This is a genomic window from Phnomibacter sp. (assembly GCF_036803085.1).
Lineage (GTDB): Bacteria > Bacteroidota > Bacteroidia > Chitinophagales > Chitinophagaceae > Phnomibacter.
Genome location: NZ_DAIRUZ010000005.1, coordinates 229,838 through 287,508, shown reverse-complemented (window position 1 = coordinate 287,508; position 57,671 = coordinate 229,838). Strand labels below are relative to the sequence as shown.

Sequence of the window (57,671 nt, the reverse complement as noted above, 5' to 3'; positions counted from 1 at the left end):
GGGTCGCCATAAGCCCGGGTAAACCCTTGCACAAAACTTTGCTCATACATCGATAGCGCTTTTATCAGATGGCGGCTTTGTTGCATGCCTGTGGTACCACTGCTGGTAAAAATCATTTCGGCTACGCCATCAAATGATTGTACAGCATGTGTTTTAAAAAAAGAAATGGGCAAAAAAGGAATGTCTGTAAGGCTTGAAGGAACATTGCTGTACCTGTGGATGGTTTGCACATATTGCCGGTATACCGCATTGTGTTGCAGCTGATGCTGATATGCCAGCATGGCTGTTGCAACAAAATCGTTTGGTGTTACGTTAAAAATATGTTTGGGCAATGAACTGCCTGCAGCTACATTCAACTTATTATTACATTTGGTTTATGTCGCATCAAAGATTATCACTTTTAACGGTAGGCGCATTATTTGCTGTACTAACGCTTTTGTATGCTTGTGGAAAAGGCAAGTTTACCAGTAAGCCGCAGTTGACATTTCTGAAGGCTGACAGCTACGATGTAGCCCGTGGCCAACTCATTACTTTCCGACTTGAATTTACCGATAAAGAAGGCGATTTAACCGATAGCATTTTTATAAGAAGTAGTGCCAAAGGTTGTAATGCCAGCAATCGAACCCTTGGCTATCCTGTGCCCGCTTTTCCTGCTACTGCAAATACAAAAGGCGAATTTGAAATCAATTTTGTGAATGGTCAGTTTGTTTCTGGTTTTGTAGCCATGCCCAGCCCGGCTTGCGGCCGTCCCGACACTACCACCTATTATTTCTGGATTAAAGACAAAGCCAAAAACGTGAGTGACACCATCAGCACCGACAAACCACTAATCATCCGCAATTAATTTGCTGCGCAAAAGCATCTTCGTTCTTTATTACAGCAATGTGCTCATTGCCATTGCTGCGGCTGCTTTATTGTGGCAGGTTCAACTGCAAATGCATCCTGCACACATTATTGCCAAGCAGCTGGTTTGGGCGGCAATAGCCTGTTATACTTTTTACAACCTCCACGACCTCTACACTAAGGTCATTAGCCATCAATTGCAGCCCACACCCCGGCAGCAATTTTGGTTGCAATATTGGCCGGCATTGCTGATTTTAAATGCTGCAGCAATAGCTGTGAGTCATGTTTACTTACCATTACAATTGAGTACTACGCAATTGAAAGTGGTTGGTATCACTGTACTCTTGTCGCTGGCGTACAGCTTTCCCGTGCTGCCGTTTACACGCATGAAACGCTGGAAAAACAACGGCATCTGGAAGATATGCATGCTGGCTTTTGTATGGTCTTTTTTCTGTACCCTTTTCGATTTGAAAAGTTGGGATGAACGGACTCCTGAATTGATGCTGCTATTAATGTTTCGGGTTTGCTTTCTCATTATGATTACCATTCCTTTCGACAACCGCGATGCCGCTATCGATCAAGAGTATATGAATCGTTCGTTGCTACAAGTGTGGAGTCTAGAAGCGCTGAAAAACATCATACTGCTCCTGGGCAGTATTGGCGCCATGCTGTTGCTGGTGTATCAATTCCAGTTTCAATTATCCATTCTATTCATAGCGGTGCATTTATTGTACTGGTGTCTCATTGTGTGGTGGAGTATCAGGGCGCTTCATCAACCCAAAGCACCACTGCGCTTTCTGTGGCTTGATGTGCAGTTGATACTGCAGCCAACTTTCCTTGGCATTGGCTTGTTGGATACTTACATTCGTTCTACGTAAACAATCATTTAGAAATATGGCAAAAAGTAAGAAAAAAGAAGGCAGTAAAAAGGGAGGCATTCCCGCTGCATCGTATCAGTTTCTGAAAAATTATTTGAATACACCCAGCCCTGTGGGTTTTGAAAAAAGCGGGCAGCAGGTTTGGCTCGATTATGTAAAGCAATACAGCGATGAGCAGTTTACAGATCCTTATGGTTCGGCCGCTGCCATCATCAATCCGGGGCAGGATTTTAAAGTGGTGATTGAAGCTCACGTGGATGAAATCAGCTGGTTTGTAAACTACATCACGGACGCTGGATTGATGTACCTGAAACGTAACGGCGGTGTAGACCATCAGATTGCACCTTCGATGCGGGTGCTCATTCATGGTAAAAAAGGACCAGTGAAAGCGGTGTTTGGCTGGCCGGCTATTCATACACGAATTGGTACTGCCGATACTAAAGAACCTAGCCCACGCACCGATAACCTATGGCTCGATTGTGGTGCCCGCAGCAAAAAAGAAGTAGAAGAACTCGGCATTCATATAGGTGCCGTTGTTACCTATCAGGATGGCTTTGATGAACTGGCCAACGACTACCTCATTGCCCGTGCATTCGACAACCGAGTAGGTGGTTTTATGATTGCCGAAGTGGCCCGTCTCATCAAAGAAAACAACATCAAACTCCCCTACTCTTTATACGTGGTAAATGCCGTGCAGGAAGAGATTGGATTGCGTGGTGCAGAAATGATTGCCCGCCGCATCAAACCCAACGTGGCCATTGTAACCGATGTAACGCATGATACCACTACGCCGCTCATCAACAAAAACATTGAAGGCGATGTGGCTTGCGGCAAAGGTCCATCACTGGCGTATGCGCCTGCCATTCACAACAAACTGTTGGGCCTGGTAGAAGATGTAGCCGACAAAAAGAAAATTGATGTGCAATGGCGGGCCCTTAGCCGCAGCACTGGCACCGATACCGACAGCTTTGCTTACAGCAATGATGGTTGTCCTTCGGTCCTCATTTCTATCCCGCTGCGCTACATGCACACCACGGTAGAAATGCTGCACAAAAAAGATATCGAAAGCACCATTCAACTGATGTTTGAAACGCTGAAAGTGTTGACCCCAAAAACCAACCTCAGTTATTTCGATTAATCATTGATAGCATTATAAAAAGGCCGCTGATGTAATAATCAGCGGCCTTTTGTTTGTAGCGGAATTTTGCATTAACCACCAACACCTACCCGCTGTTGCTCTTCGCTACTGCCACCTGTTTTGCGGCGGTTGTCGTTAAAGTTTTTGCCAAAGCGATATGAGAAAGAAAGGGTCACCACTCTTGAATCCCGGCTTTGTTTAAAATGCTCCCGCACATTTTGATAGCGGATATCTCCATTGATGATTTGGCTAAAGAAAATATCCCGCACATTCAACTTTACACTGCCTTTGCTTTTCAACACCTGTTTGGCAATGCCTGCCGACACCTGACCAAAGCCTGCAATTACAAACTGCGCATCTGCAGAACGGGAATTGTAATTGCCCGATAGTTCAGCACTCCATCCCTTGCCAAGCTTAAAGTTATTGTTGGCATTGGCAGAAAAACTCACATTATCGCTGGCAAAATCGGCATTGTTGCCCACTCCTTTTACCACTCTTTTATTCAGTGTTCCGCTCACATTGGCCGACCACCACTTGGTGGGATTCAACTGAGCATTGATGCTGAGGCTAGTGTTGCGCATTCTGGCCAGGTTGCCTTGCGTCAGTATGGTTACTTCACCTTCCGTTCTGAAAATTTGAGAAAAGTACTTATTGGTTTCACTGTGGTTGATGGTGGTCGTCAACCAGTTTTTGTACGTATGTGTCAGCTCGAAAGTAGTAGTGAGCTGTGGCTGAATAAAGGGGTTGCCCACCTGATACGTATACTTATTGATGAAGAATAAAAAAGGATTCATTTGCTGGTACGCCGGACGATCAATACGACGGCCAACATTCAGGTTCACCGTATGATTTGAATCAAGCGGATAGCTGAGGTACACCGTTGGAAACAACTTATTGTAGTTGTTGGTGAACGATGAATCTGCCTTTTGTGGATTACCCCGCTGATAGCCTTTGTAATTGGTATTTTCAAAACGCAAACCTGCCTGCACACTCAGCTTGCCAAAGCTTTTATTGCTGTTGATATACACAGCATTGATGTTTTCCTTGTATTCAAAATGATTGGTTTTATCATAGTCCGGCTTCCAGTTGCTGTTGGCCCACAAGAAATAATCTGCAGTGTTGTCGGTGCGTACATAGCTCGATTTCCAACCGGTTTCTAACTTCACCCCTTTGCTGGTAGTATAGCTGTAATCAGCCTTGGCAGCATAGATATCAATAACGGATGGCAGGTTGCCTTTCAGCAATTCATTGAACGTTACCTGACCCAATGGCTGTACAATTTGCGTGGTAAACAACTGATTATTCGCCATGTCGTAACGGTTGTAATCTACATCGGCAGAGAGCTCACTATTCTTTGAAAAACTGTGCCGCAGGTTGATGTTGAAGGCGGCATTTTGCCAACGATTGCCATTGTCGCTAAAGGTATAAGTAGACGAGTCAGTCACCGCATCGGCACCTTTCAAATGGCCGATACTTTTGCCATCAAAACTTCTGGGCGAAATGAAACCACTCGCTGAAAAACCAAGTGTTGTTTTCTTACTCAGGTACAAATCCATGCCAGCCTTCAGGTTATTGTGATTACCCGTGATGAGCAAATACGTGGGCTGCTCAAAATAGCCCTGCACATCTTTTCCTGTGGCATCGTAGTAGGTACGATTGATAAGCAGGTTATTGAAATCTTTGAAATGCCGCTGGCTGTAATTCAGATACACATTCAATTTTTCGTTGCGGTAATTGAGGTTGAGGCTGTTGTTGAGCTTCTCATATTTTCCTTGCCCGTAGCTCAAATTCAGGTTGCCATTCCAGCCACGCTGCCTGCTCTTTTTGGTTTTGATGTTGATGATGCCTGCATTACCCGCCGCATCATACTTGGCCGGAGGGTTGGTCATCAGTTCAATCTGATCGAGTTGATTGGCCGTCATGGAGCTGAGCAGGTTTACCAAATCGGCACCCGTTAAATAACTGGGTTTGCCATCAATCAATACCATTACGCCCTGCTTGCCCCGCATGCTGATATTACCATCTCTGTCTACCGAAATGCCAGGCGATTTTTCCAACACTTCCAATGCAGTGGCACCGGTGTTCGAAATCATAGCATCCACATTCACAACAGTTTTATCGGCCTGTACTTCTACCATTTGCTTGCGGGCCGTTACCGTTACATTGTTGAGTTCATTGCTGAGTGGTTGTAGTTTTAGCATTCCAGCATCGTAGGTCGGCGCCGCATCATTCAGCGAAAACTTATTCGAGATGTATGCTTCAAAACCAACTGCATGTATTTGTAACAGGTAGTTGCCCCAACTCAATTGTTCCATTTCAAATTGGCCGCCGCTACCTGCCACAGCCATCTTCACCACTGCAGAGTCCGTGGCTTTTAATAACGAAATAGTAGCCCCTTCTTTAGCCGTACCTTTTACTTTTCCTGTGGGTTGTGCCATGGCCAAAGCAGGCAGCAAAAACAATAACAGCAGTGTAATGATTGGTGTGTTTTTCATGTGCGTTCGTTTGATATGAAGGCTGTAAAACTGCTTCACATCATGCGGCTCAAAAACCAAATTGTGCCTGAATGGCGCATTTTCCTGACCAATTCATGAACGGCAAATATGATGTACGAAAGGCTTCTTAGATGAAGTAGAAAGAGAAATTGCAAAGCATCTTTAGAAGCGTACATAACCGCAACTGTCTTCGGTGCAGAGCAATGCTGCGAGTTGCGGATTCGAAAGCAGGTTTGTTAACTGCACTTTTTTACCATTGAGTTTACCAGTGGCATGCACAAAGCGAATGCCGTGGCTGTAATCAACATACCAGTTTACATGCCCGGTGTACAAAGGCTGAATCGGTTGTCCATTGGGTTGATGCCATCCATAAATGGCCACCCGATTAGCACGTTTGTCAGTTAGCAATTTTGAAGTGGTGACCACATCTTTTTTTATACCAGCAATTAATCCTTTGCGTTGTTGGCGCTGGCCTTCTATCATAAGGTGATGCTGATACATGGTAACACTACTGTCCCGAAAAACAAACATGGGCAATGGTGCCAGTTTCACTGTTGATTGCAGGTAAGTATCATCCACCATTTTGCGGGTGGGCAGTATGGCATGCACTGTATCGAGCAGGCGTTGAGCAGCCATTGGCGTAATAGGTACCCGCACCCAATCTTCATTGTTGCCTACCACAAAATAATCGGGAGATACCCAATAAGTCAATCGAAACGCATGCCCGTTGCTGTCTTTCATGGTTACCCGAATGGGTGCAAAGCGAAGAAAGAAATCGGGCACATGGCCTTGCATAAACCACTCCATGGCCAGCGAATCCCGCTGCTGCCAATTATAACTTTTGGCCAATGCAAAAAACTGTGTGCCGCTACATGCTGAAGAATGATTGATTGCAGGAAAATGCTTTGCAATGCGCTGTTGCATGCAAGACTGCAGCACTAATACAAGCAAGCATATAAAGACAAGCAGCCGCATCGTTTACCGCTTGATGTAGCGTTTAATTTCGCGGTCCACATCTTTTTGCTTGAGGGTTTCCCGCTTGTCGTGTAGCTTCTTACCCTTGCCCAAACCAATTTCAATTTTGGCGTAGCCGCTTTCTGCAAAAAATATTTTAAGGGGCACAATCGTGTAGCCCTTCTCTTTCATTTTGGCTTCCAGCTTTTTCAATTCTTTTTTGGTAAGCAGCAATTTGCGTTCCTGCGTGGGTAGGTGGTTGTAAATGGTGCCCAACTTGTACTCGCTGATGTGCAGGCTTTTAATATACAGCTCGCCTTTATGAAACAAACAATAGGCATCATTGAAGCTGGCTTTGCCTGCCCGTAAGCTTTTTACTTCGGTACCGGTAAGCACCAGCCCCGCCGTATAGGTTTGCTCAATGAAGTATTCGTGATATGCCTGTTTGTTACTGATTGCCATGCTACACCATCCCGTTAAAAAAAGCGCCGCAATTGGCGCTTCTGTTATTTAGTGCTGAAACAAATCCAGCATTTGCGCCAGCTTTGCTTTCAGTTCTTTTCTGTCTACAATAAAATCGAGGAAACCATGTTCGAGCAAAAACTCTGACCGCTGAAATCCTTTCGGTAAATCTTTCTTGATGGTTTCTTTAATTACCCTCGGGCCTGCAAAACCAATGAGGGCATTGGGCTCTGCAATGATGATATCGCCCAGCATAGAAAACGAAGCCGTGGTGCCACCGAATGTGGGGTCGGTACACAGAGAAATGTATGGAATCTTTGCATCAGAAAGCAGCGACAAGCGACCCAATGTTTTAGGCAGTTGCATAAGACTGAAGGCACTTTCCATCATACGGGCACCACCGCTCTTGCTGATGATCATAAACGGAATGCGGTGCTCCAGACAATAGTCGGCAGCACGGCATATTTTTTCACCCATTACACTGCCGAGGCTACCACCAATGAATTCAAAATCCATACAAGCCACTACCAAATCAAAGCCGCCCACTTTGCCATACGCCACACTCATGCTATCGTGCAGGTCGGTTTTTGACCAGGTTTCTTCCAGTCGTTTTTGATACGGTTTCAAATCCACAAAGCCGAGGTAGTCCTTGCTGCGGATTTCGTCGAACAAACGTTGGTATTCTTTTTCGTCAAAAAGGATTTCGAAATATTCATCGCTGCCAATACGGTGATGATGATTGCACTTGGGGCAAACGTAGTAGTTCTCTTTGAGCTCAATGGTAGTGCAGGTAAACTTGCACGATGGGCACATCGTCCACAAACCATCGGGGGTTTCCCGCTTCTCCGATGTAGAAGTAGTAATGCCTTTGTGCTTACGCTTAAACCAGGAAAGCCTTGAGTCTTCGGTGGTATTGGCTGCTAAATCATCGCCTGTCAACCGACTCTCAAATTCTTCCAACTGTTTCTCTTTGGTGCTCATACTCGAAAATTAAAGCGGGTAAAAGTAAAGACTCTTGTACAAACTCAGCATATTGGTATTCAGGAACCGCCAATTAGGTCAATTGCCAGTGCAACTCTTTGAAATACGACATGGATTTCAACAGCCTGCTGCCATACCAACTAAACATTTCGCCATCTACCAGGCAAATTCGGGTGTGTGGAAAATGAGCCGACAGCTCCAGAACGTGATTGATTTTAAACGGAAATGGTTCGCTACTCAGGAGCAACACATCGGGTTGTAATGCCTGCATTTCTGCCAATGTGAAAGTTGGATAACGGGATTGATGCCCGCATACATTTTCCCAACCGGCCATTTGCAACATGGCATGAATGAAGGTATCTCCACCCACACTCATGTATGGCTCCCGCCAAATGAGGTACAAAGCCCGGCCGGCCTGCGGTAAAGCGGTGGCAAAATCCATTTGAATTTGCGCCAACAACGCTTTTGCTGCTTCACTCCGATGGGCAATGTCAGCAATCAGTTGCATGCTGGTCAAAGCATCTTCGAGGTTCTCTATATCCGTAAGCAGCACAGGCACTTGCTGTGCAATGGCTTGCACCTGTTCAGCTACATTTTCTTCTTTGCTGGCAATCACCAAATCTGGTTGCAACGCCAGCAGCTCATCCACATGTACATTTTTGGTGCCCCCAACCCTGGTCTTTTGCCGAAACCATTCATCGGGGCGAATGCAAAACTTGGTGATGCCTACAGTTTCCTCCTCCAGCCCCAGTGTATGCAACCACTCGGTAAGCGAGGGCACCAGCGACACAATGCGCTTTGCCTGCTCAGGAGCAGCCATACCTTCGGGAAGTAGCCAGCTGTGCAGCATTACTCAAATAATTCTTTTTGCGTGGGTGGTCCGTCGTGTCGCTCCCACTCCATTTCTACGGCCTTCTTATCTACCAGTTTATTGCCCACGGCTTTCCAACCCATCACATCTATCAGGCTGCTTACTTTCAATTTCTGCGTTTCGGCAGTGGCACCTTTTCCGGTTTTCAAAATCAGGGTCGGCTCTTCATCGGTGGTCACCAATTCAAGGTAGTTATCCTTGCCTTCTTTGATAAACTGGAATTTGGTTTTGAGTGTGGTGGTTTCTATTTTAAAACGCTTGATATTGAACTGCACTTTGTCGCTATCGAAGTAAATGGCGGTGATGATGCGTTCGGGATCGAAGCGTTCTATCAGCAATACATTGTCTGCTTCAAAACGTTGTGTCAGTTCCTGATCGGTGATTTCATAAGTGCCATTGGTATAAATCACCAGCAGTTTGTCGTCACCTTCAAACATGCCGAGGTACAAACCTTTTTCATCGGTATTAATCCGGCCAAACTGGTCGTCGTACCACAGGCGGCGGCCTTCGAGAGTAGAGCGGCCGGCCTCTTTAAACCGCACCGATTTGATGGGATACTTTGTAACCTGATTGCCCAAACTTGCACGCCCTTTTATCGCCAGCTCTTCAAAGTAAAATTCAAACTCTTTGATACGAGCAGTACAAGTAGGACTCAGGTTTACCCGTACTGCTTCGGCTTCGCCGTTGGCATTTACCGTAAGGTAATGCACCCGGCTCTTGTCGGTGCCTTTGGTAAGATCGTATTCCTTATCCCGGGTAATACCACCTACCTGAAAACGCTTGGCAAAACTCACGCCACTTTTGCCATCCACATATATCATGTTGTAGGTAGTACGTTCATCGTTTTTGTTGAAGACCGCTACATGAATGATGTCTTTGCCAATAAAGGCTTTGTCACTCACCCGCACCACTTTCATGGTGCCACGTTTGGTAATGCAAATGATATCGTCGAGGTCGGAACAATCGGTAACGAACTCATCTTTTTTGAGGCCGGTACCAATGAAACCCTCTGCCCGGTTGACATAGAGCTTGGCATTGGCCACCGCTACCTGACGCACCTGAATGGTATCGAACAAACGGATTTCCGTTTTGCGTTCACGGCCCTTGCCAAACTTGGCTTTCAGGTTTTCATAGTATTTGATGGCATAATCATTTAGGTGGTCCAAATCGAACTGCACCTGCGCAATCTCTCCTTCAATACCCTTGATTTGCTGATCGAGTTCGTCGATGTCGAGTTTGTAAATACGACGCACCGGCTTCTCCGTCAGCTTGATGATGTCTTCTTTTGAAATATCTCTTTTCAGTCGTGGTTTGAAAGGTGCAAATGCTTTGTCGATGGACTGCAGCACTTTGTCCCATGTTTCATGCTTCTTCTCCAGCTCTTTGTAAATCTTTTCTTCGAAGAAGATTTTTTCCAACGAAGTGTAATGCCATTTTTCGTTGAGCTCGGCCAGTTTTATCTGCAATTCTTTTTGCAACAAGCCTTTGGTATTGTCGGTGCTCCATTTCAGCAAATCGGTAGCCGTTACAAACCTTGGCTTTTGATCGATAATCACACAAGCGTTGGGCGAAATACTCACCTCACAATCGGTGAAGGCATACAGCGCATCGATGGTAATATCGGTAGAAGTGCCGGCGGGCAACTCCACCAAAATGCGCACCTCGGCAGCGGTTACATCGGTTACTTTTTTTACCTGAATTTTTTTGGCTTCGGTGGCTTTGGTAATGCTGTCGATAAGGCTGCTCACGGTTACGCCATACGGCACATCGTGAATCACCAGCGTTTTCTTATCCAGCTCTTCAATGCGGGCACGAACCCTCACTTTGCCGCCCCGCTTGCCATCGTTGTAATTGCTTACATCAATCTGGCCACCCGTTTGAAAGTCGGGATAGAGATCAAAATGTTTGCCTTTCAAATATTTCACTGCCGCATCGCACAGCTCAATAAAGTTGTGGGGCAAAATTTTGGTAGACAAGCCCACGGCAATGCCTTCTGCACCTTGAGCCAGCAGCAATGGAAACTTCATGGGCAGGGTAACAGGCTCCTGCTTGCGACCATCGTAGCTCAGCTGCCACTCCGTGGTTTTGGCGTTGAAAGCCACTTCCAGCGCAAACTTGCTGAGGCGGGCTTCAATATAACGGGCAGCGGCCGCATCGTCGCCGGTGCGTACATCGCCCCAGTTACCCTGTGTATCAATGAGCAGGTCTTTTTGGCCCATGTTTACCAGGGCATCGGTAATGCTCATGTCGCCATGCGGGTGATACTGCATGCTCTGGCCCACAATGTTGGCCACTTTGTTGTAGCGGCCATCATCCATTTCCTTCATGGCATGCAGTATGCGGCGTTGCACGGGCTTCAGGCCGTCTTCCACAGCCGGTACGGCCCGTTCCAAAATCACATACGATGCATAATCTAAAAACCAGCCTTTGTACAAATCGCCCACCCCGGTGAGTTCATTGTCATTGGCCTTGGTTGGATCAAACGCTGACATAATATTTTAAAAATTCTATAGTTGAGTGCTTTTTACTTTAAAACTTACTAAATAATCATTCCTCCTTATCTAAAACAATCTTGTTGATTAGGTCGACTATTCTATTATTACTAAACTGTGTCCTGAAATCAATTTTCACTTTGCCGTCAAAGAATTTTTCAGCGTGTTTGATTTTAAATTTTTCTTCGTCCCGAAGTCCGTCTTTGCTGTTTACATCTTTGGTCTCAACAATGAAGTTTAGTTTTTGATCTCCGTCTTTGAATTTCAAAACATAGGCAAAGTCAGGTGAATATGATTTGCCACCTGCAACTGGAATTTTAATCGAGTTCTTCGGGATTTTGGTGAACACAATTACTTCTTTTATTTCTGTCTTGATGTTTGATTTCTCCAAGTCAGAATCATAATACAATTCTTCAAAGAAGTAAGAGTCTGCAACTTCTTCGTCTGAAAACAACACACCAACATCAGATGCAAAAATTTCTTTCAGCACATTTCCTTTTCCGTCTGTCAGCTTGGTTGGATGTATGCTGTTTGAAACCTTTTTGTATTCAATCGAATACTTGTCAAAGGCTTTTGACATTAAGAAAAAATCAAAATTCTGCTTGATTATTCTTAGTGTTGATTGGTTAAGATATTTATTGATCTCTGTACCTGCATCAATAATTGATTGATGCAATGTTGTAATATTTATGTTCAGCATCTTTGAAAGTTCTTTCAAAAAGTCACTGTATTTAAGTACAGAAATAGCTATACTTTTTCTCTCGTAAACAGATTCAGGATCATCGTTTACAACAGCCTTGTTTTCCTTGATTTCAACTTTTGAAATTCTTTCGTTAAGTCCGTCCGAATTGAAATTATCTTTTTGTGCTTTCAAAAAATCTGTAAAAAGAATTTTGAAGTTGGCTTCGTTCTCAAACTTATATTCAAGTATTACTTTCTCATTCAGCTTTTCCCAAAGGTCTTTCAGCTCTTGATATTTCTCTGCTCTAACTACAACTTTCTTTTTTGGGTCGGTAGCTTTGCGAATCTTGTTAGAGTTTACTCCTTCAAATATTCTTGGATAGTTTTGTTTGATGTAGTCAAAGCCGCCTGTCTTGAAAGAATTTGTTCTTGTGATGACATTGTCAGCGTCTAAAACTTCCAAAAGTTCATCTTCAGCTGTTTCGTATATCTCGCAAATCTTCTTAATCATTTGATCAGAAAGCTTATCAGGAACTTCTTCAATGGAAATAGCTCCAGATTTCTGATTGATTTCATTCACCAATTTATCTACAAAGTCGCTTTCGGTAAAGTCAACAAAGTAGTTCAAATAAAATTGCTCGTCTTTTACTCGATTGCCATATTCATTCACTGGTAAACGCAAGCCACGACCAACTTCTTGAAGTTTTGAAATTTCACTGCCACTGCTTCGGAGTTTGCAAATCTGAAAAACGTTTGGATTGTCCCAACCTTCACGCAACGTCCATTTTGAAAAAATAAATCGTCTTGGATTTTCCAAATCAAGCATTGCTTGTTTGTCGTGCAGAATTTCGTTTATCTCTTTTTCAATGGCTTCGTCTTTCTCTGTATTGTCTTTTGAAAAATAACCACCGTGTGTTCTTTGATTTGGATATGGTTGTTCTAAATCTAAAAGTGTTTTTTCAAGATATGACTTGTAAAAAATGTCCTTTTCTGTCTTAAGCAATTCTGCAATTTCTGCTTTAATATATTGCTCAACTGTTTTTCGGATATATCCTTCTTTGTTTCGGTATTCGTCTATGTTGTCAATGAAGAAAAGCGTTAATGGTTTAATCTTAACTTCTCTTGTCAATAGCTGTTTTTCAATTTCAAAATGGTGTTTAATTGCCTTTTGAATCATTGTTTCCTGTAACTTTTCCGCATAAGAATAAGGGTTGATTTTGTCGCCCTTTTTCATTTCTAAACCGTTTGTCAAAACAACCGTGCTTTTATTCAGGTTTTCAATACCCAAATCGGACATTTCGGGATGAATCTTTTTGAGGCTTTCTTTTTTGGTAACTGTTATCGTTTTTCGTTTTTCATTTTCAATCAATTCAAAACTGGCTTCTGTGCCGTCTGAATCAATGAATTTTACAATGGCGTTTTCACCTGCATTAAATTCTGTGATGTGCCCTATTACGCCTTTTACTAAATTTCTATTGAACGAATCAACCGCAGTTAAAGTGTAAATCAGGTTTTCATAACCTTGAAATGTTGCCCCATAACGCAAGATAAATTGGGGTTTCATTTTCTGAATGTTCTCCCAAGTCTTATTGCCTTGCCCAAATTTGTGAGGCTCGTCAATAATCATAAAAGGTTTAGTTGCTCCGATGGCATCAAACGGAACAGTGTATTTGTCAAACAATCCTTTGTCAAAGCTTTTTTGCATTGTTTCAGAGTTAATCATACCCGCGTTGATAATCATAACCTGAATACTGTTTTTCTCAAAGGCTCCCGCATTTACAAAACTGGTTACCGCAGGTGGAATGAATGATTTTTTACTCTTACTGTTTTTCTGACTTTCTACAATATGCAAATGAAGTGTTTTGCCATATTGTTCCTTGAAATGCTCACGGCTGCTGTCCGATTTCAAAAAGTCAATCGTTCCTGCTTTGATGGATAAGGTTGGAACAACTACTATGAATTTGAAAATTCCGTAGTTTTTATTGAGTTCAAAAATTGTTTTGGTGTAAGTGTATGTTTTACCCGTTCCAGTTTCCATCATTATATCGATGATGTTGCTGTTACGCTTTATTTTTTCATTAACTCCGTTATCTTCTTGTATAGCTCTAATGTTTTCGGGATAAGTTCTTTCAGTCGTAAAATCAAATGCAGGATTGATGTAGTTCTTATCAGCTTCTGTGGGCTGAACAAGGCTAATATTCTCAAACACCGCAATAGTGCTATCTACTGCGTGTGATTGATGATTCAGGTTCTTCTCAAAATTAAATCCCTTCATATTAATACCTTGTAATAAAGTCAATGTCGCTTTTCTTCTTGTTGTTGTAAGTTTTTACGTTTTCTGAAATCTCTCGTAAACTCTTGCTCTCCAAGTGATAGCCAAAAGCGATGATACTTTTAGGTTCAAAATGTTTGTCAGTGTCTATCTTTTCCAACAATGCTTTTAGGCTGTCAGTAGTAAAGCCTTTGTGCATCAGATACAATCTGCCATTGCCGTAATAAGCTGTGTAACCACTTAAATCAATACTTTCCAACTCTTGCGTTAAGGCAATGCCGTCATAGGTTTTCCAAGTAGTGAGTAAGGCTTTGATGTCGTCTTCGGTTAGTTTACCAGCATCAAACAGCGTTTGCGAAGGGTCAAACTGTTCTGCTTCAAAATTGTAATCTTCCCAGATTGGAGTTGTTTCAAAAATTTTGAAGCCAAGGTCTCCCTCATAATTCTTATTTTCTTTTTTAATTTTCGCAGCAGCTCTAATAAGTCTCTCTTTTGTAATATCAAATATTGTTGGTTCGCTTATTTTAAGTTCATTTTTCACAAAGTCATACATTGACTTATTGTTTTTCTCCGTAATCACCTCAGGTAATTGAACAAGAATAAATTTACGCTTCCCATTTCCATTTAAATTGATATCCATTACTGCTTCACCAGTTGTGCCCGAACCTGCGAAAAAATCCATCACAATTTCATCTTTTTTCACATTTACTATTTTCATCAGGTATTCAATAAGTTCTTTCGGCTTTGAAAATGAGAAATCTATTCCTAAACTCAGTAAATGTTTAGTCGCCTGCGAGTTCTTATAATCATAAATAATATCTTCAGGTAAATTCGTTTTGTCTGCTAAGTCATCCCAATAAACTTTATCGTAAATGTTCCATTTGGATTGTTCTAACTTTTCATTTATTAACGGTGATTTAGAACTTGCCTTGGTAAATATTAACTTGTCTTTATTATCCAAATAGGTTTGCCAACTCCATCTCCAAACTTTGTCATCATTACTTTGGGGTTTTATATATGAAGCGTCTTCAATTACTTCAGGATAATTATTGCCAGGGGGAATTACAAAGGAACCATCAGGACATTCAATCCAATATCTTTGATTAGGTCGAGAGTCTAAAGATGGTTGGTACAATGAAGCCCCATTTTTTTTGTAAAAGCCTTTTTCATCTTTTTCTGTATACTTACTAAAATCATCGGTCTTAGGAATGCCAAAGCCATCTAAATAATTAATACTTTTTGCAAATACAATAAGGTAATCTTTAGTGGGCTTAAAATAGGTACCTTTATCAGAAGTTTTCTTTGCTATTCTTGGAACTATGGAAATAAAATTTTCTTCTCCGAAAATTTCTTCATCCAGTAACACCTTTAGTTGTGCAACTTCGTTCTCTCCAATTGAAATGAAGATTACCCCATCATCTTTCAATAGTTGTTTTGCGATGTAAAGACGTGGATACATAAAAGTTAGCCAAGCCGAATGACTGTTACTCTTCTGTTTTGTAAAATCTAAAATCCGCTTTGCTTTTTCTGCATCAATGCCAATCAAGTTTTGTAATTCTTTTACAGTAAATTTTCTATCATCGTAATACACAAAACCATCACTTCCCGTGTTGTAAGGCGGGTCTATGTAAATCATTTTTACTTGTTCGTAATAGGCGTTGGCAAGGTGCTTTAATACTTCCAGGTTGTCGCCTTTTATCAGCAAGTTTTCAGAGTTGGCGTTTTCGGGTAAGGCGTTATGTGTTTCGTCTGCTTTTAGCAAAGTGGTGGCAGGGTCGCTCGCCAACAATCTTGCATAACTTTTGCCTAACCAGTCTAAACCATAACTCTCGGTAGAAAAATTGATTTCCTTTTCAGTCAGGTTATTCTTGAATTTTTCTAATTGAAAATTTCCGTCTTTGTCAAAACAATGCGGGAAATGAATTTTCAATGTTTCCAAATCTTTATTCGGCACTTTTATGTCGGTTGTTATTTTTTGCTCGGTTGCCATGTTGGTTTCAATTTGGTATGTTGTACAATCAATACCCCAATATCAGTCTAATTATTCGCTTACTTCTTCGGCGGCATCGCCCTTCTTTTTGAGCGAAGGCATGGCCGGGTTGCGGAGTTCAAAATCACGAACGGTTTTGTTCAGGTCGCCCTTTACCTCCCAGCCATTGGGCTCCACCAATTGCTTGAGGCGCCAGGTGAGGTACACATCGCCGGTGGTTTCTTTTTCCTTGCTCAAAAACTGATTGATGATTTTGCTGCCCTTGCTGAAATCGCCGTGCACATATTTGGCGAGGGCTTTATCATAAAAGTCTTCGGTGGTTTGCCCCAGCTTTTTACCGCCTTCCAGCAGCCGCACCATTTGGCCATCGCGGCATTGTTTTTTCCATTCGTCTATATCTACTTCAAACTCGCTGGGGGTAACGAGGCGAGCCAGTTTTTTTGCTTTTAAAAACTCTTTGGCGGGTATTTCACTCAGCCATTGGGGGTAAAAAATACCGCCCTTATCGCTGAGGAAAGGCAGGTTGTTGAGGTATAAAATGAACACCCGGCCCTGCCATGGCTGCAGTTGACTGATGAGCCAGTAATAGCCGCTTACATCGTGTTTGTTTTGCGCCGCCCAAATCCACAGCACTTCCTGTTCGTTTTCATCGAGGGCCTTGGTAAGGTTGTGCAAGGTCATTTTATCATCCACCATGTTCAGGCGTTCGTCTACATTCTCTTCGCCGGTGCTGGCCAGCAGCATGCGCCACCAGTCGCGGCGGGCTTTCCAGCCTTCGGCATCGTCCATAGCGGCCAGCGGGCCAACGGCATAATCATCTTTAATCACCTGCACATCGCCCTGTAAGCTCTCGTCGAGGGCAATGGCCTGCTGCAACGCCGCTACATCGGGTTCATTAAACACAATATGAATCATAGTGCTCGTTTTATCGTTGGGCAGCCACCAGGTAGTAGCTGCAGGTCGTGAAAAAATTACGGAGGAAAGGCAGCGCATTTACCAGCCCCCATTGCTTTTTAGGCTTCCACCCAAACTTGTATTCATACACGGGGTTGATGAGCCATTGCTGCTCCTTTACTTTCCGGTAGCCACTTTGTTGCAAAATGCGTTCGAACCGCTCAATGGAAATACCCGTTTCTTTGATTTCCACCAAATCATCAGGTTTGTGGCCGTTGGTTTTGAGGAGCCATTTGAAAACAGGCATGGGCAACAAGTGCCAGTACGGGGTTTTGCCCAACCATCCGTGCAACACCTGCTGATGGCCACCATAAGGCATGTACCACGGCGGGAAGGCAAAAAAGATAACCCCATCCGGCTTCAAAAAGGTTTTCATCCAGGCAATGAGTTTGGGCTGGTCGTGGATGTGCTCGATGACGTCTTTCAACACAATCACATCAAACAAAGTGCCCAAATCCTGCTCCGGATTTACATCATAAATATTGCTGCTGATGAGCCGCACCTGCCCACTTTGCAGTTCGGGTTGCAGCCATTCGTTGGCTTTTTCGAGCCACAATGGGTACATTTCTACCCCTACACATTGCAGCCCTTTTTCGGCAAATGCCCGCAACAGGCTACCCTGACCACAGCCGATTTCCAACAACTGCATGCCAGGCTTCAGCGGTTTGCCCTGCTCAATAAATGGAATCACCGACCGGCGGGCATTCTCCAGCTGAATGTCGAAGTATCTTTTATAATCTGTATGAAATTCAAGCATTTGCCTACAATGATTAATCTACTAAATCAAGTTCTACCCGCAAGTTGTCGATGATAAACTCTTGGCGCTGCATGGTGTTTTTGCCCATGTAATATTCCAGCAATTGTTGGATATGATCGCCTTGCTCCAGTAATACAGGTTGCAGGCGGATGTCGTTGCCTATGAACTGGCCAAACTCATTGGGCGAAATTTCACCCAAACCCTTGAAGCGGGTGATTTCAGGATTCTTGCCCAGCTTGGCAATGGCTGCCTGCTTCTCTTTTTCGTCGTAGCAATAAATGGTTTCCTGCTTATTGCGTACCCTAAAGAGCGGCGTTTCCAAAATGAACAGGTGGCCACGCTTCACCAAATCGGGGAAGAACTGCAGGAAGAAAGTCATCATGAGCAGGCGGATGTGCATACCATCCACATCGGCATCGGTAGCCAGAATAATGCGGCTGTAGCGCAAGTCATCAAGGCCATCTTCAATATTGAGGGCATGCTGCAGCAGGTTGAATTCTTCGTTTTCGTACACCACTTTTTTGGTGAGGCCAAAGCAGTTGAGCGGCTTACCACGCAGGCTGAACACCGCCTGTGTATCTACGTCACGGGCCTTGGTGATGGAGCCACTGGCACTATCACCTTCGGTAATAAACAAGGTGCTGGCCACCTTTTTTTCTTCAAACACTTCCTTATTCTTGGCTGGCGGCGTATCGTTGAAGTGAATGTTGCAATCCCGGAGCTTCTTATTGTTGAGGGCAGCTTTCTTGGCTCTTTCGTTGGCAATTTTCTTAATGCCCTGCAGTTCTTTCCGCTCCCTTTCGCTTTGCTCAATGCGTTTTTTCAAGGCATCGGCAATGGTTGGGTTCTTGTGCAGGTAGTTGTCGAGTTCTTTATTCAAAAAATCGCCAATGAAGTTGCGCATGCTGGGCCCGCCTTCGTACACAGTTTGGCTACCCAGCTTGGTTTTGGTCTGGCTTTCAAACACCGGCTCCTGCACCCTCACCGACACTGCGGCTACAATAGAAGTGCGTATATCTGATGCTTCGTAATCTTTTTTATAGTGGTCGCGGATGGTTTTTACAAACGCTTCGCGGAAGGCCTGCTGATGCGTACCGCCCTGCGTGGTGTACTGGCCATTTACAAATGAATATAGGTCTTCGCCGTAGTCGTTGTTGTGGCTGATGGCTACTTCAATGTCTTCACCCTTGAGGTGAATGATGGGATAGCGCAGTTCATCTTCGTTGGTTTTGCGCTGCAGCAAATCGAGCAAACCGTTTTTACTTACATAGCGTTTACCATTGAAATTGATAACTAACCCCGCATTGAGGTAACAGTAGTTCCAGAGTTGATTTTCAATGAATTCTGTCTGATACTTAAAATGCTTGAAGACAGTATCATCGGGCAAAAAGGTCACTTCGGTACCATTGGATTCGGTGGTCTTTTCTTCCTTCGATTCACGGATAAGGCGGCCCTGTTCAAATTCGGCCGTTTTGCATTTACCATCGCGGTAGGCTGTCACCTTAAAGCTGTGGCTGAGGGCGTTCACCGCTTTAGTACCCACCCCGTTGAGGCCCACACTTTTCTGGAAAGCCTTGCTGTCGTACTTGGCACCGGTATTGATTTTGCTCACCACATCCACGAGTTTGCCAAGCGGAATACCCCGGCCGTAGTCACGAATATTCACCAAGCCCTCTTTCGACAAATTGATATCTACATGCTTGCCATAGCCCATGGTGTGTTCATCTATACAGTTGTCCACCACTTCTTTCAGCAGTACGTAAATACCGTCGTCGGGGCTGGCGCCATCGCCCAGCTTGCCTATGTACATGCCCGGGCGTAAGCGGATGTGCTCCCGCCACTCCAGGGTTTTAATACTGTCTTCGTTGTACTCAAACATTGCTTTCTCCTCAGCCATAAGTTGGAATTGATCAGGGGGTGCAATATGCCTAAAATTTTTAGCATTTAAGCATGTGGGCAAAAATAGGTGGCAGCCCCATTGGAGGGTCATTTCAAGTTATGCACATGGATTGTTTGTGCATAGCTGCATTTGCCGGTTTGGGCAAAACCAGTACGATACTGAAGTTTAATGGTCTGTAAAACCGAAATAGAAAACGATGAAATCCTCTTGTTTCGGATCATTTCTCCATCCTCCTGTTGGTTCCAATCTCAGCATTGTCACTTTCTTTTTCTTGAAAAAAAGAAAGTAACCAAAGAAAATTCAAGGCAAACCCGAAGGCTCCGCCCTCCCGATAGCTATCGGGATTGCCGAGCCAACTCCTCCCCCTGTTTTATGCGATGAAGTAAATTTTAGCCTATTCAATTTTAAACTGACTGAAACTTCGATTTCAAAAAAAAATGGTGAGGTATGCTACGACCGCATGGCTACTTCCTCGCCATACAAATTGCGGATAACCACGCTGGCCACCATACAGCCAAACATAGCAGGCATATAGCTGATGGTGCCGATGATGGATTTTTTGGGGAACGCTTTTTCCGTAACGATGATTTTACTCTGGTCGGCCTCCTCGGGGCTGAACACCACGGTTACTCCTTTGCGAATGCCCAGCTTGTTGAGCCGTTTGCGTACATAACGGGCCAGGTTGCACTGGTGGGTATCGGCAATATCGGTGATGGTAATTTGCAGCGGGTCTACCTTACCACCGGCGCCCAGTGAGCTTACAATGGGAATGCCCAGCTCCACACAAGCCTGTATGAAAAACACTTTGGGGCTGAGGGTATCGATGCAATCCACCGCATAATCGAAATGAGTGGATTGAAGCACTTCCCGGGTGCGGGGTTCTTTCAGGTACTCGTTGAGCACGGTGAGTTCAATATCGGGGTTGATGTCGCGGATGCGGGCCGCCATTACCTCAGCCTTGCTTTGGCCGGCGGTGGAATGCAATGCCGGTATTTGGCGGTTGCAATTGCTGAGGTCTACCACGTCGGCATCTACAATGGTCATTTTGCCTACGCCGGCACGGGCTATCATTTCGGCACAAATGCCGCCTACGCCGCCAAGGCCTACCACCAACACATGCTTTTGCATGAGGGTGCTGATTTTCTCATCGTCCAGCAGCAGCTGGGTTCTGCTCATCCAGTAAGGAACCATAAAAGGGAATGTCTGAAGTACGAAATACGGGGCACGAAGTAAAAGGGTAACAAGGAGGACGAAGTACGAGATATTGAATACAAATTCAAAAAAGATGGAAAAGTTTGGGCAAAAAAGGGTTTGTCCCAACAAGAGTTAGAACGGAATCCAAGTTCGATTTTGCTAACAATTTTTACCTAATAGCGATAGCTTACTGCATTGATGTTCATACCTGCGCCAACGCTGGCAAACATCACTACATCGCCATGATGCAAGCTATGGCCGTCTTGTACACCACTTATTACAGAGTGAAACAAGGTAGGCACAGTGGCAACAGAACTATTGCCCAGTAAGTGAATATTCATGGGCATAATATTGTCTGGCGTTTCTTTTCTATCGTATAAACGGAACATCCGCTTAATGATGCCTTCGTCCATTTTTTCATTGGCCTGATGAATGAATACTTTTTTCAAAGCATCAATACCAACGCCGCTTTTATCGAGGCAATCTTTCATGGCCTGCGGCACATGTTGCATAGCATACTCGTATACTTTGCGCCCCTTCATTTTGATGTAGCGAACACGTGGGTCGCTGCCGGGGAAATTAGATTTGCCGAGGTATAGATAGAAGGCTTCATCAATACAATGCGAGGCCACACTGCTGCTTAAAATACCGGGGCCGGTGGCGGCATCTACTTCCTGATATTCTAAAATGCAGGCTCCTGCCCCATCACTAAAAATCATGCTGTCGCGGTCGTACACATCCACCACACGGCTCAAAGTTTCTGTGCCAATAATCAATGCTTTTTTAGCAATACCTGCTTTGAAAAAAGCGTCGGCATGAATAACCCCCTGAATCCAACCGGGACAACCAAACAATAAATCGTAGGCCACACATGCAGGATTTTGAATACCAAGACTATGCTTTACCCTGCTGGCAATAGCAGGCAGCACATCCGTTTGAATGGTGTGCTTGAGTACATTGCCAAAATTGTGTGCAACAATAATCTGGTCGATTGTTTCAGGATCTATGCCGCTGTTTTCAACGGCTTGTTTGGCGGAAATGGCGGCCATGTCGGCGCAGTTCATGTCTTCGGTTACATAGCGGCGTTCGGCAATGCCGGTAATGTCCTCAAACTTTTGAACTATTTCTGCAGGCGAAGTGGTAATGCGTTGATGGTGTTCGTCGTAAAAATTATGTACAGTAAAATCGATGTTCTTTTTTACAACAGGAGGAATAAATGCACCTGTGCCAGTTATAACGGAGCGGTAAGTTTTCATAAAGCGTAATAAGCTTTTCAGGCTTTGCGCTAAAGCTAAATGAAAATGATTATTTACAATGAATCTGTTTCAATTCGATATAAACGACCTTCTATTTTGAGCAAAAAATCACAGGTAACTTTTTTGCTTGGCTATTTCTTTCTGACATCTGCAATGGGCTGGTAAGGGCCATATTTGTGGGCTTTTTCATCAAAACCATCGGCATAAGGGCCAAAGGCAAAGTCGATGGGCTTTTTAGCCACATCCGGCCAGTCGTGGGTCTGGTCTTTGTGTGGCCGGGGTTGCGAATTTACATAGGCAGCCACATCCCACGCTTCTTCGCTGGTAAGCGTAGGCTTTGCATGCGAAGCAATGTTGAATGGCATGTTGCCCTTTACAAATCCTGCAAAATTGGAGAGGCGAAACAAGCCCGCACCGTCGTTGTAGCTATGCGGCCCCCACAGTGGCGGATACACAAACCTGTTGCCATCCATTTGTCCCTCGCCGTTTTCGCCATGGCAGCTTTTACAATTAGCCAGGTATACCGCCAATCCTTTTTGCGGATCTGCGGCTCTTTTCAAATACGGTAGTTTTTCAATACCGCTGCCGGCGGGTTTTTCTCCTTTGGCTACATCTTTTCCCAGCCATTTAATATAAGCCTGAATGGCCAAAAACTCACGGCTGCTGCTATCGGGTGCTGTACCATTTAAGCTACGCTCAAAACAGTCGCCTACACGTTTGTAAATACTTTCATAAGTGCCGCTCCTCTCCCGAAACTTCGGGTAGGCACTACTAACCGCACCATAGTTATTGCCCCATGCTCTTCTACCGCCATCGAGGTGGCAGTTTTGGCAATTCATACCATTGGATATTTGTGCAACTGTGCCCTGCGGCCCAAGGTAGTAAGCCGTATTGCTGATGAGGTTATAGCCATACACTACTTCTTCCCTTTCCGGCCCGGTAAGTATTCTGTCCATCATCAGGCTGGGGCCATGCCACAGTGTATCAACCGGGGCCACTGCTGCAGATTGTACTTTGCTATCATCACTGGTAAATGATTTTACCAAAATAACGACCAACAGCGTTGCAAAAATGATGTACACCGGCCAGTCGCTGCTCATTTTCCGCCACATAACTATTTGCTATTTATGATTACAATTATTGAAATTCGTAAGTAGTGCCCTTAAGCTGAGTGAGCAGTGTAGCAGGTTCATCGGTAGCCGTAGTTCGGCCTTCTAAAACTGGAGCAACCACCGGATGCGCTTTCAGGTAATCTTCAATCACATCATGCATGAGTACGCCCAGTTTACGTGGTTGCTGCACATGTTCAATGCGGCAAAGCGTATCATCAGGATCGCCTTCTCTTTCGCAGGCCACCATGCTGTAAAGCTTGTTTACATCCAATGGCTGACCGCCTACTTTTACCCAGTTTAATCTTTTGCCTTTTTCATTGCCAATGGTTACGTTTACCTGCAGGCCCGCAAACCGTACAAACCAACCGCCAAACCTGTTAGCCGGATTTTTTGCAAAAGCGTTTTCCAATTCTTTTTCGAGCCATTCCATTATTTGAGCACCACTTACCATTGCGGTTTTGGCTTCGCTGTCAACGGGTAGCATGTTCCATAAAAACTCACGGGTAATATTGGCCGGTTTAGTTTTACTGGCATACAATGGCTGGCAAAAACGGAAGCCGTTGCTCACTACAATGTCCGGCTTAAACTTCCACATGACGGCATCTGTAATCAAGTTATCCATCGGCGTTTCCAATACAAAATAGCGAACCAACGGAGTGGTAGTTGTACCAATTACTGTCGACAAATCTTTTGCAAATGGTGCATACGCTTTTTTGAGTTGAGTGGTAACGGCTGCATTGGGCGCAAATTTTAAAGGGTCTACATCCAGCAATGCATATTTTATATCGGTGAGTTTACCTTCTTTCAAAATCAAATCTATTTTTCCTAAGAAAGAACCGAAGGCACCGCACTCAATCACCTTGGTATATTTGGCTTGTATCGGCTCCCGAACACGTTCATGCGTATCGGCTCCCATAATGAGATCAACGCCTTGTGCTGCAGCATTATTAGCCAGCCCAACCTGCTGCGCCAATCCCATATGCGTTACTACAATCACTACTACGCAGCCTTCTTCTTCCCGTAGCTGTTTTACGTAGCGGGCAAGGTTATGATTGGCATGCTTAAAAGAAATACCATCGCTGTAAGCCGGCGATTGCCGCTTCGGTATCAGGTGATCGGTGTAGCCAATGAAACCAATTTTTACACCGCCAATGTATTTAACCCAATAGGGCTGATAGATGAGTTCGCCATTGGTTTCGTCGCTGGTTTTATGCCACATATTGGCACATATTTTTGCCGCATTGGCATGGCCCATGTCATAGAGCATTTGCTTTTTCTTGTACACCACTTCCCAATTGCCCGGCAACATGAGGTCGTACCCTAGCTGATTGAAAATGGGAATCAACGCTTCGCCGTTGGTGAGTGAAGCCACAGCATGGCCATGAAAATAATCGCCACCATCAATCAATATAGTGTTGGCAGGGTTTTGCTTGCGGTAATGGTCAATCATGGTTTTCAGCACATCCAAACCACCACGACGCTTGTATACGGGCTGCTGATTGATCCAGAAAAATTCATCGTGGGTAAATAGCTGCCCGTGTATGTCTGTTGTGTACAACAGGGTTACGGTTTTTGTACCCGTAGCGGCTGCTTCTTCTGCTGCAACGTCATTAGCACTGCTGGAGCCGGCGAGTGCAGGAGCAGCGGGTAGTACCGCACCAGCAAGACCAAGCAAAGTAGAATTCCGTAAAAATGATCTTCTTGATTTTGACATGGGGCAATCGTTAGAGATATAAATGCAATATGAAAGCAAGATGGCTTAATGCAAACTGCCACTCTGTGATATTGGTCACTCATCATTTTTGGAAGCACAAGTACCCGTTGTGTGAATGAAAAAATGCCGGTTATACCTGCTACTACACTGGCAAGGCATTAGTGAAAATCTGCATTCATTTGCATAGTAAGGTGAAGATATGCTTGTGCTGAAACCACCTTGTTGCTGTATTTTCGGCCTACTTTAATAGTACACCATGACAACCTTGGTTCTTCTAGTCTTCATTGTTGGGTATCTGGCCATTGCATTCGAGCACAGCATTCGGGTAAACAAAGCAGCAGCAGCACTTCTTACTGGTGTACTTTGTTGGGTGCTGTACACTTTTCAGGCAAGCTCTCCCGAAGAAAGCAGTCACTTGCTGATGGAGCACTTTTCTGGCATCGCATCTATTTTGTTTTTCCTGTTAGGTGCCATGACCATTGTAGAATTGATAGACAGCCACGGTGGTTTTTCGCTTATCACCAAACAAATAGAAACCCGCAGCCAAGTGCGGCTTTTGTGGATAGTTACTATTATCGCTTTCTTTTTATCTGCATTGCTGGATAACCTGACCACAACCATAGTTATGCTTTCGCTGAGCGGCCGTATGCTTTCTTCGAAAGAAGACCGTTGGCTTTTTGCCAGTATGGTGGTAATAGCAGCCAATGCCGGTGGCGCCTTCTCTCCCATTGGTGATGTAACTACTACCATGTTGTGGATTGGCGGTCAAATCTCTACAGGGAAAATCATGTTGTATACTATCTTGCCCAGTATCGCAGTTACATTGGTGCCTTTGCTAATAGTAACACCAAGGTTGAAGGGGCAAGAATTTTCTTACACAGAAGTAAAGCATACCAACATTAGCAGCCGCGAATCAAACATTATGTTATTAAGCGGCGTATTGCTATTGCTGTTTGTTCCGGTTTTTAAAATGATTACACACTTGCCTCCCATGATGGGCATGATGTTTTCGCTGGGTATACTTTGGGTGATTGTAACCTTTATACACAGGGGCAAACCAAGCGACCAAAAAAGCAAGTATTCTGTTAGTGCAGCATTGCAAAAAATAGACAGCCCAAGTATCCTGTTTTTCCTGGGTATTCTCTTAGCCATTTCTGCTTTAGAATCTTTCGGATTACTGCACCAGCTGGCCGATTACCTGAGCTCAACCCTTGGCAATAATTACAGCATTGGTACAGCGCTGGGTGTACTGTCTGCTGTAGTAGATAACGTACCGCTTGTAGCGGCGGCACAAGCAATGTACAGCCTGTCTGATTTTGCCATGGATCATCCGTTTTGGTTGTTTTTGGCACTTACTACCGGCACGGGCGGCTCTATTATTATTATTGGTTCTGCAGCTGGCGTAGCAGCTATGGGTATTGAAAAAATTGATTTCATGTGGTACATGAAACGTATCAGCTGGATTGCGTTGTTGGGATTTTTAGCCGGCATTGCTGTGTTTATGGCGCAGCAAATGCTGCTGGCATAAAACATTACAACGGCAGCATAAATCTGTAGAGCGTTTGAGGCAGCGTAAACCCTCGGGCACTAAAGGCTTCTGTAGCCAGCCAGCCTGTATTGTTGCTATCAAAACATACCGATTCCAGTTGGCCGGTTTGTATGGCCGATGGCAGCTCAAATTGCCGAACGTTACCTTTCAGGCTGATGGTTTTTCCATGTTGTTGAATAGCAAATAATCCCACTTTGCCTTGCTTAGTGTATGCTGTGAGCAACAACCAGTTTTTACCATTCCATGAAGCGTCAGTAATTTTAAAATCACCGGTTTGCAGCTGGCCTGCCAAGGCAGCTTTGTACGTACCGGGCTTGGTAGGAATGGTATAATGATAGCTGGTTTGGCCACTCCAGTTTTTAGTAAATAAATGCAGCTGCTGATTGTGCACCAGCATGGCTTCGCAATCGAATTGTGCAGTATTGTCTTTTTCTGCTGCAAAACTTACCTGATTAGCATAACTAAACCTGATGCGGCCAATACTACTATTAGGTATGCGTATTACTGCAGTCTTTGCATTCAGCAACAATTTTGGCACCTGATAAATAACCAGATCTTTCCGGTTGCCACTTTTATTATTGCCCACATCGGCTATGTAAAAAAAACGGTCGTCTTGTGCCAGTGCTTCCCAGTCTTTGTTTTCAATGCCTGCAAGTACCACTGTTTGCAACAGCTTGGCACCACTCGTATCAGTAATGTATAAGGCCGCAGCATTGTTGCCATCGTTCAGCATTACCAATTTGTTTTGCCAATAGAGCATGCCACTTACCTCTTCCAGTTCTTGAGGCAAGGCTGCTTTTTTTACCGGCTGATAAAAGGGAATGGTTGGCTGCGCAAATACCTGTTGCGTTGTAGCCATCAGCATAGCCGATACTATTAAATGCAAAAACAGATAAAGACGCTTGTACATGGAATCAGCCATTGAAATTAGCAGCAATGGTATGGCCCATTTTGTCACGTTTTGTTTCCAGATAATTGTGGTTGTGGGCGTTAGGCTCAACTTCCAGTCCTACGGTTTCTACTATCTCCAATCCGTAGCCCATCAGCCCTACTCTTTTCTTGGGGTTGTTGGTCATAAGTCGAAGCTTGGTAACACCCAGGTGGCGCAATATTTGAGCACCTACGCCATAATCTCTTGCATCGGCCGGAAGCCCCAGCATCAGGTTGGCCTCCAAAGTATCGGCACCTTCTTCCTGTAGTTTGTAGGCTTTCAGTTTGTTTACCAATCCTATACCGCGGCCTTCCTGGTTCATATATAATACGATGCCTTTGCCTTCCTGCTCTACTTTTTGCAGGGCACAGGCTAGTTGGTCGCCACAATCGCAGCGAAAACTGCCCAAAATATCGCCGGTAAAACAGCTGCTGTGTACCCTGGTAAGCACCGGTTCGTCTTTTTCCCAGGTACCTTTTACAATGGCCAGGTGTTCCATGCCATTGCTTTTATCTGTAAAAGCTATGAGCTTGAAATGACCATATTTGGTAGGCATATCCACCCGCACTATTTCTTCTATCAGGCTATCTTGTTTGAGGCGGTATTCTATGAGGTCTTTTATAGAAATGAGTTTGAGTCCCCATTTTTGGGCAATCACTTCCAACTGTGGCAGACGGGCCATGGTGCCATCTTCATTCATAATTTCTACCAGTACCCCAGCAGGTTCGAAGCCAGCCAGACGGGCCAAATCCACCGTGGCTTCGGTGTGGCCTGTGCGGCGCAGTACGCCACCTTCTTTGGCTATCAGTGGAAAAATATGACCGGGACGGCCCAGATCGGATGGTCTGGTGGCCGGATTTATTAACGCCTGTACCGTTTTTGCCCGGTCTTGTGCAGAAATACCTGTACCCGCACCGGGGCCAATAAGGTCAACTGAAACGGTAAAAGCTGTTTCGTGCATGGATGTATTGCTGGACACCATGGGTTGCAAATCGAGCTGGGCACAGCGGTCGGCTGTAAGGGCGGCACACACTAAACCACGGCCGTGAGTGGCCATAAAATTGATGACTTCGGGCGTTACCGTTCGGGCAGCACATACAAAGTCGCCTTCGTTTTCACGGTCCTCATCATCTACTACTATTACCAGTTTCCCCTGTTTAATGTCTTCAATGGCACTTTCTATGGTATCAAGCATATTCAAATTTGAAGGCCAAAATTAAGCAAGGCCGTCTAACTGCTGCGTAATATTCCTGATGGCAAGGCCTTGGCAAAGGGCAATGAATTGTTAACAATATTCCGAACAATTTAAGCCTCGTTACCGTTTCTTTGCACAGTAAAAAACTCCAAAACTTATGTTGAGAAATTTTCTCCGGTTCATGGCCGTTGTGGCTATCGCTCTGGTTTCCAACACTGTTATGAGTCAGGTAACAACCAGTACTATAACAGGCGTGGTGAAAGACCCTAAGGGTCAATTGCTGGAAGGTGCAACTGTGAAAGCAGAACACCAACCTTCCGGAACCCAGTATTCTTCGTTTACAACCAAAGGGGGTGTATTTACCCTGCCCGGTTTGCGAACCGGTGGCCCGTACAGAGTAGAAATTACTTTTACCGGCTTTGCACCAGCAGTTTTTGAAGGTATTATCCTTCAACTCGGTGAGCCATTTAACATTACTGCCAGCTTGAAAGAAGGCGAAAGCATTTTGGAAAATGTAGTGGTGAGTGGTACCCGTAAAAAAGCTGCTGCTGAAAAAACAGGTGCTTCTACCAACATCAGCAACCGGACGATTACTACAATGCCTACCATTTCTCGTAGCTTGTCAGACTTTACCCGTCTTACACCTCAGTCAAATGGTAACAGTTTTGGTGGTCGTGATGCCCGTTTCAACAATATTCAGGTAGATGGTGCCAACCTCAACAACAACTTTGGTTTGAGCAGCGAACCACTGCCTGGTGGTCCTGGCAACCAACCCATTTCTTTGGATGCCATTGAAGAAGTATCTATCAACATTGCGCCTTACGATGTTCGTCAGGCCGGTTTTACAGGTGCCGGCATAAACGCCATTACCAAAAGTGGTACCAATAAATTTAAAGGCTCGGCTTATACCTATTATCGCGACCAATCGTACAATGGCGCCCGTGTAGGTGATTCAAAATTGGGACCTCAGCAATTTTCGCAAAGCAACATCTGGGGTGCTACATTGGGAGGCCCAATCATCAAAAACAAACTCTTCTTCTTTGGTTCTTACGAATATGAAAAGCGTAGCTTCCCGGGTGTACAATGGTCGCCAAAAGGCGGTTCTGGCATCGGCAACGTTTCTAACGTTTCTGCCGATTCTCTGAAGCGTTTCTCCGATTTCTTGCGCACAACCTATGGTTACGAAACAGGCCCTTACGACAACTTCGCCAGCTTTGGTGCAAAGAATACCAAGGTATTGGGTCGCCTCGACTGGAACCTGAGCAAGAACCACAAAGTGACTGCCAAATTTAGCCAACTGACCAGCAACAACGATCAACAGGTAAATGCTACCAGCACTCCAAACGGAGCACTGACTGGTCTGCAATCTCGTTTTGGTCAAAATGGTATGAGCTTTGCTAACAGCAACTATGGTTTTGAAGACAAGGTGCGCAACATCACTTTTGAATTGAACAGCCGTTTCAGCACCAAAATCAGCAATCAGTTGTTGGCCACTATTACCAATATCAGCTCTATTCGTACTTCACCAAGTGCGTTGTTCCCTTTCATTGATATCCGCAATGCCACTGGTACAGGTGTTACCAACAGTAATATGAGTGCTGGTTTTGAGCCATTCTCATACAATAACGAAGTAGTTAACGACGTATACAGCATCACGGACAACTTTACTTATTATGCAGGTAAGCATACGCTTACTGCTGGTATTAACTATGAGTATCAGGAAATAGGCAACATGTTCATGCCTGGTTCACAGAGCTATTACGCATACAACTCTTTGCAAGATTTCATTGAGAACAAAGCTCCAGCCGTATTCTCCACTACCTATTCACTTGTACCTGGTAAATCAGCCATTTATGCTTCTCAGGTAAAAGTGGGTCAAATTGGTTTTTACCTGCAAGATGAGTGGGTTGTAAATCCTAATTTTAAAGTAACTGCTGGTGTTCGTTTCGACAAATTTGCATTCCCAGAAACGCCTATTGAAAACAAGGCTATCTCTGCAGTAAATCTTTTTGCACAAGACGGTTCTATCACCAAGTACAACAACTCTGTACTGCCTACAACTAAAATGTACATTTCTCCGCGTCTTGGTTTCCGCTACGATGTAGATGGTGACAAGAAAACGGTAATTCGTGGTGGTACAGGTATTTTCACTGGTCGCATTCCATTTGTTTGGTTAACTAACATTACCCAAAACAGCGGTATGTATCAGTTTGGTGCTATTGTAAGTGACCCTGTGGCGTTGGAGCGTTTCAAGTTTAACAAAGATCCAATGTTCCACATTAACCGTGGAGATGCTTTACTGCCAACTACCGCAGGTACATCTGTACCAAGCAACCTGGTACTGTCTGATCCCGGTTTCCGTTTCCCTCAACTGTGGCGTACTAACATCGCTATCGACCAGGATTTGGGTAAGGGCTGGATGTTGACATTCGAAGGTATCATAGGTAAAGACATCAACGCTGTTGTAATGCGTAATGCCAACCAAAGACCAATGAATGGCACATTAACAGGACCGGATACACGCCCTCGTTTCCTGGCAGCCGGCGACCGTCGTTTGAATTCAAACATCACAGGCTCTGCCATCATTCTGGAAAATACCAACAAGGGTAGCCAAATGAATTTGACTGCTCAGTTAAGCAAATCATTCGACAATGGTTTCTACGGTTCAGTAGCTTATACCTATACACATGCTACTGATGTTACTTCTAACCCAGGCTCAACAGCCAACTCGGTTTGGAACAGTAACGCAACTATTGGGGGCCAAAACGCTTTGGAATTTGGTAGTGCTCCTTCAGCGCTTCCTCACCGTATCATTGCCAACGTTTCTTATCGCAAAGAGTTCTTCAAGAAATTGGCTACCACCATTTCATTGTTCTACGAAGGCAGCCATCAGGGCCGCTTCACTTATGCTGTGAATGGTGACCTCAACAATGACGGTAACAGCGGTACAGATTTGCTGTACATCCCCAGAAAAGCAAGTGACCTAACTTTTGTAAATGCTACTTACGGTGGTGTAACCTTCACTCCTGCACAACAGGCTGCTGCATTCGATGCCTACATCGATCAGGACAAATACCTGAGCAAGCGTCGTGGTACTTATGCAGAGCGTTTCGGCGCATTGTTGCCATGGTACGATCGTGTGGATATGAAGTTTACTCAAGACATTTTCACCAATGTAAAGGGTAGTAAAAACACACTGCAGTTTACTGTAGACGTGTTCAACTTCGCCAACATGCTCAACCGCGATTGGGGTATCCGTCGCTTTACCATTCAGAACCAACCATTGGTTTCTGCTGGTGTAAATGCTCAGGGTGTACCCACTTACCGCATGAACCAGACTGGCAACCAACTGTTGACCAAAACTTTCAACAACAGCATCAACACGGGTAGTACCTGGAGTATGCAAATTGGTGTTCGTTACCTGTTCAACTAAGTTCAGCTTAGACTTTCATCTCTCTGAGATGTATATATTGAAAAGCCCTCTGCGCAGAGGGCTTTTCTTTTTGGCTTCACTCCTTGCATTTATCCTACTAAAAAGCGCAACTCCCACCAGAAGTTGCGCTTTACTTATGAAAATGAGCTTATGTACTTATTTCTTCTGTTCCTTAGCCCAATTGTCTTTCAGCGTTACAGTGCGGTTAAACACCAGTTTTGATGCGTTGCTGTGCACAGCATCAAGGGTAAAATACCCCTTGCGGATGAACTGGAAATGATCTCCAACCTTTGCTGCTGTCAATGCAGGTTCTATGTATGCATTTTCAATAACCTGCAAACTATCGGGGTTGATATACGATTTGAAATCACCTTCTTCCGCAGCGGGATTTTCAACCTTGAACAAACGGTCGTACAACCGAACTTCCGCTTGCACTGCATGTGCGGCACTTATCCAATGAATGGTACCTTTTGCATGAACGCCACTGGTATCACTACCGCTGCGGCTTTCAGGTATGTATTCGGCCAGCACTTTGGTTACACGGCCATCAGCATCTTTTTCAAAACCGGTACACCGAACGATATATGCACTCTTCAATCGTACCACGGAACCCGGTGCAAGGCGGAACCACTTCTTAGAAGCTTCTTCCATAAAATCTTCCCGCTCAATCCACAGCGTTCCGCTGAAAGGAATTTCCCGTTCGCCGGTCTCCGGCATTTCAGGGTTGTTTTCCGATTGCATCATGTCTACCTGCCCTTCCGGATAGTTGGTTATTTCCAACGCCAGCGGATCGAGCACCGCCATTCTGCGCAAAGCCGTTTTGTTCAGGTCTTCCCGTACAAAAAACTCCAGCAAACTCAGGTCTATCAGGTTTTCTCTTTTGGCTACGCCAATTCGATCGCAAAAGTCGCGGATGGATTTTGGCGTGTACCCACGACGGCGCATACCGCTAATGGTAGGCATGCGTGGATCGTCCCAGCTTTCTACATGGCCTTCATTTACCATTTGTAGCAGCTTCCGCTTGCTCATTACGGTGTAGGTCATATTGAGGCGGGCAAACTCATATTGATGGCTTGGGAAAATTTCAAGCTGCTCAATCAGCCAATCATACAATGCCCTGTGCGGAATAAATTCCAGCGTACAAATGCTGTGCGTAATGCCTTCGATGCTATCGCTCTGGCCATGGGCAAAATCGTACATGGGGTAAATGCACCATGCATCGCCGGTGCGGTGATGATGAGCATGTTTGATGCGATAAATAATGGGATCTCGCAGCAGCATGTTAGGGCTGGCCATATCAACCTTGGCCCGCAGTACCTTGCTGCCATCGGCATATTTGCCTGCCCGCATGTCGGCAAAGATTTGCAGGTTTTCTGCCTCACTGCGTTCGGCATACTGGTTGCGAACGCCAGGTTGTGTAGGCGTTCCTTTTTGCGTAGCTATTTCTTCGGAAGTACTGTCATCTACATAGGCCAACCCTTTCTCAATCAGCTTTACGGCAAATGCATATAACTGTTCAAAGTAGTCAGAGGCGTAAAATTCGTTGGCCCACTGAAAGCCCAGCCACTGCACATCACCTTTAATGCTGTCTACATATTCAGTGTCTTCAGTTACAGGGTTGGTATCATCAAAACGCAGATTGGTGGCACCACCATATTTGAGAGCCAACCCAAAGTTGAGGCAAATACTTTTGGCATGGCCAATGTGTAAATATCCATTTGGCTCAGGTGGAAAACGGGTAAGAATGGACTTGTGTTTTCCGGCGGCTAAATCGGCTTCAATAATTTCTTCGATAAAATTCAGGCTCTTCTCTTCACTCATGTGTTGCTTGTTTTTGATACCACGTACACCTCAAAAGCTACTAATAGCCCGGTAAACTGTGGCACTTCTTTAATACGCGAAGGCTGCAAATGTAACGCAATGCCTATGTTTCAAGGGGATGAAAATCACGATGCCAGCAGCAATGTGAAAGTGGAGCGGAAGACGGGAATCGAACCCGCGGCCTTCAGTTTGGGAAACTGAAGCTCTACCCCTGAGCTACTTCCGCTTGGCACTTAAAGTTAGCCCGTAAATGGTGGGTAGCAAAAAATGCATCCGACTATCTTCTCCTGAAATGGGTAATATAGGTTCTGTTTGATGTTCTTGTTTCTGCCCGCAAATAATTCCTGCTTCTGAAAAAGATATCATCATAATGCTGTGTTAGCACCAGCTGGTTAGTAAAATCAACGGCAGTTATTTGCAAGCTCAACTCTTGTTCATCATTTTGCCAGCGGCTATTGATGTACCAGCTTCCGCTAAAGGATTGACCGTTGTCGTTTTCATAACTCAGTGTACCGTTGTCGTAAAAAGTAAAACGGCCGTTGTTGAAAGGCATGCGGGCAGAGTTGCCACCCCAGCCAACGGGGTTTACATCATCAATACGCCAATCGCCAATAATACGGCGGTCCGCACTTCGAAAAACATCCTTTACACATCCAGTAGAAAAAACAGCGAGGCTAGCTGCCAAAAGGGTAACAGTCAGTTTCATAGGCGTTGGTTTTAAGATTGATACTTAAATTTATCCAAAGCCTTGTTTACAGAATGTTAGCGCTAATTGGATTAACAAGAGATTTTGTGAACAGAACTCTAACGGAAAATTGATTACAAACCATCCAGTTTGTAATCAATTTTCATGTCCATATCCATGGGTATTTCTATGGAATTGATTTTGAAAATACCAGACAACTGTTGCTGCAAACGAGCCGTTTGCATAAGACCTGTGCCAAGGTTTACATAAATCAAGCCTTGTTGTTTTCCTTTAAAATCAGCATCCAGTTTCATACCCATAATGTCGAATGCCGTATTGTCTTTAGGTTGGCCCAATGAAGGCGGACTGGCCAATGCCAAACCGGGCATGGCCACCTGCTGATCGGCATTGGTAATGGTTGATGTCAGCGCAATTTCTGCAATACCATTTTTAACCGACTTCAATTCAAAGTCGTTATTAATAACCATGGTAAACATCGCCTTCATCCGAATCTGATTTTTCCATTGGGCGCCCTCATTCACTTTTTTACCGGGCAGCACATAAAAGCATTGCTCCAGCATACCTCTCATCATGTCGTCGTTTATCAACGGGCGAAGTGCTGTAGCCAGTTGCTTACGAAGCTGTTCTTCCAATGGTTGCAGGCCGGCTTCCACCACCTTCCACAAACTATCAGTGGAAACTTTGGTGAGCACTTGGCCTTTTTTTGAAATGGTAGCCGTAAACTCAATGCCCGTCATCATATCCATTACCCGCAAAGCACCGGAGTCTTTTTGCGAAAGACTATCCAGCGAAAACAAGCTTTTATCTTTACCCTGATTGAGGTTGTAATCTTCGTATGCAAAAGCCACCTTTGTATTGCCATCGGGTATGGTATCAAACCTCAGCAAACTGCTGATGCTGGTATTCATGGGTTGCTTCAACTCCTGCCCCAGCATTTTAACGGTAACCTTACCGCTAATATCCGTTTGCAGCCGGTAGCGGGAATCGTCGGCAGGTTGAAAACGCAAATCATATTTACCTTCGCTGCAGCCAGTAGCAGCTACCAGTAACAACAAGAGTAATGCTTGATAAAAATGTTTCATGACAGTGTGGAATGGGCCAAAGATACCTGCTGCAGGTGAATAGACATCAACCAGACCTTTAGGTAATTGACAAGTGGCAACGGCATATAGAAATGCTGGTCTTCCTAACCAAAATTGCCGTTACTTTCGCTCCGTGATTAGTCAGGAAACCGTACAGCGCATTATCAACAGCATCAACGTCCTCGAAGTAGTGGGCGATTTTGTGCAGTTGAAAAGACGTGGTGCCAACTACCTGGGCCTCTGCCCTTTTCATGGCGAAAAAACACCTTCGTTTACGGTATCGCCATCCAAGGAAATTTACAAGTGCTTTGGGTGCGGCAAAAGTGGCAACTCCATCAGCTTTTTGATGGAACACGAAAAGCTGGGCTATGCAGAAGCCTTGCGTTGGCTGGCTAAAAAATACAACATCGAAATTCAGGAAACGGAAGTTGATCCTGAATACAAAGAACGACAGCAAACGGCCGACAGCCTGTACATCATCAACCAGTATGCTCAAAAATATTTTGCGGAGCAACTCTGGGAAAATGAGATGGGCCAAGCTGTAGCATACAGCTATTTACAACAGCGGGGCTTTACCGATGAAACCATGCGAAAGTTTGGTTTAGGGTATTGCCTCAACGAACGGGATGCATTTACCAAAGACGCATTGCACAATCAGTACAATAAAGAGTTGCTACTGAAAACCGGTTTGGTATCGCAACGGGATTATGGCCTGCAAGACAATTACCGCGACAGGATTATTTTTCCCATTCACAACCACATTGGCAAAATCATTGGCTTTGGTGCCCGTCTCATCAAAAACAGAGACAATGCCCCGAAGTATATCAACACACCAGAGAATGAGCTGTATGTAAAAAGCAAAATTCTCTACGGCATTTATTTTGCCCGGCAAGCCATTGAGAAAAGAGATGAATGCTTGCTGGTAGAAGGTTATACAGACGTTATTAGTTTGAACCAGGCCGGTGTAGAAAACGTGGTGGCCAGTGGTGGTACTTCATTAACACCCGACCAGCTCAGGCTGATAAAACGTTACACCAAGCATCTTACTATTTTATACGATGGAGATGCTGCGGGTATCAAAGCCGCATTGCGTGGTTTGGACCTGGCTTTGGCCGAAGGTTTGTATGTACGTTTGGTACTATTGCCCAATGGCGAAGACCCGGACAGCTATGTACAAAAAGTGGGCAAAGATGAATTCAACGAATACATCAACAACAACAAGAAAGACTTCATTCTTTTTCAGACAGAACTGGCACTGAAAGAAGCAGGCAACGACTCACAAAAAAGAAGTGAGGTTGTTAACCGTATTGCAGAAAGCATTAGCAAAATTGATAAGGCAGAAGACTTTTCCCGCCAGCAAGATTACATCCGCCAATCAGCAAGTTTGCTGAAGGTAGACGAGGAAGGTTTGATTAACCTCGTCAACAAGTACATCCGGGAAAAACTGCAGAAAGAGCAGCGTAAAAACCTGCCCGATCAATCGCCATTGCAAGAGGCAGAAACAATGCCCGATGAAGTGGTGGATGCCAACCTTGCATTGCTGCTCACCAACGAACTGCAAGAACGTGCCGTGGTGAAAAGCCTGCTGCTGTATGGCTTGCTGCCCCTGCAGGAAGAAAGTGAAGAAACTGTAGCACAGTTCATTTTCAACAGCCTCGAAAACTTTCATTTCGATAATACCGAACTGGAAAAAGTGTACCTGCTCTACAAAAGCTGGTACGATGCCGGATTGGAACCTACTGAAAAATCATTCGTGTACTACCCCGATGAAGGACTCAACCGCCTGGTGATTTCGCTGCTGGAATTTCCATACGAAATCAGCCCCAAATGGGAGGAGATGATTCAGAGCCGGCGCATGTCGGATATTGAACAAAGCCGTAAAGATGCCAACTTATCGGTGAGTTATTTTAAGCTGCGCAAACTGAAACAAATGCTGGAGCAAAACCAACAGGAGCTGGAGCATGAAAAAGATCCATTGGTGCAGCAGCAGTTGATTGAACTGCACATTGAGCTCAAAAAGTTTGAACGGGAAATTACTTCTGTACTGGGTACGGTTATCCTGAAATAAGTAGGACAGAATAGTTTCCCAAATACGGTCTTGCTATTGTTTTTCCAGCATATCGCTGTACGAATGTGTAAGCAGTTGCGAAGCTTGAATCCCCAACAATTGCATGTAGTGATTGCACTGTTCATGAAGCTTTACTGCGCCAATATTTCCATCCTTATCAATGGCTTCTATTTCAGCGAAAGTGCCTAATCCTTCTACCCTGTCCAGGTGAAATTTTACGTTGTCGATAAAGTAAATCTCTCTGGCTTTGTGCACCGCTACTTTTACGCCCCAGGCAGCTGCCAGCACCGATTGTAAGTCATGACTATCTCCATGAAGTTGTGTCATGTTTACAGCAGAACCTTTGGGTGTGGCACTGTTTTCCCTTGCATAAAAAATAAGTGAATGCTCAATATTGCCACAGCGAAGTTTAAGCCGCCCGTTGGGACAGTTAAAATACACATCGGTTTGATGATCGGTGCCTTTGAAATTGGCTCCGGCCGCCATAAGAACGGCCCTGGCTTTTTCCAAATCGTTACAAATTGCCTTGATTTCCACATTGAGATGTGCTGCCATATAACTATTGTTTTTCCTTCAAACTTACCACCTACAAACATCCATTTTTGGCGGGTTGATATTTTCAAAACACAAAGCCCCGGAACAATGTCCGGGGCTTAGGCGAAAAAATGTATGCTGGAATTATTCAGCGGCTTTTTCTTCGGTTGAAGCAGCTTCTTCAGCTTTTACTTCTAGTGCAGTTTCTGCAACAGCAGCAGTTTCTTCAGCCTTCTTTTTGCTACCACCAGCACGGCGTGTACGCTTAGCAGGTTCAGCAGCTTTGGCAACTGTCTTACCGTAAACCTCGTTGAAGTCAACCAGTTCAATCATGGCAGTTTCAGCAGCATCACCAGGACGAGTGCCCAGCTTAATGATGCGGGTGTAACCACCGGGGCGGCTCGCAATTTTGGGAGCAACCACTGTGAACAGTTCTTTTACAGCAATTTTGCTGTTCAGTGCACTAAACACAACGCGGTGCTGGTGCATGATTTCAGCTTCACTGCCATTCTTCTTGGTTTTTGTAATCAACGGCTCAATAAAACCACGCAATGCTTTAGCCTTAGCCAAAGTAGTTACGATTCTTTTGTGAGCAATCAATTCGATAGCGAGGTTGCGCAACAACGCTTCGCGGTGGGCTTTCTTACGGCCCAGGTTGTTTACTTTGTCTCCGTGACGCATAACTTGTTAAGTTTTTACAACACACCGTGTCAAGGAATGTGTTGTTTGCATAAATACCTTTCGGTAGTAATGCGGTGATTGAATTATTGAAACAATACCTGAAGCTTAGAGCTCTTCGGTATCAATTCCCATTTTAGCGAGGTCCATGCCGAAAGACAGACCACGTTCGCCCAATACCTGCTCAATTTCGCTCAGGCTCTTCTGACCGAAGTTGCGGAACTTCATCAGGTCTTCCTGCTCGTATTGTACCAGTTCGCTCAGGCTGTTGATTTTAGCTGCTTTCAAGCAGTTGAATGCACGTACGCTCAGATCCAGATCTTCCAACGGAGTCTTCAGTATCTTACGCAGTTGCAGTGTTGATTCATCTACCAAGTCTTCCTTCTTCTCTTCTTTGGTATCGAAGGTGATGTTTTCATCGGTGATGATCATCAGGTGCTGAATGAGGATACGGCTGGCTTGCTTCACCGCTTCTTCAGGATGAATGGTACCGTCGGTTACCACTTCCATCAACAGTTTTTCGTAGTCGGTACGCTGCTCTACGCGGGTATTTTCTACGCTGTATTTTACATTCTTGATGGGAGTAAAAATTGAGTCAACGGGGATGTAGCCAAATGGAGCATCTTTCAAACGATTCTCTTCAGAAGGTACATAACCGCGGCCCTTACCAATGTGGATTTCTATATCCAGCTTGGCGCTGGCATCCATGGTGCAAATATTCAAATCGGGGTTCATCACCTCGAAGTTTTGCAACACTTCGCCAATCATACCGGCAGTAAACTGCGTTTTATTCTTCAGGCTCAGCATGATTTTCTCCTGCTGAATTTCGCCGTCAGTTGTTTTTTTGAAACGAACCTGCTTCAGGTTGAGGATGATTTCGGTTACGTCTTCGGCAATGCCTTTGATAGTAGCGAACTCATGATCAGCGCCTTCAATACGGATACCGGTGATAGCGTAACCCTCGAGAGAGCTCAGCAATACACGACGCAGAGCGTTACCTACTGTCAAACCATAACCTGGTTCGAGTGGGCGGAATTCGAATTGAGCTTCAAAATCGGTTGCCTTGTGCAGAATGATTTTGTCAGGCTTTTGGAAACTTAAAATGGCCATAGTATTTGTTTACTGGTATGTAAATAATGATTGAAAACTGAGAGCATGTAACAAGTCAAACCGCCAGATGAACATCACCGGCGGTTGACAGTTTATTACTTGCTGTACAATTCTACAATCAGTTGCTCCCTGATGTTTTCAGGTACGCTTTCCCTTTCAGGATAAGCGATGAAAGTACCTTTCTGCTCGCTTTCATTCCAATCCAGCCAGCTAAACTTAGCGTTTTTTCCACGGATAACGCTGGTGAAAGCGGTATTGTGAGCAGCTTTAGGAGCCAAAGTGATTACATCACCGGGCTTCAGTTGGAATGAAGGAATGTTTACCACTTCTCCATTTACACAAACGTGTTTGTGGCTTACCAATTGGCGTGCAGCAGGACGACTAGGAGCAATACCGAGGCGGAAAACAGTGTTGTCCAAACGAGCTTCCAGCAATTTGATCAGGTTTTCACCTGTAACACCCTTACGACGAGCAGCCTCTACGAAAGTTTTGTAGAACTGACGCTCCAATACACCGTAAGTGTACTTTGCTTTCTGCTTTTCCTTCAGCTGCATAGCGTACTCACCCAATTGCTTACGCTTACGGGCGGCACCGTGCTGGCCGGGAGGATTGCTGTTTTTGCCTAAATACTTACCATTGCCCAGAATGGGCTCGCCGAAAATGCGGCTGATTTTGGTCTTTGGACCTGTGTAACGTGCCATAAACTTTTTTCATTTCGATTTTTTTTGAAACCGGTGCTACGATCAGTAAAAAATCGTAAAAAATTAATCGTGCACCCTTTGTGTAAATGAAACCTTGTTGGCTCAGTTCCTTTCGCTCCCATTGGAGTTGCAGGAAATATTTCGACCTCAAAGCCCCCTTTAGGGGGTTTGGGGGTTATACGCGACGCTTCTTAGGAGGACGGCAGCCATTGTGTGGCAGCGGGGTCACATCCTTGATAGAAGTTACTTCAATACCGCTTTGAGAAATAGAACGGATAGCACCTTCACGGCCGCTACCTGGACCTTTCACGTAAACATCAGCACGTTTCATACCAGCGTCGAGAGCTACACGGGCAGCATCGGCAGCGGCAACCTGAGCGGCATAGGGAGTATTTTTCTTGCTACCCTTGAAACCCATTTTACCAGCACTGCTCCAGCTAATCACCTGGCCTTGCTTGTTGGTAATGCTAATGATAATGTTGTTGAATGTAGCGTTAACGTGTACGTCGCCGGCTACATCCACTTTTACCACACGCTTTTTTGCGGCGGCTTTGGCGCTTAATTGTTGTTTTGCCATTTTGTTTGGAGGTAATCTTGTGAAAAAATAAATCCCGACATCGCCTTTTGGGTGACCGGGAACCGGATTTTCCTCCCCCTCAACCATTGTTGAGGGATCCAGAATGAGCCGGATTTATATAACAAAGTCGTGAACAAGTTCATACTTGTTCACGACTCAATTATTACTTCTTAGGTGCCTTCTTCTTACCGGCAACTGTCTTACGCTTACCCTTACGAGTACGGCTGTTGGTACGGGTACGCTGGCCACGCAAAGGCAGACCTTTACGGTGACGGAGACCACGATAACAAGCGATGTCCATCAAACGTTTGATGTTCATGCTTACTTCGCTACGCAAAGCACCTTCAACTTTCAGTTCGTCGTTGATAATGGTACGAATAGCATTCAAATCTTCGTCATTCCACTGACTTACTTTCTTGCTGAAATCAATTTCAGCTTTGGTCAAGATGTACTGTGCAGTGCTACGACCAATACCATAGATATAGGTAAGGCCTATTTCGCCACGCTTGTTTTTTGGGAGGTCAATACCGGCAATACGAGCCATGTTATTTTCTTTTTCGTTTTTGTTCTAGAAATATTGGAGCTGCCGCTGGGGCAGCACTGATACATTATCCCTGACGCTGCTTATAGCGGGGGTTCTTTTTGTTTATAATGTACAGCTTTCCTTTGCGACGTACAATTTTGCAGTCTGCGCTACGCTTTTTTACTGATGCACGAACTCTCATCGTTCTTTTAATTTACAAAGTTTCAAAACTCAGGCTGCCCGGTTTTCAGCCTTCGCAGCGCAAATGATTATTATTTATACCTGAAAATGATCCGTCCACGAGTGAGGTCGTATGGGCTCATTTCTACGCCAACTTTATCGCCGGGCAAAATGCGGATGTAGTGCATTCTCATTTTACCAGAAATCGTACTTATGACTTCGTGGCCATTTTCGAGGCGAACCCGGAACATGGCATTCGACAGAGCTTCTACAATTACGCCGTCTTGTTTAATGAGTGATTGCTTCGACATATATATTTTGGGAGCGCAAAGATAGAAGTTTTCAACAAAAAACCGCAAAGGTTTCCCATTGATTTTCTACAATCGGGCTGCAAATGTGGGAAAATCTACGCAAAAAAGTAAATTTTACTGGCGGGTCATACCTGTCAGAGGCATTTTAAACAGCATTTTGGAGGTTACGCTACGCAAAAAATGAGCAGATTCGGTTATCCTACTTAGGTACTTCAATGTTTCCAAAATAATGCATGGCAGACCTGTTGGTACTAATCACGGTCACATTGGTGTAGCCACTGGTACCAATCATAAGTATCAGCTTTTGAACATCGGGCTTGTCTTTTGGCATGATTGTTACCTCCCAACTCCCCTTTTTGCCTGCCTCCTGCTTGTACTCAAATTGTGTAGATTCAAACCGAATACCACCATCACCGCCATACGAACCACCGCTAAACGATGTGCCAAAAAAAGGCAAATCGCAGCTCACTAAATCTGGTTTTACTACAATGCTATACACAGAAGTAAGATTGATATTCCGGCCTTTTTGAGTGGATGCAGATACTGCCTTGAAAGAATAACTTTTTGAAAGGATAGCAGATTGAACCGCAGCTTCTCTGGCGGCACTGGTCCTGCCATCGGTGAAGGAAGGGCCTGCACAACCTGTATGCATCACAACTAATAAAGCCAATAAAAGGCTGTACCAACTAGTTTTCATAGTGGCTACTTTTTTGTAACAATTTCGATTAAAAAAAATTCACCGGCAATACAATTTCCCATTGATGTGGCTGGGTAATACCTGAAAACTCCGGATCGAGCAGGTAGCTATATCGCACTCCCAAACTTACCGGCAGCTGATTCCACCAGCGGGTATCGAAATAAATTTCGGAGCCTAACGTGTTGAAGGTACGGGTAGCACCGGTACGTAAACTTTTTACCCGGGTGTAATCGTAAAACACATTTGCCCTGATGCGCTGGAAATACAAAATGTTGCCAAAACCCCAATCGGGGTAAAACAACGGGAAATGGTAATTGGCACCCAACCGGAACATCCTTGGAAAATTCACACTGTTGTAGCCTCTTGAAAACGGAAAAGCATTGGAATAGGCGTATTGCCGCATGGTATCACGGGCCTGCCAGGCGCCAGACAATACCAGACTATGATTGCGCCCAATACCGGGGAAGTACAACATACCGCTCATTAGCAACTGCCAGGCCTCCTGTCCATCAATCATATTGCGATAATCGGCCAATAAAGCCTGTGCAAACCGAGGGTAAATCTGTTGGCGGGCTTTTTGCACTTGTGATGTATAGGTAACCCGGGTGTTGAAGAACGTATAATTCAAATCCCGCAGCAGGCCTTTGCCTATCCCCTGCCAACGAACATTGTCTGTATTTACCGTAGCGGAGGCAGTAAAGCTGCGGTACATTTTACCCTTGGTAAAATTGAGGGGTAAATACAAACCAGCATAAGCTTCTGACTGATTGTACTGGAAAGTGGTATCAGCATTGTAAAATGCATCGCGGCCAAAAGTTTGCTTCACACCAATGAGAGGCTGCACATACCAACCACCATAGCGGATATTAGCTCCTGCTGTATGGCTTTGCTCATTGTTATTGTAGGTGTACGATAGCTCAGTCAACACTGTATTCAACACATTATTTCCTAAGAGTTTGGCCGTGTATTCTGCTTCACTTATTACGGGCTGCCAGGTATGAAAGTTAAATGGATGGGTCAGCTTCCGATACTTCGTTCCTGCCAATGGTGGCGTGGGCAATTGGCTTAAATTGGTATAGCTACCAACAGCTTGTTGAGGATAAAGCAATTTGAAGCCTTCTTCAGCAATACCTTCTGTAGCAGGCATCACAGGTGTTTGCCCCAACCGGAAACCATCCGCGGTGAAATACGAAGCCATTACCCCACCATTTTTGGCAAAGCCTTGATAGACCCCTGTGGTAAATGCCGTAACCTGCCAACGCTGGCCATTACTCCGCTGTATGGCGTACAGGGCGTCTTTGCCGGCTTCGCTTTGGGTGTAATAAATGGTATCGCCCTGCACCACAGGAAATGCCAGCAATCTTTCTGCCGGAGGCAACATCCATTGCTGTTGTTGCTTGGCAGGCTGCCACAACAACCAACCCATTTTTCCACCAGGCTCACGTACTGCCACCAATACTTCATTGGTTTGTGGCAAAAACTTTGGGTGCGATAAAAACCAATTTGCCGGTACTTTCAAAGAGTCAACCAAAGCGCCTTCGGTATTCATGATTAGCAAACGAGAACCATTCATTGGATCATGTTCAACAGCCACAATTTGGTCGCCATCCGGATGGATATCGGGTGAAAAAAAGCGTCCCTTTCCTGAGACATCAACAGCTTCACCGCTGGCTACATCCAATAATCGAATGATGCTGTAATCACGGTTGCCCCAGCGGGTATCTGCCTGAAATGCACTGTACACAATGCGGCCATTGCTATAACTGAAATAGTCATCGTACCCAATGTCTTTTACGGCAATCTTTTGTTCTTTGCCATCGGTCTCTACCAATACAAACTTTGGAATATCAGCATAGCCTGCTTTGAGCATAACCGTTTTGCCATCTGCGGTTGGATAAGGATACTTATAATCTGTTACCGCTTGTTTATTCAGCTTCGTAATCCATGTGGGTGAAAGATTGATTTTATTGGCCAGTTGCTTTTGGCGAAAATCTTGCATGGCTTCCTTCACAAATGCATTGTACGTTTTTCCCGTGTGTTTTTTTACTGCGGCCTGCATAGGATAAAACAAGGAGTTGAATGCAGCTGCATCCCGGGTAATTTTTTGCCAGACATCATCGCCGAATTGCTGCCGGCCATAGCTTACGAGCAGATAGCCGAGGTCGTAATGATTGGGATAATATTTTCGTAGTGAACCATTGCGCATTTGCATAAATGAATAGTCGTTGCGCATGTCATTCAATGCTGTGTAGGCATTCAGAAACAATGGGAGGCGGCCCCTGCCCTGTCCGCTGTACACCGTTTCATTCCACACGGCATCGCCTTCAAAAAACCAATCAGGAACCGATAAGCCATTGGCCAATGCCTGCCCCTGCTGGCCAAACAAGCCACCCATAAAACGGGATAGTCCTACATTGAAATTATTATACTGCTGCACATGCCTGTATTCGTGTATAGCCAGATTATCGGCCCACGACATACTGCCCAGTTCCAACGGATTTTGTGGCGGCATCATGAAAAACTCACTTCTTCGTGGCCCCATCATTACATAGCCGTTGCTATTATTCATATCATTTTGCAATACAATGCTATATCGCTTGTGTTGAGTGCCCAGCGAGGCAGGGCCTTGCTGCTGCTGCAAATACAACGACACTGCTGCAACACGGCTGGCTACACTATCCATGCCCGCAGGATAAATCACTTTTACAGCATCGTTGTTTACCTGCCGCCATTTTGTCCGGGCGGGGTTGCCGCCAAAAGTTTGTGCATGTACAACATGCTGCATGCCTGCACACATCAACAGGCCAAAACAAAAATGTAGTATTGAGGGCTTCATAAATCGTTGCTTCTTCATCAGCATGAAAATTAGGCCGAAGCAATATGCAAACCATCATTTGCAAAAAAAACGACCCGACAATTGCCGGATCGTTTTAACCATAACCTCTATCAAACAAATTCATTCAATTAATGCGCTGCGGCAGCAAGGCCCGCCGCTTTCTTATTGCCTTTTACCATGAGTACAAATGGAACGCAGACCAAAAACAATACGCCTACAAACGTGAATACATCCATATACGATAGCACAGACGCTTGTTTCAACACGTTATAATCAAGCGCCTTGTATGCACTTTGCAAGGCCACATCGGCACTCATGCCCTTGGCCATAAATGCCTGTTGATAGCCTTGCACCCGCTGCATTACATCGGGGTCGGCGGTATTTAAATGCGTGACCAAATCGGCACGGTGGTGCCAGTTTTGGCGAGACATATATGTGGAAATAATAGCGATGCCGAATGAGCCACCTAGTTGTCGCATCATGCCCGTGAATGCAGCGCCCTGACCAATTTGTTGCCCTTTGAGGGTAGACAGCGAAAGCGTTGTAATAGGAATGAATAATAGTGCCATGGCTACCCCACGCATGATGAGCATCCAGAAGAAAGCATCAGCGCCGGTATCGGGGGTAAGTATTTTGTAGCCCCATAAACAGAACATCACAAACAAAGCCATGCCTATAGCGGCCAGGTACTGCTGTGGCGCCCCTTTTTGCAACAGCTTGCCAATAAAGGGCATCAGGAATGCCGTGGCTAAAGTGGCGGGCACCATGAGTAAACCAGATTGCGTAGCATTCCATCCCAGCGTAGCTTGTGTGTACAATGGAATGATGAATGTGGAACCATACAAGCCAAAGCCCAGAATGAAAGATAAAATAGTACCCACACGGAGGTTACCATTTTTAAGCACCCGAAGTTCTACAATGGGATTGCTGAAAGTTAACTGGCGCCAAATGAAGAAATACAATCCCAAGACCGCCATCAACGAAGTGATGATAATGGTAACGGAGTTGAACCAATCTTCTTCCTGACCTTTCTCCAACACAAACTGCAAAGAGCCAACCGCCACAGCCAACAAGCCTATACCCAGCCAATCAATTTGCCGGCCAGATTTTTTCTCGGCATACTTGGGACTGCGTACATAGCGCAATGCAAACAATGTAGCAATTACACCCAATGGAATATTGATGTAAAAAATGTACGGCCAGCTGAAATTATCGACGATATAACCACCCAATGGCGGACCAAGTGTGGGACCAACAATAACACCCAATCCATAGATGGCCTGTGCCATACCCCGTTTTTCTACAGGATAGCTTTCGGTAATGATGGTTTGTGAAGTCACCAGCAACGCACCACCACCTACGCCTTGCAAAAAGCGGAAAATGATGAGCTCCCAAATAGTGGTGCTATTGCCACACAAAAAAGAAAAAATGGTGAAGATGATGATGGAAGCGGCAAAATAATTGCGCCGGCCAAACTGCTGCGACAGCCAGCTGGTCATGGGTACAATAATCACATTGCCGATAGCATAAGCGGTAATCACCCAACTGATTTCGTTGAGGGTGGCGCCCATGTTGCCCTTCATATCGTTGAGGGCTACGTTTACAATGGTGGTATCTACAATTTCGAGCAGGGCACATAAAATGGCAGTGAACGTAATAATCACCCTGCGGAAACCATATTCCACCAAACTATTTTCATTGGTCATACCTGACAGATTGCTTGTTTATGATGCATGAACCAAAGACTACTTCACCAATACATCAGCCGTTACATTCATACCCGGACGCAATTGTTGCAGCATGGCATCATCTGCTTTTGTGAATTCTATTTTCACCGGTACCCTTTGTACAGTTTTTACAAAGTTGCCCGAAGCATTATCCGGCGGCAGCAAAGCAAAGCGGCTGCCTGTGGCCGGACTAAACGACGTCACTTTCGCCAGAAAGTGGTGACCGGGAAATGCATCGACAGCCACACTTACCTCCTGACCAAGTTTCATTTTTTCCAACTGCGTTTCTTTGAAGTTGGCCACCACCCACACATCACTATTTACCACAACATTCATCAAAGTTTGACCGGGCTGCACCATTTGTCCTGGCTGCAGGCTTACACGGCTTACCACGCCATCAACAGGTGCTGTAATGATGGTGTAAGAAAGGTTGAGTGCTGCTGCATCCAGCTCGGCTTTGCGCTGCAAAATGTTGGCGTTGGCCACTGCCACCTGCTTGCCGGTGGTATTGCTTTGCGAACTCACCACATTGGTTTGTGCCCCTGCTGCTTTGCGTTGCTCCTGCAATATTTGCAATTGCTTTTCTGCAGATAATTTTTCTGCTTCAGCCTGTTCAAATTGCTGTTGGGTAATAGAATGATCTTTTACCAGATTGGCATAGCGGTTATAATCCTGCGTAGCTCTCCATACCCGCACTTTCGCCGCTTCAATTTGTGCATCGGCTACAGCTTCGTTTCTGCTGGCGGTTGTAATGCCGGTACGTGATGCTTCAGTAGCTGCACTGGCAACCGTAAGATTGCTTTCAGCAATGGATAATGCTGCCTGTGCCTGTGCTAGCTTCACTTGCAAATCGCGGTCGTCTAAAACAAGGAGAGTATCACCTTTTTTTACCCGCTGGTTATCCTTCACTCTTACCTCGGCAATAAAGCCGCCGACTCTTGGAATGATAGGACTAATGTTGCCTTCAATTTGTGCATCTTCCGTTTCTTCATGCTTTTGTGCATGCTGGTATTTGATGTAACCGTAGGTGCCTCCAACCAGCAGCAAGGCGATGAATCCAATTAAAAATTTGGTATTGGTTTTCTGTTTGGGCGTTGTATTGTTTTCCATGAATATTGGTCAATTTGTTGTGGTAGAATTATTTTCCGAAACCGGGTTGTAAAGAGCCGGCAGCTTTCAGCAAATTGGCATAGGCCAATGTTGCATCTGCTTTGGCATTTACCTTGTTGAGGCGGGCCCGCAGCAAGCTCAAATCTGCATCCAGCAAATCGGTCAGCGTGGCCAAACCATTGTTGTATTTATTGTTGGTAATGCGGTAGTTTTCAGTAGCCTGTTCAATGGCTTTATCGTACACTTCTGTTTTCTTTTGCATCAGCAATACAGCCTCGTAGGATTTATTTACTTCCAACCGAATTTTATCCTGCATCAAAGAAGTAGCCGCTTGTAACTCTTGTTGATTTGCCTGCAGTTCATTCAGCCTGGCTTTCGTTTTCCAAAGGCTACTGATGTTGTACTTTACACCTACACCCACATTGAGTGCATGACTGATGGTAGCAATGTTTTGCAAGTGTGCCGAAAAGTAACCACCCGTGGCGGCTACCGATGGCAGCTGGCTGCCTTTTACCGCTTGCATACCGGCTTTAATGGATTGCTGTCGCTGACCATACGCCGCCAACTCATTGCGATGCAGCATGGCCGAATCTTCCCAAGCAGACAAGATGCCTGCAGTGGGTGTTTGTTCAAAAGCAGCCGCTTCTACCTTCAGTTCAGTTTGCTCTGGCAGCCCCAGCATCAAACACATATTTACGCTGGCATCTTTCAGGTTGTTTTGTGCTTCCAGCAACGCCAGTTCTACATTCGATGCTTGCAAACTGGCTCGCATCAAGTCGTTGCGGGCCAGCAAACCATTTTTTTCCAGGTTGGTAAAATCCTTCACCCGCTGCTGTTCATCTTTCAAATTTTCTTCAATGAGTTTTACCGTTTGCGCCGCCTTGTACAAATTGATATACGCCGCAATACTGTTTTGAATGACAGCTTGCTGATTGACTGTAGCATCGAGCCTTGCTGCTTCTACCAAATATTCTGCTGAAGCAATGCCATAGCGAATTTGGCCGCCGGCATAAATGGGTACCGATGCATTGAGCATGCCAATGAGTGCTGTATTTACTTTCAACGATGCATTGGTTGAGGGTGGCGGCTGACCATTTCCTGTTGCAATTTTCAGATCTAAGCCGGGTTGGTTCAGCAGTAAAAAACTGGTGCTGGCACTAAGCTCCGGCAATTTCTTTTCTTCGGCCTGCTGCACTCTGGCAATGGCAGCATCAATTTTGGCCTTGTCCATTAGCAACAGTTGGTTGTGTTGCAGAGTCATTTGAATGGCTTCGGATAAAGTGAGTTGCTTGCTGTTTTGCTGTGCTATCGACAACACAGGAAGCAGCATCAACAATACCCAAAGGATGTTGTGATTGCTTGTCTTGGGATTCATTTATGATAGGATTGCTTTAAACAAAAAGAAAATGTGCTGTTTCAAACGGCGTTTCATTTCGGCCATGAAAGCTTCATCAGTCATGTGCTGCAGGTTGTGCATTTTGCGGTACGATTCTCTCGAATGCAGGGTTTGATAAGCTGTACCCACCATGGTAAACAACAACAAGGGTATGTCCACGTCCTGTTTGAAATCGCCATTGGCCTGCCCTTCCCGAATGATTTTGCCGATGATATTTGTATTGCGTTCCCGCACCGATTCCATGAGTGAGGCAAGGGGGCTCATCTCGTTTGATAACTGCTGGCGTAATATGAGGCTGTGGAAATAAGATTTGTTCGACATGCCTTCCACAAAAGAGTGAATCAGCTCCTCTACTTTTTGCCAGGGCTGCAGTTTGGTGTTGTCGGCCATTTCTTCCGCAGCTATCCAGGCATGGGTAATGCGGTGGTGAAAAATGGCTTCCATCAACTTTTCCTTGCTACCAAAATAATACGACACCATGGCAATGTTGATGCCTGCCTCCCGGGAAATATCACGGATAGACGTGCCGGCAAAACCATGCAGAGCAAAGAGTTTCTCTGCCGTTTCAATGATGTGTACCTGCTTATCGTTGTGCTCCATACGATTGAATTACGATGCAATATTAAACACTTGTTTAAATTCAAACAAACGTTTAATTAAAAGATAACCCACAAAAAAGCCGGACTTAACCGGCTCTTAACATTCAATAAAAATTGTAGGGAATTATTCGGCCCAGCTCATCACATAGCCATCGTTTTCCAATGCCAACGCAGCCTCGGTGAGTTGCAATGGATGGAAAGTATCGACCATTACCGCAAGTTCCTGGGTATCTTTTTTACCAATGGATTTTTCGACTGCGCCGGGGTGCGGCCCGTGTGGAATACCGGCAGGATGCAGCGTAATCATGCCCCGGGTGACGTTTTTCCGACTCATAAAATCGCCATCCACATAGTACAGCACTTCATCGCTATCAATGTTGCTATGGTTGTATGGCGCCGGTATGGCTTGCGGATGATAATCGTACAAGCGGGGCACGAAGGAGCAAATCACAAAGTTGTGGGCATCAAAAGTTTGGTGCACCGGTGGCGGCTGATGCACCCGCCCGGTAATGGGTTCAAAATCGTGAATGCTTAATGCAAAAGGATAGCAACATCCATCCCATCCTACTACATCAAACGGGTGATGGCCATAATGAATGCCGTACATCATACCCTTCTTTTTGGTATGAATCAGAAAGTCGCCGCTGGCATCTATGGGTTGTGCCAGTTGTGGGGTACGAATATCCCTTTCGCAATACGGGCTGTGCTCCAGCAACTGTCCGTACTTGCTCAGGTATCGCTTGGGCGGTACCACAGGACTGAAAGATTCAACGATAAACAAGCGGTTATCGGGTGTATCAAAATGAATTTGATAAATACAACCCCGTGGTATCACCAGATAATCGCCGTAGGAAAAAGATAGTTGGCCGTATTGCGTATGCAAAGTACCCGTGCCTTCATGCACAAAAATGACTTCATCGGCATCGGCGTTTTTAAAGAAGGATGAAGTCATGCTTTGCATCGGAGATGCCAGACTGATGTGGCAATCGTTGTTCACCAGCACCGGAACTCTACTTTGCAAATAATCCTGCACAGGCTGCAGGTTAAAGCCTTCGAAACAACGATGCTTCAGCATTCGTTCTTCCGCAACTTTCGGCCGTACATCTACTGGCGTATCATTGCCGATGATGACTGTAGGCGGATGAATATGATACAACAAAGAATAGTCGTTGGAAAAACCTTCGGTGCTAAACAACTGTTCGCTGTACAACCCGCCATCGGGCTTGCGAAACTGCGTATGCCGTTTGTGCGGCACCTGTCCTTGAGAAAAATAATGAGGCATGCAACAATGGATTTAAATGAATAGACAACTGTTCAACATTATTGTTGAATGAACGGAAAATGCAATCATGCATGTTCAAAAAATCAGCGTTGCCTGTTTTCGCACAGCGCCACCATCAGGAAATGATACTTCCAACGGCGCTTATCAATGTGGTAGGTAAAATTGCGGTGATACGGCATGGCTTCCGGCAATCGTTTCATCAAATGTACAATGCTGCTACATTCGCTGCATGCAAAAGCTACACACAGTGGGTTTGGTGGTATTGCAGCACAACCAATTGCTGCTGGCCTACAGCAACAGCAAGCAGGCCTGGTACCTGCCCGGCGGCAAAGTAGATGCAGGCGAAACTGCCGTGCAGGCTTTGCAAAGAGAAATAGCGGAAGAATTGCAAGTGACATTAGCAGCAGATGCATTGCATTTTTACATGCATATTACAGCTGCTGCTTATGGCGAAAACAATTTGCAAATGGAGCAAGATTGCTACCTGTGTTCCACTCCCGCCAACTGGCAGCCCTCCGCCGAAGTAGGGGCCATTCGGTATTTCACATTGGCTTCGTATAGCCAAGAACCAGCGCAAGTACCGGGTGTGCTGGTATTGTTTCATCAATTACATCAAGACAATCTGTTGACTCCATGACTCGCATTGGTTTACTATCTGACACGCATGGCTGGCTCGATGAGCAGGTGCTGACACATTTTGCCCACTGCGATGAAATTTGGCATGCCGGAGATTTTGGTGAGCCAGATATCATTCCAACGTTGCAGCAATACAAACCCGTGAAAGGTGTGTACGGCAATGTGGATCCTGCGTTTATCCGCTATCAATTTCCTGAAAGAATTTGCTTTACAGTAGAACAGGTAACCGTGTGCATGCAGCACATTGGCGGCTACCCTGGCAGGTATGCACCGGGTGTAAAAAACTGGTTGCACCAAAGCGGCGCCCAACTCTTCATCAGCGGGCATTCGCACATTTTAAAAGTGCAATACGATCCTGCTATTGAATGCCTGCATATTAACCCCGGCGCTGCCGGAAGGCATGGCTGGCATCAGGTTCGCACCATTGTTCGCTTTGCGATTAACGGACAAAAAATTGAACAACTGGAAGTAATAGAACTGGGCAAACGTGGCAGTTAATGAATAGGTAAATGCTGTATCTTACCCATTCTATCAATCCATTACTGCTATGCAAACATTTGACCGCCGCAATTGGCTCAAAAAAAGCGGACTGCTGCTTTCTGGTTTTACCATTGGCAATGGCCTGCTGGCAAGTCAATCCAATTTCACCGATGATATTTGGGAAGCAGGACCAGATGGGCAATTGATACGTATTGGTCAAAATGAAAATCCGTATGGCCCCGGCCCCATGGCCCGCAAAGCCATGATGGATGCAATCATCAACAGCAATCGCTATCCATCGGAACTAGCCACGCAATTGCGGGAACGCATTGCCAAAGCATACAAACTCAGCAAAGATCATGTGTTGTTGGGTGCTGGCAGCAGCGAATTGCTGGGCAATACGGCTGCACTGGCTGCAGAGAAAAAAGGCAGCAATGCAGTGAGTGGCGATCCAACTTTTCGTTTGTGGTTTGGCGCTGCTGAGTTGTTTGGATTGAGTATTAAAAAAGTACCACTGACGCAGGATAAAGTGCACGACCTCGATGCCATGCTGAAAGCCATGGATGCACAAACCAGTATGGTGTATGTGGTGAATCCACACAACCCAACTGGTACCATTGTGGCCGATAGCGACATGCAATCCTTCGCAGAAAAAGTAACGGCAAAATGCCTGTTGCTACTTGACGAAGCATATACGGAATATGCAGGCACCACCAGCCTGGCGCCGATGGTGGCCAACAATAAAAATCTGGTGGTAGCTAAAACATTCAGCAAAATACATGGCATGGCCGGAGCACGTGTGGGTTTTGTGCTGGCACATCCTGATACTATAAAAAAACTGGCTGCATATCAGCCTTGGGCCAATGCCGGGCCAAGTGCGGTAAGCCTTGCCGGTGCATTGGCGGCCATGGACGACCTTGCATTTATGCAACAAACCCGCCAGAAAAATGAAGCGGTGCGTAACTACGTTACCAAAGAAATGAACCAGCTGGGCTTGAAAGTGATTCCCTCCTACACCAGCTTTATTTATTACGACAGTGCTGCTTTCAAAGGCGACTTGGCACAGGTGATGACACAAGCCAATATCATGGGTGTACGTACGTATGAAAATGGCAGCAGCTGGCGTCGCACTTCCATTGGCACCATGGAAGAAATGCAGCAATTCATCAAAGTATTGAAAGCAAACATGTAAGCCTACTGCGGCGTCCATTGATACACGGCAGCAGCGGTATCATCTTGCTTATGCAATAAATGAATATTGGCTTGTTGCTGCTGTAGCATATTTTTTACCAATGAAAATGCTACAGCGTTTCTTCGTTGTACAGTTGCTGAAGGATGTACAAAATCATCGGTCAAATAAATTTTGCCGCCTTGATGATGCACTTGCTTTGCGGCCAGCATAGCTTGAGCAAATTGCTGTTCACCTGTAAAAACTTTTGCTTGACCATAGTACAATAAATAGCGAACAGCACTGGCACTGCCTAATGAAATCACCATGTCATTTTCTGTAGCATTATCAATCAGCCAAGCAGATTGAAACCGGGTATAATCCTCATTAGGATTTTTTATAAAGAGATAACCACCAACAAAATTGTGCAGGCACAAAACAATCACCAGTGCATACAAGAGCTGCTTGCTCGTATGTTTTACAATCAGCGGAAATAAATAAATACCTAACACTGCAAATAATGCTGGCTGAATCATGAGCCAAGGTTCTGGTGAACCTGGATCAACAATGAGTAAAGCAATGATGTAAATAACCAGCCATAAGGAAAATGGATTTTTCAAACAGCCATGTAATGAAATAGATCGGCGAATTTTCCAAAAAGCCAACAATGCCGACGAAATGAACAATGCTCCTGTACTAGCAGCAAGTATAGCTAAAGATGCATGTTGCTTAGCAGCATATACTTCTTCCACCAATTGCTTTCCGGGAAACCATTGTTCTATCAATTGTACCACCTGTGGAAATGCGTAGATAAAATTCAAACTCACCACATTGGAACCAACCACTGGCAGTGCATTCAACACATGGCCGGGAGACTGCTCTATTCCACTATTAATGTATTGCCAGAATGAAATATTAGTTTCATTAAATTGAAAAGCAACAGCATAAACAGTCAACACAATTGCAACAACGAGAATAGACCAAGCAGCTATTTGTACTGCAGCTATCTTTTGCAGTACAAAATAAATTGGTACAGCAACAAAAACTACCACTCCTGCAGGCTTATACCACAATACTGAAAAAGCAGCAAGTAAGGCTGTTATCATCAGCGGTTTCCAATGAAAACCATTTGCCACTGACACACAAGCAGCAAAAACGGTAAGTAAGCAAAATAAAAGTGAGACTGTATAAACTTCTGCTTCAACTGCATAGCGCCAATAACCGTAACTACACATAAAACTAATAGCACAAAGTCTTGCCAACACTGTGCTCAGCTGAAAGTAGGTTTTGAGCAAAAAGTAAAAAAGCAACACACTAATGGCTGAAACTATAGCACTCACTATACACATCAACCAATAAGCATCTGCAGAAGGCATTAACCATTGCACAATCGAAAGCAAGCCCTTAAAAGTGGGAAGAAAGAGCAGGTATCGTGGAAAAAAAAGGATTGCATAATCGTAAGTACGAATTGCATAGGCATAAAAATATCCATCGTCATTTTCACTTCTGTTGCCTGGAAAACTGAGCAGGTAAAATAAGACCAACGCAAAAAATACAGTCACATACGCCGCCTTGTTTACTATAAAAAAACGGCTTTTCATGAAGGTTGTGGTTTGGTGAGTCTGCTTTGTAAAGTACGAACCAAAATATGAAAGCAAAAAAAAAGTAAGCGGGCTACAAAATAGCCCGCTTACAATACAATGAATAATGATAGAAAACTACAATCTGTTTTTGAGCAGCATTCGTTTTACTACAATACCATTTGCTTCAATGACTATCCAATATGCACCAGGAGGCAGCAAACTGGTTTGCAAGGTATGCTGCAATACAGGTTGCCATTTTTGCAAGCTCACCTGCTGCACCTGTTGTCCTGTTTGTGTCAGCAACTTTACCGTAACCATGCCCTTGTATGCATGCTTCCATTTCAACATGGTAGCGGAGCCTACACTTGGATTGGGATAAAGTACTAATGCATCTGTTGGCGTTTGAGCTTCATTCAACATTGCTTCCGTTTCCAAACGAATTGGAGCGGTCGAAGCAAATTGCGTATTATTTGCCGCACCTATCGGTGCCTGACTTATTTCTGTGATTGTAAATCCGTTTAGGTAGTTGTAAGTGTTTACTCTGGCAAATGAAACCACAATAGTTCCAGTGGAGGTTGTGAGGTTCGTAAATTCTACCTTATTGGTTTTATTGTTATCTGTAAGTACGGTTTGTGATACACCGTTGATGGTAAATCTGGTACTGTTACCCGTGTTACTTCTACTCGCATACAATTCAATATTGTAGGTTCTGCCACTAACCAACCCACTTATAGTCAGCGTACGGTTTACGGTTGCATACGTTGTATACCGCAGTACCGCAGGCGGACACATGGTGCCGCCATAAGTTGCTCCATTGTCAGAGATGGCTTCGCTGTACGAAAGTGTGGCCGATACTGCACTTACACCTCCATCGGCATAATTCAGTGCTCCTGACAAACGGTTTGATACTTTTGAGCCACCAACATTCCAGTTGTTCCAACCTTCTGTTGTTTGAGGATTAGTTCCACCAAACAGGTTTACTTTAATCTGCCTTGTTGTGGTGGTGGGCTGTGGATTTACAGTTACCCAAACTGAATCAGCTCCGGTTGCAGCTTCAGCATCTGTAGCAGTAAGCCTGAACAAATAAGAACCCACAACTAAATTACTTACTGAAGTTGATGCTGCATTAGCATTTGCAATCACTGCACCCGCAGGGCCACTCTGAACAGTCCAACTAATTTGCTGCACATTATTTTCAGCATCATTTACTGCACCGTTCAATTGCACACTATTGATTGGTAAAGTAATGCTCACGTTGGCACCGGCTTCTACAACCGGAGCTGTGTTGGGTCGTGTGCTGAGCGTTACCCAAACAGAATCTGTAGCGGTTGCAGCTTCGTCATCGGTAGCGGTAAGCCTGAATAAATAAGTACCGACTACCAAATTGCTAACCGTTGTTGAGGCTAAATTAGCATTTGCAATCACTGCACCCGCAGGACCACTCTGGATAGTCCAACTAATTTGCTGTACATTATTTTCAGCATCATATACCGTACCATTTAGTTGCACACTGGTAGTGGGCAACTGAGTGTTGATATTGGCTCCTGCCTCAACAATTGGTGTTGTATTTATTCGAGGATTTACCTGAATGGCTACAATATCTGTAGCGATAGTGGCAGAATCATCGGCAACAGTCAATTCAAACAAATAGCTACCCACAATTAAGCCTGATACAACCGGCGATGCAATATTGACCGCACTGAAACTGGCATTGGATGGCCCATCCACCTGACGCCATGCAAATGAAACAATTGTACCATCATTATCTACTCCAGAGCCCCGGAGTTGTACACTGCTTACTGGCAAAGTGATAG

Annotated in this window: 47 protein-coding genes and 1 tRNA gene (2 of these 48 running past the window's edge); 9 read left to right on the top strand and 39 right to left on the bottom strand. The window is 44.9% G+C overall.

Annotated elements, in window-relative coordinates:
- Positions 1-356, bottom strand: the 5' portion of a protein-coding gene (locus V7Q13_RS12240; RefSeq protein WP_333800961.1) for a LuxE/PaaK family acyltransferase. 640 nt of this gene lie to the left of the window's left edge; only the first 356 of its 996 coding nucleotides appear in the window; it begins with the start codon at positions 354-356; its stop codon lies beyond the left edge, outside the window.
- A 20-nt stretch (positions 357-376) separates the two neighbouring features.
- Here V7Q13_RS12240 and V7Q13_RS12235 point away from each other — a divergent pair, with 20 nt between their 5' ends.
- From V7Q13_RS12235 to V7Q13_RS12225, 3 genes are read left to right on the top strand one after another with little or no spacing between them, the layout of a single operon-like run.
- The gene (locus tag V7Q13_RS12235; protein WP_333800960.1) at positions 377-844 is read left to right on the top strand and encodes a hypothetical protein; all 468 of its coding nucleotides are present in this window, start codon (positions 377-379) and stop codon (positions 842-844) included.
- A gap of 1 nt (position 845) precedes the next feature.
- Complete coding sequence (locus V7Q13_RS12230) at positions 846-1,721, top strand: hypothetical protein (RefSeq protein WP_333800959.1); 876 nt, start codon at positions 846-848, stop codon at positions 1,719-1,721.
- A gap of 16 nt (positions 1,722-1,737) precedes the next feature.
- Positions 1,738-2,859, top strand: coding sequence for a M20/M25/M40 family metallo-hydrolase (locus V7Q13_RS12225; RefSeq protein WP_333800958.1), 1,122 nt, complete (start codon positions 1,738-1,740; stop codon positions 2,857-2,859).
- A gap of 71 nt (positions 2,860-2,930) precedes the next feature.
- Here the strand turns inward: V7Q13_RS12225 and V7Q13_RS12220 are convergent, their stop codons facing one another.
- From V7Q13_RS12220 to V7Q13_RS12150, 15 genes are all read right to left on the bottom strand, one after another.
- Entirely contained in the window at positions 2,931-5,354 is a 2,424-nt protein-coding gene (locus V7Q13_RS12220) for a TonB-dependent receptor (protein ID WP_333800957.1), read from the bottom strand.
- Between the two features lie 162 nt (positions 5,355-5,516).
- Positions 5,517-6,278, bottom strand: a complete 762-nt coding sequence (locus V7Q13_RS12215; RefSeq protein ID WP_333800956.1) for a hypothetical protein — start codon at positions 6,276-6,278, stop codon at positions 5,517-5,519.
- Positions 6,279-6,332: 54 nt separating this feature from the next.
- The gene (smpB, locus tag V7Q13_RS12210) at positions 6,333-6,770 is read right to left on the bottom strand and encodes an SsrA-binding protein SmpB (RefSeq protein WP_333800955.1); all 438 of its coding nucleotides are present in this window, start codon (positions 6,768-6,770) and stop codon (positions 6,333-6,335) included.
- Positions 6,771-6,818: 48 nt separating this feature from the next.
- A complete protein-coding gene (accD, locus tag V7Q13_RS12205) occupies positions 6,819-7,751 on the bottom strand; it encodes an acetyl-CoA carboxylase, carboxyltransferase subunit beta (RefSeq protein ID WP_333800954.1) in 933 nt (310 codons plus the stop codon).
- Positions 7,752-7,824: 73 nt separating this feature from the next.
- Complete coding sequence (locus V7Q13_RS12200) at positions 7,825-8,601, bottom strand: helical backbone metal receptor (RefSeq protein WP_333800953.1); 777 nt, start codon at positions 8,599-8,601, stop codon at positions 7,825-7,827.
- A complete protein-coding gene (locus V7Q13_RS12195; protein ID WP_333800952.1) occupies positions 8,601-11,114 on the bottom strand; it encodes a DNA gyrase/topoisomerase IV subunit A in 2,514 nt (837 codons plus the stop codon). Before V7Q13_RS12195 ends, V7Q13_RS12200 begins: the two co-directional genes overlap by 1 nt.
- Before the next feature lie 55 nt (positions 11,115-11,169).
- Positions 11,170-14,070: a type III restriction-modification system endonuclease gene (locus V7Q13_RS12190; protein ID WP_333800951.1), complete on the bottom strand. Its 2,901-nt coding sequence runs from the start codon at positions 14,068-14,070 to the stop codon at positions 11,170-11,172.
- Between the two features lies 1 nt (position 14,071).
- A complete protein-coding gene (locus V7Q13_RS12185; RefSeq protein WP_333800950.1) occupies positions 14,072-16,057 on the bottom strand; it encodes a site-specific DNA-methyltransferase in 1,986 nt (661 codons plus the stop codon).
- Positions 16,058-16,108: 51 nt separating this feature from the next.
- Positions 16,109-16,972, bottom strand: a complete 864-nt coding sequence (locus tag V7Q13_RS12180) for a DUF1835 domain-containing protein (RefSeq protein WP_333800949.1) — start codon at positions 16,970-16,972, stop codon at positions 16,109-16,111.
- A 10-nt stretch (positions 16,973-16,982) separates the two neighbouring features.
- On the bottom strand, positions 16,983-17,768 hold the full coding sequence (locus tag V7Q13_RS12175) for a class I SAM-dependent methyltransferase (RefSeq protein WP_157478386.1): 786 nt from the start codon (positions 17,766-17,768) through the stop codon (positions 16,983-16,985).
- A 13-nt stretch (positions 17,769-17,781) separates the two neighbouring features.
- Positions 17,782-19,665, bottom strand: a complete 1,884-nt coding sequence (locus V7Q13_RS12170; protein WP_333800948.1) for a DNA topoisomerase IV subunit B — start codon at positions 19,663-19,665, stop codon at positions 17,782-17,784.
- 453 nt (positions 19,666-20,118) lie between these two features.
- Complete coding sequence (locus V7Q13_RS12165; protein WP_333800947.1) at positions 20,119-20,859, bottom strand: tRNA threonylcarbamoyladenosine dehydratase; 741 nt, start codon at positions 20,857-20,859, stop codon at positions 20,119-20,121.
- A gap of 176 nt (positions 20,860-21,035) precedes the next feature.
- Positions 21,036-22,118, bottom strand: a complete 1,083-nt coding sequence (locus V7Q13_RS12160; protein WP_333800946.1) for a 3-oxoacyl-ACP synthase III family protein — start codon at positions 22,116-22,118, stop codon at positions 21,036-21,038.
- A gap of 131 nt (positions 22,119-22,249) precedes the next feature.
- The gene (locus V7Q13_RS12155) at positions 22,250-23,230 is read right to left on the bottom strand and encodes a c-type cytochrome (RefSeq protein WP_333800945.1); all 981 of its coding nucleotides are present in this window, start codon (positions 23,228-23,230) and stop codon (positions 22,250-22,252) included.
- Between the two features lie 25 nt (positions 23,231-23,255).
- The gene (locus V7Q13_RS12150) at positions 23,256-24,944 is read right to left on the bottom strand and encodes a bifunctional metallophosphatase/5'-nucleotidase (protein ID WP_333800944.1); all 1,689 of its coding nucleotides are present in this window, start codon (positions 24,942-24,944) and stop codon (positions 23,256-23,258) included.
- 256 nt (positions 24,945-25,200) lie between these two features.
- Here V7Q13_RS12150 and nhaD point away from each other — a divergent pair, with 256 nt between their 5' ends.
- On the top strand, positions 25,201-26,472 hold the full coding sequence (nhaD, locus tag V7Q13_RS12145; protein WP_333800943.1) for a sodium:proton antiporter NhaD: 1,272 nt from the start codon (positions 25,201-25,203) through the stop codon (positions 26,470-26,472).
- Between the two features lie 4 nt (positions 26,473-26,476).
- On the opposite strand, the gene V7Q13_RS12140 is transcribed toward nhaD, so the two are convergent.
- Both V7Q13_RS12140 and V7Q13_RS12135 read right to left on the bottom strand, forming a co-directional pair.
- Positions 26,477-27,403 carry a hypothetical protein gene (locus tag V7Q13_RS12140; protein ID WP_333800942.1) on the bottom strand — a complete coding sequence of 309 codons (927 nt, stop codon included), beginning with the start codon at positions 27,401-27,403 and terminating at the stop codon, positions 26,477-26,479.
- Between the two features lie 4 nt (positions 27,404-27,407).
- A complete protein-coding gene (locus V7Q13_RS12135; protein WP_333800941.1) occupies positions 27,408-28,619 on the bottom strand; it encodes a bifunctional 3,4-dihydroxy-2-butanone-4-phosphate synthase/GTP cyclohydrolase II in 1,212 nt (403 codons plus the stop codon).
- Positions 28,620-28,839: 220 nt separating this feature from the next.
- Between V7Q13_RS12135 and V7Q13_RS12130 the strand changes: the two genes are divergently transcribed.
- Positions 28,840-32,052, top strand: coding sequence for a TonB-dependent receptor (locus V7Q13_RS12130; protein WP_333800940.1), 3,213 nt, complete (start codon positions 28,840-28,842; stop codon positions 32,050-32,052).
- Between the two features lie 156 nt (positions 32,053-32,208).
- On the opposite strand, the gene V7Q13_RS12125 is transcribed toward V7Q13_RS12130, so the two are convergent.
- The 4 genes from V7Q13_RS12125 to V7Q13_RS12110 form a co-directional block, all read right to left on the bottom strand.
- A complete protein-coding gene (locus V7Q13_RS12125; RefSeq protein ID WP_333800939.1) occupies positions 32,209-33,873 on the bottom strand; it encodes a glutamine--tRNA ligase/YqeY domain fusion protein in 1,665 nt (554 codons plus the stop codon).
- Between the two features lie 151 nt (positions 33,874-34,024).
- Positions 34,025-34,099: transfer RNA gene (locus tag V7Q13_RS12120), tRNA-Gly, on the bottom strand.
- 51 nt (positions 34,100-34,150) lie between these two features.
- Positions 34,151-34,579, bottom strand: coding sequence for a hypothetical protein (locus tag V7Q13_RS12115; protein ID WP_333800938.1), 429 nt, complete (start codon positions 34,577-34,579; stop codon positions 34,151-34,153).
- Positions 34,580-34,692: 113 nt separating this feature from the next.
- A complete protein-coding gene (locus tag V7Q13_RS12110; protein WP_333800937.1) occupies positions 34,693-35,661 on the bottom strand; it encodes a DUF6263 family protein in 969 nt (322 codons plus the stop codon).
- Positions 35,662-35,794: 133 nt separating this feature from the next.
- On the opposite strand from V7Q13_RS12110, the gene dnaG reads away from it, so the two are divergent.
- Positions 35,795-37,729 carry a DNA primase gene (gene dnaG / locus V7Q13_RS12105; RefSeq protein ID WP_333800936.1) on the top strand — a complete coding sequence of 645 codons (1,935 nt, stop codon included), beginning with the start codon at positions 35,795-35,797 and terminating at the stop codon, positions 37,727-37,729.
- A gap of 33 nt (positions 37,730-37,762) precedes the next feature.
- Here dnaG and V7Q13_RS12100 read toward each other — a convergent pair whose 3' ends face one another.
- The 15 genes from V7Q13_RS12100 to V7Q13_RS12030 form a co-directional block, all read right to left on the bottom strand.
- Positions 37,763-38,284 carry a class IV adenylate cyclase gene (locus V7Q13_RS12100; protein WP_333800935.1) on the bottom strand — a complete coding sequence of 174 codons (522 nt, stop codon included), beginning with the start codon at positions 38,282-38,284 and terminating at the stop codon, positions 37,763-37,765.
- 123 nt (positions 38,285-38,407) lie between these two features.
- Positions 38,408-38,944, bottom strand: a complete 537-nt coding sequence (rplQ, locus tag V7Q13_RS12095) for a 50S ribosomal protein L17 (protein WP_442958257.1) — start codon at positions 38,942-38,944, stop codon at positions 38,408-38,410.
- A gap of 105 nt (positions 38,945-39,049) precedes the next feature.
- The gene (locus V7Q13_RS12090; protein WP_333800934.1) at positions 39,050-40,051 is read right to left on the bottom strand and encodes a DNA-directed RNA polymerase subunit alpha; all 1,002 of its coding nucleotides are present in this window, start codon (positions 40,049-40,051) and stop codon (positions 39,050-39,052) included.
- 95 nt (positions 40,052-40,146) lie between these two features.
- A complete protein-coding gene (gene rpsD, locus V7Q13_RS12085) occupies positions 40,147-40,752 on the bottom strand; it encodes a 30S ribosomal protein S4 (RefSeq protein ID WP_157478717.1) in 606 nt (201 codons plus the stop codon).
- Between the two features lie 175 nt (positions 40,753-40,927).
- Positions 40,928-41,329 carry a 30S ribosomal protein S11 gene (rpsK, locus tag V7Q13_RS12080; protein WP_333800933.1) on the bottom strand — a complete coding sequence of 134 codons (402 nt, stop codon included), beginning with the start codon at positions 41,327-41,329 and terminating at the stop codon, positions 40,928-40,930.
- A 163-nt stretch (positions 41,330-41,492) separates the two neighbouring features.
- Positions 41,493-41,873: a 30S ribosomal protein S13 gene (rpsM, locus tag V7Q13_RS12075; protein ID WP_333800932.1), complete on the bottom strand. Its 381-nt coding sequence runs from the start codon at positions 41,871-41,873 to the stop codon at positions 41,493-41,495.
- A 64-nt stretch (positions 41,874-41,937) separates the two neighbouring features.
- Entirely contained in the window at positions 41,938-42,054 is a 117-nt protein-coding gene (rpmJ, locus tag V7Q13_RS12070; protein ID WP_333800931.1) for a 50S ribosomal protein L36, read from the bottom strand.
- 70 nt (positions 42,055-42,124) lie between these two features.
- Positions 42,125-42,343, bottom strand: a complete 219-nt coding sequence (infA, locus tag V7Q13_RS12065) for a translation initiation factor IF-1 (protein WP_333800930.1) — start codon at positions 42,341-42,343, stop codon at positions 42,125-42,127.
- A 199-nt stretch (positions 42,344-42,542) separates the two neighbouring features.
- Positions 42,543-43,040: a DUF4251 domain-containing protein gene (locus tag V7Q13_RS12060; RefSeq protein WP_333800929.1), complete on the bottom strand. Its 498-nt coding sequence runs from the start codon at positions 43,038-43,040 to the stop codon at positions 42,543-42,545.
- Positions 43,041-43,068: 28 nt separating this feature from the next.
- On the bottom strand, positions 43,069-45,825 hold the full coding sequence (locus tag V7Q13_RS12055) for a TolB family protein (protein WP_333800928.1): 2,757 nt from the start codon (positions 45,823-45,825) through the stop codon (positions 43,069-43,071).
- Between the two features lie 179 nt (positions 45,826-46,004).
- A complete protein-coding gene (locus tag V7Q13_RS12050) occupies positions 46,005-47,582 on the bottom strand; it encodes a DHA2 family efflux MFS transporter permease subunit (protein WP_333800927.1) in 1,578 nt (525 codons plus the stop codon).
- A gap of 39 nt (positions 47,583-47,621) precedes the next feature.
- Positions 47,622-48,713 carry an HlyD family secretion protein gene (locus tag V7Q13_RS12045; RefSeq protein WP_333800926.1) on the bottom strand — a complete coding sequence of 364 codons (1,092 nt, stop codon included), beginning with the start codon at positions 48,711-48,713 and terminating at the stop codon, positions 47,622-47,624.
- A 28-nt stretch (positions 48,714-48,741) separates the two neighbouring features.
- Positions 48,742-50,088, bottom strand: a complete 1,347-nt coding sequence (locus V7Q13_RS12040; RefSeq protein ID WP_333800925.1) for a TolC family protein — start codon at positions 50,086-50,088, stop codon at positions 48,742-48,744.
- Positions 50,089-50,709 (bottom strand): TetR/AcrR family transcriptional regulator, encoded by a 621-nt coding sequence (locus tag V7Q13_RS12035; RefSeq protein ID WP_333800924.1) that lies wholly within the window; start codon positions 50,707-50,709, stop codon positions 50,089-50,091.
- A 123-nt stretch (positions 50,710-50,832) separates the two neighbouring features.
- The gene (locus tag V7Q13_RS12030) at positions 50,833-51,990 is read right to left on the bottom strand and encodes a homogentisate 1,2-dioxygenase (RefSeq protein ID WP_333800923.1); all 1,158 of its coding nucleotides are present in this window, start codon (positions 51,988-51,990) and stop codon (positions 50,833-50,835) included.
- A 229-nt stretch (positions 51,991-52,219) separates the two neighbouring features.
- On the opposite strand from V7Q13_RS12030, the gene V7Q13_RS12025 reads away from it, so the two are divergent.
- Genes V7Q13_RS12025 through V7Q13_RS12015 form a run of 3 tightly spaced genes read left to right on the top strand, consistent with a single transcriptional unit; the run spans position 52,220 to position 54,298 of the window.
- Positions 52,220-52,627 carry an NUDIX hydrolase gene (locus V7Q13_RS12025; protein ID WP_333800922.1) on the top strand — a complete coding sequence of 136 codons (408 nt, stop codon included), beginning with the start codon at positions 52,220-52,222 and terminating at the stop codon, positions 52,625-52,627.
- Positions 52,624-53,124: a metallophosphoesterase family protein gene (locus V7Q13_RS12020; protein WP_333800921.1), complete on the top strand. Its 501-nt coding sequence runs from the start codon at positions 52,624-52,626 to the stop codon at positions 53,122-53,124. Before V7Q13_RS12025 ends, V7Q13_RS12020 begins: the two co-directional genes overlap by 4 nt.
- Before the next feature lie 49 nt (positions 53,125-53,173).
- A complete protein-coding gene (locus V7Q13_RS12015; RefSeq protein ID WP_333800920.1) occupies positions 53,174-54,298 on the top strand; it encodes a pyridoxal phosphate-dependent aminotransferase in 1,125 nt (374 codons plus the stop codon).
- 2 nt (positions 54,299-54,300) lie between these two features.
- Here V7Q13_RS12015 and V7Q13_RS12010 read toward each other — a convergent pair whose 3' ends face one another.
- Both V7Q13_RS12010 and V7Q13_RS12005 read right to left on the bottom strand, forming a co-directional pair.
- Positions 54,301-55,539: a hypothetical protein gene (locus V7Q13_RS12010; protein WP_333800919.1), complete on the bottom strand. Its 1,239-nt coding sequence runs from the start codon at positions 55,537-55,539 to the stop codon at positions 54,301-54,303.
- 453 nt (positions 55,540-55,992) lie between these two features.
- A protein-coding gene (locus V7Q13_RS12005; protein WP_333800918.1) for a PKD domain-containing protein crosses the window boundary here: on the bottom strand, positions 55,993-57,671 show its 3' portion. 3,736 nt of this gene lie beyond the right edge of the window; 1,679 of the gene's 5,415 nt are visible here — the last part of the coding sequence; its start codon lies beyond the right edge, outside the window; the stop codon is at positions 55,993-55,995.

Coding starts and splice junctions, on each gene's coding strand:
- V7Q13_RS12235 (WP_333800960.1), top strand. CDS start 377: ATGTCGCATCAAAGATTATCACTTTTAACGGTAGGCGCATTATTTGCT.
- V7Q13_RS12225 (WP_333800958.1), top strand. CDS start 1,738: ATGGCAAAAAGTAAGAAAAAAGAAGGCAGTAAAAAGGGAGGCATTCCC.
- V7Q13_RS12220 (WP_333800957.1), bottom strand. CDS start 5,354: ATGAAAAACACACCAATCATTACACTGCTGTTATTGTTTTTGCTGCCT.
- V7Q13_RS12215 (WP_333800956.1), bottom strand. CDS start 6,278: ATGCAACAGCGCATTGCAAAGCATTTTCCTGCAATCAATCATTCTTCA.
- smpB (WP_333800955.1), bottom strand. CDS start 6,770: ATGGCAATCAGTAACAAACAGGCATATCACGAATACTTCATTGAGCAA.
- accD (WP_333800954.1), bottom strand. CDS start 7,751: ATGAGCACCAAAGAGAAACAGTTGGAAGAATTTGAGAGTCGGTTGACA.
- V7Q13_RS12200 (WP_333800953.1), bottom strand. CDS start 8,601: ATGCTGCACAGCTGGCTACTTCCCGAAGGTATGGCTGCTCCTGAGCAG.
- V7Q13_RS12195 (WP_333800952.1), bottom strand. CDS start 11,114: ATGTCAGCGTTTGATCCAACCAAGGCCAATGACAATGAACTCACCGGG.
- V7Q13_RS12190 (WP_333800951.1), bottom strand. CDS start 14,070: ATGAAGGGATTTAATTTTGAGAAGAACCTGAATCATCAATCACACGCA.
- V7Q13_RS12185 (WP_333800950.1), bottom strand. CDS start 16,057: ATGGCAACCGAGCAAAAAATAACAACCGACATAAAAGTGCCGAATAAA.
- V7Q13_RS12180 (WP_333800949.1), bottom strand. CDS start 16,972: ATGATTCATATTGTGTTTAATGAACCCGATGTAGCGGCGTTGCAGCAG.
- V7Q13_RS12175 (WP_157478386.1), bottom strand. CDS start 17,768: ATGCTTGAATTTCATACAGATTATAAAAGATACTTCGACATTCAGCTG.
- V7Q13_RS12170 (WP_333800948.1), bottom strand. CDS start 19,665: ATGGCTGAGGAGAAAGCAATGTTTGAGTACAACGAAGACAGTATTAAA.
- V7Q13_RS12165 (WP_333800947.1), bottom strand. CDS start 20,859: ATGGTTCCTTACTGGATGAGCAGAACCCAGCTGCTGCTGGACGATGAG.
- V7Q13_RS12160 (WP_333800946.1), bottom strand. CDS start 22,118: ATGAAAACTTACCGCTCCGTTATAACTGGCACAGGTGCATTTATTCCT.
- V7Q13_RS12155 (WP_333800945.1), bottom strand. CDS start 23,230: ATGTGGCGGAAAATGAGCAGCGACTGGCCGGTGTACATCATTTTTGCA.
- V7Q13_RS12150 (WP_333800944.1), bottom strand. CDS start 24,944: ATGTCAAAATCAAGAAGATCATTTTTACGGAATTCTACTTTGCTTGGT.
- nhaD (WP_333800943.1), top strand. CDS start 25,201: ATGACAACCTTGGTTCTTCTAGTCTTCATTGTTGGGTATCTGGCCATT.
- V7Q13_RS12140 (WP_333800942.1), bottom strand. CDS start 27,403: ATGTACAAGCGTCTTTATCTGTTTTTGCATTTAATAGTATCGGCTATG.
- V7Q13_RS12135 (WP_333800941.1), bottom strand. CDS start 28,619: ATGCTTGATACCATAGAAAGTGCCATTGAAGACATTAAACAGGGGAAA.
- V7Q13_RS12130 (WP_333800940.1), top strand. CDS start 28,840: ATGAGTCAGGTAACAACCAGTACTATAACAGGCGTGGTGAAAGACCCT.
- V7Q13_RS12125 (WP_333800939.1), bottom strand. CDS start 33,873: ATGAGTGAAGAGAAGAGCCTGAATTTTATCGAAGAAATTATTGAAGCC.
- V7Q13_RS12115 (WP_333800938.1), bottom strand. CDS start 34,579: ATGAAACTGACTGTTACCCTTTTGGCAGCTAGCCTCGCTGTTTTTTCT.
- V7Q13_RS12110 (WP_333800937.1), bottom strand. CDS start 35,661: ATGAAACATTTTTATCAAGCATTACTCTTGTTGTTACTGGTAGCTGCT.
- V7Q13_RS12100 (WP_333800935.1), bottom strand. CDS start 38,284: ATGGCAGCACATCTCAATGTGGAAATCAAGGCAATTTGTAACGATTTG.
- rplQ (WP_442958257.1), bottom strand. CDS start 38,944: ATGCGTCACGGAGACAAAGTAAACAACCTGGGCCGTAAGAAAGCCCAC.
- V7Q13_RS12090 (WP_333800934.1), bottom strand. CDS start 40,051: ATGGCCATTTTAAGTTTCCAAAAGCCTGACAAAATCATTCTGCACAAG.
- rpsD (WP_157478717.1), bottom strand. CDS start 40,752: ATGGCACGTTACACAGGTCCAAAGACCAAAATCAGCCGCATTTTCGGC.
- rpsK (WP_333800933.1), bottom strand. CDS start 41,329: ATGGCAAAACAACAATTAAGCGCCAAAGCCGCCGCAAAAAAGCGTGTG.
- rpsM (WP_333800932.1), bottom strand. CDS start 41,873: ATGGCTCGTATTGCCGGTATTGACCTCCCAAAAAACAAGCGTGGCGAA.
- rpmJ (WP_333800931.1), bottom strand. CDS start 42,054: ATGAGAGTTCGTGCATCAGTAAAAAAGCGTAGCGCAGACTGCAAAATT.
- infA (WP_333800930.1), bottom strand. CDS start 42,343: ATGTCGAAGCAATCACTCATTAAACAAGACGGCGTAATTGTAGAAGCT.
- V7Q13_RS12060 (WP_333800929.1), bottom strand. CDS start 43,040: ATGAAAACTAGTTGGTACAGCCTTTTATTGGCTTTATTAGTTGTGATG.
- V7Q13_RS12055 (WP_333800928.1), bottom strand. CDS start 45,825: ATGCAGCATGTTGTACATGCACAAACTTTTGGCGGCAACCCCGCCCGG.
- V7Q13_RS12050 (WP_333800927.1), bottom strand. CDS start 47,582: ATGACCAATGAAAATAGTTTGGTGGAATATGGTTTCCGCAGGGTGATT.
- V7Q13_RS12045 (WP_333800926.1), bottom strand. CDS start 48,713: ATGGAAAACAATACAACGCCCAAACAGAAAACCAATACCAAATTTTTA.
- V7Q13_RS12040 (WP_333800925.1), bottom strand. CDS start 50,088: ATGAATCCCAAGACAAGCAATCACAACATCCTTTGGGTATTGTTGATG.
- V7Q13_RS12035 (WP_333800924.1), bottom strand. CDS start 50,709: ATGGAGCACAACGATAAGCAGGTACACATCATTGAAACGGCAGAGAAA.
- V7Q13_RS12030 (WP_333800923.1), bottom strand. CDS start 51,990: ATGCCTCATTATTTTTCTCAAGGACAGGTGCCGCACAAACGGCATACG.
- V7Q13_RS12025 (WP_333800922.1), top strand. CDS start 52,220: ATGCAAAAGCTACACACAGTGGGTTTGGTGGTATTGCAGCACAACCAA.
- V7Q13_RS12020 (WP_333800921.1), top strand. CDS start 52,624: ATGACTCGCATTGGTTTACTATCTGACACGCATGGCTGGCTCGATGAG.
- V7Q13_RS12015 (WP_333800920.1), top strand. CDS start 53,174: ATGCAAACATTTGACCGCCGCAATTGGCTCAAAAAAAGCGGACTGCTG.